The sequence below is a fragment of the Magnetospirillum sulfuroxidans genome (genome assembly GCF_018224925.1).
Lineage (GTDB): Bacteria > Pseudomonadota > Alphaproteobacteria > Rhodospirillales > Magnetospirillaceae > Magnetospirillum > Magnetospirillum sulfuroxidans.
In genome coordinates, this window is record NZ_JAGTUF010000024.1 from 1 (window position 1) to 53909 (window position 53909).

Annotated in this window: 49 protein-coding genes; 29 read left to right on the top strand and 20 right to left on the bottom strand. The window is 62.2% G+C overall.

The window, feature by feature from the left end; genetic code table 11:
- Window positions 1–76 precede the first annotated feature (76 nt).
- The gene (locus tag KEC16_RS17245) at window positions 77–397 is read right to left on the bottom strand and encodes a hypothetical protein (protein WP_211551241.1); all 321 of its coding nucleotides are present in this window, start codon (window positions 395–397) and stop codon (window positions 77–79) included.
- Window positions 398–487: 90 nt separating this feature from the next.
- On the bottom strand, window positions 488–910 hold the full coding sequence (locus KEC16_RS17250) for a mechanosensitive ion channel family protein (RefSeq protein WP_211551243.1): 423 nt from the start codon (window positions 908–910) through the stop codon (window positions 488–490).
- A gap of 258 nt (window positions 911–1168) precedes the next feature.
- Between KEC16_RS17250 and KEC16_RS17255 the strand changes: the two genes are divergently transcribed.
- The 3 genes from KEC16_RS17255 to KEC16_RS17265 are packed head-to-tail and all read left to right on the top strand — an operon-like array spanning window position 1169 to window position 2714.
- On the top strand, window positions 1169–1612 hold the full coding sequence (locus KEC16_RS17255; RefSeq protein WP_211551245.1) for a nucleotidyltransferase family protein: 444 nt from the start codon (window positions 1169–1171) through the stop codon (window positions 1610–1612).
- A complete protein-coding gene (locus KEC16_RS17260) occupies window positions 1609–1953 on the top strand; it encodes a HepT-like ribonuclease domain-containing protein (protein WP_211551247.1) in 345 nt (114 codons plus the stop codon). Before KEC16_RS17255 ends, KEC16_RS17260 begins: the two co-directional genes overlap by 4 nt.
- Entirely contained in the window at window positions 1950–2714 is a 765-nt protein-coding gene (locus KEC16_RS17265; protein WP_211551249.1) for an SDR family NAD(P)-dependent oxidoreductase, read from the top strand. The genes KEC16_RS17260 and KEC16_RS17265 overlap by 4 nt, the downstream gene beginning before the upstream one ends.
- Before the next feature lie 7 nt (window positions 2715–2721).
- On the opposite strand, the gene KEC16_RS17270 is transcribed toward KEC16_RS17265, so the two are convergent.
- From KEC16_RS17270 to efp, 5 genes are all read right to left on the bottom strand, one after another.
- Complete coding sequence (locus tag KEC16_RS17270) at window positions 2722–3681, bottom strand: peptidoglycan -binding protein (protein WP_211551251.1); 960 nt, start codon at window positions 3679–3681, stop codon at window positions 2722–2724.
- Between the two features lie 2 nt (window positions 3682–3683).
- Window positions 3684–4838, bottom strand: a complete 1155-nt coding sequence (locus tag KEC16_RS17275; protein ID WP_211551253.1) for a flagellar motor protein MotA — start codon at window positions 4836–4838, stop codon at window positions 3684–3686.
- 90 nt (window positions 4839–4928) lie between these two features.
- On the bottom strand, window positions 4929–5999 hold the full coding sequence (locus KEC16_RS17280) for an OmpA family protein (protein WP_249209287.1): 1071 nt from the start codon (window positions 5997–5999) through the stop codon (window positions 4929–4931).
- 151 nt (window positions 6000–6150) lie between these two features.
- Window positions 6151–6948 (bottom strand): inositol monophosphatase family protein, encoded by a 798-nt coding sequence (locus KEC16_RS17285; RefSeq protein WP_211551255.1) that lies wholly within the window; start codon window positions 6946–6948, stop codon window positions 6151–6153.
- A 78-nt stretch (window positions 6949–7026) separates the two neighbouring features.
- Window positions 7027–7590: an elongation factor P gene (efp, locus tag KEC16_RS17290; RefSeq protein WP_211551257.1), complete on the bottom strand. Its 564-nt coding sequence runs from the start codon at window positions 7588–7590 to the stop codon at window positions 7027–7029.
- A gap of 182 nt (window positions 7591–7772) precedes the next feature.
- On the opposite strand from efp, the gene KEC16_RS17295 reads away from it, so the two are divergent.
- Window positions 7773–8237, top strand: a complete 465-nt coding sequence (locus KEC16_RS17295) for a hypothetical protein (protein ID WP_211551259.1) — start codon at window positions 7773–7775, stop codon at window positions 8235–8237.
- Between the two features lie 2 nt (window positions 8238–8239).
- Here the strand turns inward: KEC16_RS17295 and KEC16_RS17300 are convergent, their stop codons facing one another.
- Entirely contained in the window at window positions 8240–9145 is a 906-nt protein-coding gene (locus KEC16_RS17300) for a LysR family transcriptional regulator (protein ID WP_211551261.1), read from the bottom strand.
- 178 nt (window positions 9146–9323) lie between these two features.
- Here KEC16_RS17300 and KEC16_RS17305 point away from each other — a divergent pair, with 178 nt between their 5' ends.
- From KEC16_RS17305 to KEC16_RS17315, 3 genes are read left to right on the top strand one after another with little or no spacing between them, the layout of a single operon-like run.
- Window positions 9324–10637: a CitMHS family transporter gene (locus KEC16_RS17305; protein ID WP_211551263.1), complete on the top strand. Its 1314-nt coding sequence runs from the start codon at window positions 9324–9326 to the stop codon at window positions 10635–10637.
- Between the two features lie 13 nt (window positions 10638–10650).
- Window positions 10651–11985 carry an acyclic terpene utilization AtuA family protein gene (locus KEC16_RS17310; RefSeq protein ID WP_211551266.1) on the top strand — a complete coding sequence of 445 codons (1335 nt, stop codon included), beginning with the start codon at window positions 10651–10653 and terminating at the stop codon, window positions 11983–11985.
- A 1-nt stretch (window position 11986) separates the two neighbouring features.
- The gene (locus KEC16_RS17315) at window positions 11987–12289 is read left to right on the top strand and encodes an AtuA-related protein (protein WP_428846068.1); all 303 of its coding nucleotides are present in this window, start codon (window positions 11987–11989) and stop codon (window positions 12287–12289) included.
- Here KEC16_RS17315 and KEC16_RS17320 read toward each other — a convergent pair.
- Entirely contained in the window at window positions 12286–13347 is a 1062-nt protein-coding gene (locus tag KEC16_RS17320; protein ID WP_211551268.1) for a lysine-2,3-aminomutase-like protein, read from the bottom strand. The genes KEC16_RS17315 and KEC16_RS17320 overlap by 4 nt on opposite strands.
- Window positions 13348–13404: 57 nt before the next feature.
- Here KEC16_RS17320 and epmA point away from each other — a divergent pair, with 57 nt between their 5' ends.
- From epmA to KEC16_RS17360, 8 genes are all read left to right on the top strand, one after another.
- The gene (gene epmA / locus KEC16_RS17325; RefSeq protein ID WP_211551270.1) at window positions 13405–14460 is read left to right on the top strand and encodes an EF-P lysine aminoacylase EpmA; all 1056 of its coding nucleotides are present in this window, start codon (window positions 13405–13407) and stop codon (window positions 14458–14460) included.
- 162 nt (window positions 14461–14622) lie between these two features.
- The gene (locus KEC16_RS17330; RefSeq protein ID WP_211551272.1) at window positions 14623–15519 is read left to right on the top strand and encodes a YicC/YloC family endoribonuclease; all 897 of its coding nucleotides are present in this window, start codon (window positions 14623–14625) and stop codon (window positions 15517–15519) included.
- 13 nt (window positions 15520–15532) lie between these two features.
- Window positions 15533–16183: a guanylate kinase gene (gene gmk / locus KEC16_RS17335; protein WP_211551274.1), complete on the top strand. Its 651-nt coding sequence runs from the start codon at window positions 15533–15535 to the stop codon at window positions 16181–16183.
- The gene (locus KEC16_RS17340; RefSeq protein WP_346344125.1) at window positions 16180–17163 is read left to right on the top strand and encodes a glycosyltransferase family 9 protein; all 984 of its coding nucleotides are present in this window, start codon (window positions 16180–16182) and stop codon (window positions 17161–17163) included. The genes gmk and KEC16_RS17340 overlap by 4 nt, the downstream gene beginning before the upstream one ends.
- A gap of 68 nt (window positions 17164–17231) precedes the next feature.
- A complete protein-coding gene (locus KEC16_RS17345) occupies window positions 17232–17756 on the top strand; it encodes an adenine phosphoribosyltransferase (RefSeq protein WP_211551276.1) in 525 nt (174 codons plus the stop codon).
- A gap of 68 nt (window positions 17757–17824) precedes the next feature.
- Entirely contained in the window at window positions 17825–20779 is a 2955-nt protein-coding gene (locus KEC16_RS17350; protein ID WP_249209288.1) for a PAS domain S-box protein, read from the top strand.
- 91 nt (window positions 20780–20870) lie between these two features.
- Window positions 20871–21707, top strand: a complete 837-nt coding sequence (locus KEC16_RS17355; RefSeq protein ID WP_211551278.1) for a hypothetical protein — start codon at window positions 20871–20873, stop codon at window positions 21705–21707.
- A gap of 55 nt (window positions 21708–21762) precedes the next feature.
- On the top strand, window positions 21763–23127 hold the full coding sequence (locus KEC16_RS17360) for a GH1 family beta-glucosidase (RefSeq protein ID WP_211551280.1): 1365 nt from the start codon (window positions 21763–21765) through the stop codon (window positions 23125–23127).
- A gap of 771 nt (window positions 23128–23898) precedes the next feature.
- Here the strand turns inward: KEC16_RS17360 and KEC16_RS17365 are convergent.
- The 6 genes from KEC16_RS17365 to KEC16_RS17390 form a co-directional block, all read right to left on the bottom strand.
- A complete protein-coding gene (locus KEC16_RS17365; protein WP_211551282.1) occupies window positions 23899–24285 on the bottom strand; it encodes a cupin domain-containing protein in 387 nt (128 codons plus the stop codon).
- A 130-nt stretch (window positions 24286–24415) separates the two neighbouring features.
- Entirely contained in the window at window positions 24416–26446 is a 2031-nt protein-coding gene (locus KEC16_RS17370; protein WP_211551284.1) for a methyl-accepting chemotaxis protein, read from the bottom strand.
- An 85-nt stretch (window positions 26447–26531) separates the two neighbouring features.
- Window positions 26532–27512, bottom strand: coding sequence for a DctP family TRAP transporter solute-binding subunit (locus tag KEC16_RS17375; RefSeq protein ID WP_211551286.1), 981 nt, complete (start codon window positions 27510–27512; stop codon window positions 26532–26534).
- Between the two features lie 278 nt (window positions 27513–27790).
- On the bottom strand, window positions 27791–28975 hold the full coding sequence (locus KEC16_RS17380; RefSeq protein ID WP_211551288.1) for an MFS transporter: 1185 nt from the start codon (window positions 28973–28975) through the stop codon (window positions 27791–27793).
- Window positions 28972–30825, bottom strand: a complete 1854-nt coding sequence (gene menD, locus KEC16_RS17385) for a 2-succinyl-5-enolpyruvyl-6-hydroxy-3-cyclohexene-1-carboxylic-acid synthase (protein ID WP_249209289.1) — start codon at window positions 30823–30825, stop codon at window positions 28972–28974. Before menD ends, KEC16_RS17380 begins: the two co-directional genes overlap by 4 nt.
- A 348-nt stretch (window positions 30826–31173) precedes the next feature.
- Window positions 31174–32082 (bottom strand): LysR family transcriptional regulator, encoded by a 909-nt coding sequence (locus KEC16_RS17390; protein WP_211551292.1) that lies wholly within the window; start codon window positions 32080–32082, stop codon window positions 31174–31176.
- 96 nt (window positions 32083–32178) lie between these two features.
- Between KEC16_RS17390 and KEC16_RS17395 the strand changes: the two genes are divergently transcribed.
- Window positions 32179–32949: a sulfite exporter TauE/SafE family protein gene (locus KEC16_RS17395; RefSeq protein ID WP_211551294.1), complete on the top strand. Its 771-nt coding sequence runs from the start codon at window positions 32179–32181 to the stop codon at window positions 32947–32949.
- Here the strand turns inward: KEC16_RS17395 and KEC16_RS17400 are convergent.
- A complete protein-coding gene (locus KEC16_RS17400; protein WP_211551296.1) occupies window positions 32924–33454 on the bottom strand; it encodes a nucleoside 2-deoxyribosyltransferase in 531 nt (176 codons plus the stop codon). The two genes, KEC16_RS17395 and KEC16_RS17400, sit on opposite strands and share 26 nt — an antisense overlap.
- Window positions 33455–33572: 118 nt before the next feature.
- On the opposite strand from KEC16_RS17400, the gene KEC16_RS17405 reads away from it, so the two are divergent.
- Entirely contained in the window at window positions 33573–33809 is a 237-nt protein-coding gene (locus tag KEC16_RS17405) for a hypothetical protein (protein WP_211551298.1), read from the top strand.
- 11 nt (window positions 33810–33820) lie between these two features.
- Here the strand turns inward: KEC16_RS17405 and KEC16_RS17410 are convergent, their stop codons facing one another.
- Window positions 33821–35092, bottom strand: a complete 1272-nt coding sequence (locus KEC16_RS17410) for an MFS transporter (RefSeq protein ID WP_211551329.1) — start codon at window positions 35090–35092, stop codon at window positions 33821–33823.
- Window positions 35085–36011, bottom strand: coding sequence for a LysR family transcriptional regulator (locus tag KEC16_RS17415; RefSeq protein WP_211551300.1), 927 nt, complete (start codon window positions 36009–36011; stop codon window positions 35085–35087). The genes KEC16_RS17410 and KEC16_RS17415 overlap by 8 nt, the downstream gene beginning before the upstream one ends.
- Window positions 36012–36121: 110 nt before the next feature.
- Here KEC16_RS17415 and KEC16_RS17420 point away from each other — a divergent pair, with 110 nt between their 5' ends.
- From KEC16_RS17420 to KEC16_RS17445, 6 genes are all read left to right on the top strand, one after another.
- Window positions 36122–37300, top strand: coding sequence for an acyl-CoA dehydrogenase (locus KEC16_RS17420; RefSeq protein ID WP_211551302.1), 1179 nt, complete (start codon window positions 36122–36124; stop codon window positions 37298–37300).
- Complete coding sequence (locus KEC16_RS17425) at window positions 37297–38496, top strand: CaiB/BaiF CoA transferase family protein (protein ID WP_211551304.1); 1200 nt, start codon at window positions 37297–37299, stop codon at window positions 38494–38496. Before KEC16_RS17420 ends, KEC16_RS17425 begins: the two co-directional genes overlap by 4 nt.
- 67 nt (window positions 38497–38563) lie before the next feature.
- Window positions 38564–39745 (top strand): hypothetical protein, encoded by a 1182-nt coding sequence (locus KEC16_RS17430; RefSeq protein WP_211551306.1) that lies wholly within the window; start codon window positions 38564–38566, stop codon window positions 39743–39745.
- Between the two features lie 5 nt (window positions 39746–39750).
- Window positions 39751–40296 (top strand): septation protein A, encoded by a 546-nt coding sequence (locus KEC16_RS17435; protein WP_211551331.1) that lies wholly within the window; start codon window positions 39751–39753, stop codon window positions 40294–40296.
- Window positions 40297–40358: 62 nt separating this feature from the next.
- Window positions 40359–40790 (top strand): carboxymuconolactone decarboxylase family protein, encoded by a 432-nt coding sequence (locus KEC16_RS17440; RefSeq protein WP_249209290.1) that lies wholly within the window; start codon window positions 40359–40361, stop codon window positions 40788–40790.
- Complete coding sequence (locus tag KEC16_RS17445) at window positions 40780–41640, top strand: sigma-70 family RNA polymerase sigma factor (protein ID WP_211551307.1); 861 nt, start codon at window positions 40780–40782, stop codon at window positions 41638–41640. Before KEC16_RS17440 ends, KEC16_RS17445 begins: the two co-directional genes overlap by 11 nt.
- Before the next feature lie 128 nt (window positions 41641–41768).
- Here the strand turns inward: KEC16_RS17445 and KEC16_RS17450 are convergent, their stop codons facing one another.
- Window positions 41769–42968 carry a pyridoxal-phosphate-dependent aminotransferase family protein gene (locus tag KEC16_RS17450; protein ID WP_211551309.1) on the bottom strand — a complete coding sequence of 400 codons (1200 nt, stop codon included), beginning with the start codon at window positions 42966–42968 and terminating at the stop codon, window positions 41769–41771.
- Window positions 42969–43079: 111 nt separating this feature from the next.
- Here KEC16_RS17450 and KEC16_RS17455 point away from each other — a divergent pair, with 111 nt between their 5' ends.
- The 5 genes from KEC16_RS17455 (at window position 43080) to KEC16_RS17475 (ending at window position 50536) form a co-directional block, all read left to right on the top strand.
- Entirely contained in the window at window positions 43080–43718 is a 639-nt protein-coding gene (locus tag KEC16_RS17455) for a ribonuclease T2 family protein (RefSeq protein ID WP_211551311.1), read from the top strand.
- 77 nt (window positions 43719–43795) lie between these two features.
- Window positions 43796–45442, top strand: a complete 1647-nt coding sequence (locus KEC16_RS17460; RefSeq protein WP_211551312.1) for a putative transporter — start codon at window positions 43796–43798, stop codon at window positions 45440–45442.
- Window positions 45443–45749: 307 nt separating this feature from the next.
- Complete coding sequence (locus tag KEC16_RS17465; protein WP_211551314.1) at window positions 45750–47468, top strand: putative bifunctional diguanylate cyclase/phosphodiesterase; 1719 nt, start codon at window positions 45750–45752, stop codon at window positions 47466–47468.
- A 76-nt stretch (window positions 47469–47544) separates the two neighbouring features.
- On the top strand, window positions 47545–50127 hold the full coding sequence (locus tag KEC16_RS17470; RefSeq protein ID WP_249209295.1) for a response regulator: 2583 nt from the start codon (window positions 47545–47547) through the stop codon (window positions 50125–50127).
- A gap of 19 nt (window positions 50128–50146) precedes the next feature.
- Entirely contained in the window at window positions 50147–50536 is a 390-nt protein-coding gene (locus tag KEC16_RS17475; RefSeq protein WP_211551318.1) for an RrF2 family transcriptional regulator, read from the top strand.
- Between the two features lie 23 nt (window positions 50537–50559).
- Here the strand turns inward: KEC16_RS17475 and KEC16_RS17480 are convergent, their stop codons facing one another.
- Complete coding sequence (locus tag KEC16_RS17480; protein ID WP_211551320.1) at window positions 50560–52071, bottom strand: CYTH and CHAD domain-containing protein; 1512 nt, start codon at window positions 52069–52071, stop codon at window positions 50560–50562.
- A gap of 148 nt (window positions 52072–52219) precedes the next feature.
- Here KEC16_RS17480 and KEC16_RS17485 point away from each other — a divergent pair, with 148 nt between their 5' ends.
- Window positions 52220–53599, top strand: a complete 1380-nt coding sequence (locus tag KEC16_RS17485; RefSeq protein WP_249209291.1) for a tetratricopeptide repeat protein — start codon at window positions 52220–52222, stop codon at window positions 53597–53599.
- Window positions 53600–53909: the final 310 nt, after the last annotated feature.

Here is a 53909-nt window from a genome sequence, read left to right on the forward strand (position 1 = left end):
TGCACATTTAGGGCATCACGGCCTAAGCCGGGCGGATTGCTGGAAACAAGGGGGCGCGGCGAAAGCCGCGCCCTTTTTATTGTTTGCGGCGGGCGCGGTCGAAGGCGACAGCGGTGTCCAAGCGCAGAATGGCGCCGGCCAGCCGGCCAAGGATGATTCCTTGTTCTTGGGTTTGCGGCTTGAGGCCGGTGCGCAGATCGACCAGACAGCGCATCAGGGTGCGGGCCGGGACCAGATGCAACGGGATGTCGGGCAGGGCGGCAACGCCGAACGCCTGGTCGATAGCGGTCAGGCTGTCGCGGATATAGTTCAGATCGGCCTCGTCCATGGCGACGATATGGTCGGGGGTGCGGCGGACCATGTTTTCGGCCGCCAGATTTACCACGGGTCCGTCCATTATATCCTTCCTGCGCCGATCAGATGGGCACTTTGACCGGGTTTAGGCGATAGGGCAACCGCGCAAAAGCCACGGCAGGTCTGCTTGATCTCAGACCAGACCCGGCGGTGATGGGCCATTTTGCTCGATATGGATGACGCGCTGGGGAAACGGAATGCTGATGCCGGCTTCCGTTAGACCGGTTTCGATCATGAAACGCAAATCACTGGCCACCAGCGAGGCGTCGGCGGCGCTGGCGTAATCAATCCAATACTGGATATTGAAGATCAGGGCGTCGGCGCCGAATTCATCAAGCAAGACCCGAGGCGGCGGATCGGCGAGGACGTGGCCGTGGCGGCTGACGATGCCCAGTAGCAGATCGCGGGTTTTCAATGACGAGATTCGGTAATCCACCCCGACCTTGACCGAACGACGGACCTTGGCGTTGGAATAGGTCCAATTGGTGACGTTGTTTTCGATGAAGGCGGAATTGGGGATCAAGGTCTCAGGGAGGTGATGACCTTCGCTGGGCATTCCTCGGTGTAGATGACCATGGAACGCCACGGCCACCTGTTTCCCAGTGTACTTTCTTAGGATCGAAGATGGCGGGCTTGGCGTCCGCTTTTTTCGCTTTCAACCGCGCTCCAGCCCCTTCAAGTTGTCAATGGCCGCCTGATTCCCCTGCGCCGCCGATTTGCGATACCATTCGACCGCCAGGCTGTCGTTTCTGGCATTAACGCGGAGTGGCAAGGGGGCTTTTGTCTCGCCTCAAGCGGGATTATGCTGGTGGGCATGAGTGAACGCCGACGCCCCGCCCGGGGCCGCCCCAATGTGATCGACGTGACCGTCCGTGTTCCGGCCGATAAAGTCGAAGCGTTGAAATCCTATGCCAGCCGCATCAGCCGCCAGCGCTCCCCCATTAGCCGCGATGAAGTGGTCGCCGCCCTCCACATTCATGCCGACATCTTCCTCCGCTTTGGCGTCAAGGGGGCATCGCTGTTCGGATCTGTCGTGCGCGACGAAGCGCGCCCCATGTCGGACGTCGATCTGATGGTCGACTTCCTGCCCGGTCAGCCCGGCGGCCTGTTCCGCTATGTCGAACTGAAACACGCGCTTGAAGGCGTCTTGGGCCGTCCGGTCGATCTGATCACCCGCAACAACATCAAGCCGCGCCTGAAAGCGCGCATATTAGCCGAATGCCTGCCGGTGTTTGGCGACGAGGTTTGCGAACCATGACGCAAAAGGACTGGCGCGTGCGCGTCGAGGACATGCTGGAAGCCATCGACCGCATCGAACGGTATGTGGATGCGATGAGCATTGCCCAGTTCGTTGCCGACAGCCGAACCCAAGACGCGGTCATCCGTAATCTTGAAATCCTGGGTGAAGCGTCCAAGCGCATCCCCTTTGACGTCATCCGCCGTCACCCGGAATTACCGTGGTCGCGCATTGGCGACATGCGCAATATCTTGGTGCATGAATATCATTCGGTTGATCCCGAAATCATTTTGGCTTCGGCCCGCAACGACCTGCCCCCTCTGGTCGCGCCGCTCAAGGCCATGTTGGCGGAAAGCGCATGAGCCGTCCTCCTGGCGCCATCCTGATCACCGGGGCTTCGTCCGGCTTGGGCGCAGCCCTGGCCCTGGCCTATGCCGGCCCCACCGTTACCTTGTTCCTGTCCGGTCGCGACCGCCAGCGCCTGCATGACATCGCCGATGCCTGCCGGGCGAAAAAAGCCGAAGTCCACGCCTTGGTCATCAACGTCACCCAGGCTGTCCCCATGGCCACCTGGATCAAGGAATGCGACAGCCTTCGCCCGCTGGATCTGGTCATCGCCAATGCGGGCATTTCCGCCGGCAGTGGCGGCGGCGGCGAGTCCGAGGAACAGACGCGGGCCATCTTCGCCGTCAATCTGGACGGGGTAATGAATACCGTCTTTCCCGCCATCGCCGTCATGCGGCCGCGCCGCCATGGCCAAATCGCCATCATGGCCTCGCTCGCCGGCTATCGCGGTCTGCCGGGAGCCCCGGCCTATTGCGCCTCGAAAGCGGCGGTGAAAGCCTGGGGCGAAGGGTTGCGCGGTCATCTGCGCCCGCATGGCATTCGTGTTTCGGTCATTTGTCCCGGCTTCGTCACCACCCGGATGACGGCGGTCAACACATTCAAGATGCCGTTCCTGATGGACGCCGCCAAGGCCGCCGGCATCATGGTCAAGGGATTGGCCAATGATCGTGGCCGCATCGCCTATCCCTGGCCCATGGCTTTCGGTGCCTGGTTGGGGGCCGCCCTTCCGGATCGGCTCATGGACTGGATCGGTCGCAAGATGCCGGATAAGGGATAAGCGCCCCTTACCGTTGATCGAAGCGGATTTCGATGCGACGGTTTTTCGCCAAGGCGGCTTCGGTGCCGGCATTGTCCAGGGGCTGGAACTCACCGAATCCGGCAGCCGCCAGACGATCGGCGGGAACGCCGGCATCGATCAGGGTGCGAATGACGGTAATGGCGCGCGCCGTCGATAATTCCCAATTGGACGGGAAACGATCGGACTTGATCGGTCGCTTGTCGGTGTGACCATCGACACGCAACACCCAATTAAGCTCTTTGGGAATTTCCTTGGCCAATTCATTCAAGGTCTTGGCCAATTGCCGGACCTGTTGCTCGCCACTGGCTCCCAGATCGGCCGAAGCGCTGTCGAACAGCAATTCCGATTGAAAGACGAAGCGGTCGCCTTCGATGCGAATCCCTTGTCGTTCGCCCAGAACCTTGCGCAATTTCCCGAAAAATTCCGAGCGATAGCGTTGCAATTCTTCGACCTTACCGGCCAAAGCGACATTAAGCCGCTTCCCCAGATCGGCGATTTGCGCCTTTTGCTCCACCGACAATTTTTCCGAAACGTCCAAGGCCGCGGCCAGTTGCTGCAATTGCTCGCGCATGGCGAGCATCTGCTGGTTCAGCAGATCGGCCTGCGAACGGGCGCTGTCGGACAATTGCCGTTCTTCGTCCAGGGAGGTGAGCAGATTGTCACGCTCGGCCAGGGACGCTTGCAGGCGATCCTGCAAGCGGGTCAGGTCGGCCTTGACGTCGGCGGATTTCGACTTTTCCAGCGACAATTGCTCGACCAGCGAAGCCATTTCCGCATGTAAGCGCGACAAGGCCTGATCGCGGCCGGTCAAGGCATTGCCCATGAAGAACTGGGCCAGCACGAACACCAAAAGGACGAAGATCAGCACCATCAACAGCGTCGCCATGGCATCGACGAAGCCAGGCCAGATATCGACATTTTGACGGAGACGGCGGCCGCGCGGCATGGTCAGTTCTCCGGTTGATCCTCGGCCAAGGCGGCGATGGTGCGGGCCAGCAGCTTGAATTGCGCCCGCAACTCGCCCACCAATTCATCATGACTGCGCCCGCTGATTTCCAGCAGACGGCTCATGGTCACATCCAGATTGCGCAAATGCCCACGGCTGACCTCGTCCATGCCGGCGGCCGGGGCTACCGCGCCGATGCCGCTGTGCTCGGCGATCCGGGCCAGCAACGGCCGCATTTCCAATTGCGCCTCGCCCAGCTTCAACATCAACGATTGTTCGACCTTCATCTGGTCGGCCAGGGTGGACAGGCGGTCGTTCAGCGATTGGATATTGGAATTGGCGGAAATCCGGCTTTCCTCGCCCCGCGCGATGGTGCGCTGCAAACCATCCAGGCTGTCGGCGGTCTGTTCCAGCAAAGCGCGGATATAGGCCGGCACCGATTGATCGCCATCGGCCATGGAATTGGACGAGCCAAGACGGGTTTGCCCCGCCAGCCATTCCTCTAACTCGTTGTAAAAAGCATTTTGCGCTTGGCCGGCCTGCAAATCGAGAAAGCCCAGAACCAAGGAGCCCGCCAATCCGAACAGCGAAGTGGAAAAGGCCGTGCCCATGCCGGCCAACGGCGCCTCGAGCCCGGATTTCATCCGATCAAAGGCTTCGGCCGCGGCGTCCGCTCCCACCGAAAGGCTGGCGATCACTTCGCCCACCGACCCCACCGTGTGCGACAACCCCCAAAAGGTGCCGAGCAAACCAAGGAAAATCAGCAGACCGACGAAATAGCGGGCCAATTCCCGGCTTTCGTCCAGACGCGAACCAATGGAATCCAGCACCGAGCGCAACCCCATGGCTGACAAACTCATGCGGCCCTGACGTTCGCCCAGCATTCCGGCCATGGGGCCAAGCAGACGCAGGCGTCCACCGGATGGCGCCGGCTGGCCCCGCATCCAGCTTTCCAGCCATTCCACCTCGGGCTTAAGCAGCAGCACTTGCCGGAAGTTCAAGATGATCCCAAGCAGGAAAACACCCAAGATCAAGCCGTTCAGCGCCGGATTGGCGAAAAAGGCCTTTTCCAGTCCCGGCGCAAGAAAGGCGGCAACGGCGGCAACGGCTGTCAGGAACAGGATCATGCGAACCAGATAACGACTGGGTCGGGTCATGCGCACACCTCGGCTATCGGGGACGATGGGGCGTTGCCATCCTTGACGCTAATCATGGCGATTTCGCGGCCGGTGATCCCGGCCGCCAGATCAACGGCCAACCAGCACCGCATCGACACGGTCAGCGGGGCCACGGCCATCTTGCTTGTTGCCCAAGGCCCGCACTTCGATGCGGGTCGAGCGCACGCCCTTATCCATCAGGAATTTACGAACCTCAAGGGCGCGAGACAGCGACAAGCGTCGGGCCTTCGAGGCCGAAGCCTCGTCGCCAGCGGCATAGGCCAACAATTGCAGATTAAGGTCTTCATCCTTTTGCAGGCGCTTGACCAGCGCCGCCAGATCAGAGCGGACGGAATCGCCGACCTTGGCTTCATCGGGGGCGAAGATCAGGGAAATGGTGTCGCTGCCACCAGACAGGGACGGCACGTCCGACGACGGCAAGGATGCGACCTGCGGCGGCATCACCGGCACCGCCGGCGGCACCGGAGCCAACAACGGGCGCGGCGCGGCGGCAACCATCGGCGGAGCAACCGGCTTGGGCGCTTCCATCGGTGCGGCGATTTCCGCCGGCTTGGCGATTTCAACCGGCTTGGCCGGCTCGACTGGCTTGGGCGCCTCGGCCTTGACTTCCGGCAGGCTGACCTGCGGCCCCTTGGCGGCAATCACCGGGGTGGGGATCGCGGCAGGATTCGGAGCGGCGGCCACGGGCGCCATCTCGGCGATCTGGGGCTTGGTCGGAAGCGCCGGCTTGATGGTGGCGACCGGCTTGACTTCGGCCTTGGGCGCCGGCGCCGCCACTGGCGGGACTTGCGCCACCTTGGCCGGCTTGGGCGCGGCCACCGTCTTCACCGGTTTGGCTGGGGCTTTGGCGACCGTCTTGGTCGCCGGCTTATAGGGCTTGTAGACGATGCCCTGAGGCGCGGACGCCGTGGCGGCGGATCGATTGACAGGGGAGTGGAGCGGCGCCGGGGAATGATTGGGCAGCTCGCCCTTGATCATATCGGCCAAGCTGGGCTGTCGGCCCAGATTGTCTAAAACCGACCAGTTCACCACCACGTCGGCTTCCCCCGACCCACCGATAATTACCTGAGCCGAAGCCACTGGCGCCACGGCACCCAGAAGCGCGGTCAGCGCCAGAACCCGCCAAGTCGCCTTTGCCATGGACTCATAACCCCTGCTGTGCCCTTACATAGATGTGGCACAGACTAACCTATGCGGACTCGCACCACAACAGTGTGTTGCCAAAATCGCAACACGCGTTGCCGGATTGCCGCGACGGGAATTATTTGAAGAATTAGTTAATTTCCAAGTATCAGCCGCGTGCTTCTCGCAGCATGGCCAACAGTTTGACGTGCAGCTTGTCATTGCCGGCAACCACGTCGCCACTTTCCAGCATGGAGGCCCGGCCGGTGAAGTCGCTGACATAGCCGCCCGCTTCCTTGACCAAGACGATACCTGCGGCGATATCCCAGGGCTTAAGGCCGCTTTCCCAATAGCCTTCGCAGCGGCCGGCGGCCACATAGGCCAAATCCAGGGCAGCCGAACCGAAGCGGCGGATGCCGGCGGTTTGCTCCATGGCGGCGACCAATTCCTTGACGAAATGTTGCTGGCCCGGACGGCCGCGATGGGGAATACCGGTGGCCAGCACCGCTTCGCTGAGATCGCGGCGCGCCGAGACGCGCAAGCGCCATTCATTCAAGAAAGCGCCAGCCCCTTTTTCCGCATGGAACATGGAATCGGAAATCGGCTCGTAGACGACGCCGGCGATCATCTCGCCATCGCGTTCCAGGCCAATGGAGACGGCGAAATGGGGGATGCCGTGGATGAAATTGGTGGTGCCATCGATGGGATCGACGATCCAGCGATGGCTTTTGTCGTCACCGGTCACCACGCCGCCTTCTTCCAACAGGAAGGCGAAGCCGGGGCGGGCCTTGGACAATTCCTGGCGCAGGGTCTTTTCCGCCTTGATATCGGCGGAGGAAACGAAATCCGAGGTCCCCTTTTTCGACACCTGCAGCTTTTCCACCTCGCCGAAATCGCGCACCATCCCGCGTCCAGCCTTGCGGGCGGCGGCCATCATGACATTAAGAATGGGGGAACGAACGATCACGGCGGAAACTCCTGAACTTAGAAACGCGAAACCGCTCCCCGGTATAAACCAGGGAGCGGCGCGAAAACCAGCGCGGTTTTACTTGGCGCGCTCGACGTAAGAACAGTCGCCGGTATTGACGATGATCTTTTCGCCTTCGGCGATGAACGGCGGCACCAGAATTTTCAAGCCGTTTTCCAGCTTGGCCGGCTTATAGGACGACGACGCGGTTTGGCCCTTGACCACCGGATCGGCCTCGACCACGGTCATGGTCACCTTTTCCGGCAGGCTGACCGAAACCGGCGAGCCTTCGATGAAATCAACGGCGACCTGCATGCCATCTTGCAAGAAGGCGGCGGCGTCACCCAGAACTTCGCGGGTCAGGTTGAACTGTTCGAAGTTTTCCTGGTCCATGAAAGTCAAGGCGTCGCCATCAACGAACAAGAAGGTGCAATCCTTTTCCTCGACATTGCACTTTTCCACCGTATCGGCGGTCCGCCAGCGTTCGTTGGTCTTGGTGCCGGTGCGGATATCGCGCATTTCGACGGTGATGAAGGCGCCGCCCTTGCCGGGCTGCACGATCTGCGTCTTGAGCACGGACCACTGCTTGTTGTTGTGCTCGATGATATTGCCGACACGAATCAAGTTGGCGTTGATTTTCATGGAACCGATCCAAAGGTCTAACGGGAAATTGGCGCGGAACCTAACAGGTTGCCCCACGGATGGCAACTATTGCACCGATGCGCCAAAAACGGCGTGGCGCCATACCCGTAACTTGCATAAGGACAAATCCGGCCAAGCGGCGTAAACTCGGGGAAAATATCTTCTCCGGGGAGGAGAACCCAATGCGCCTATATCTTGACGTCGATGGCACCTTGCTGCGACGGTCGGGGCACGCCCGTCTGCGTGGCGATTTCGCTCCGGCCAATAATCTGCTGCGTTTCCTCGAATGGGCCGCCGCTGGTTTTGACTGCGCCTGGGTGACCTCGCGCACCCGCCATGGCGGCGCCGACAAACTGCTGCCGGTATTGCGCCAAGCCATCGGCCCCGGCGAGGAATGGGACAGCATCACCGCCATCATCAAAACCTTCGCCACCCCCGTCTGGGCCGATTTCAAGGTCGAGGCCATGGACATGACCAAGGACTTCCTGTGGATCGACGACGCCCCGGAAGAAGAATCGCTGGAAGTCCTGCGCCAAGCCGGCCGCCAAGACAGCTGGATCGGCGTCGCCGTCGATCAGCGTCCCGATGATCTGCGGCGGGTGATGGAATTGGTGGAAAGCCGCGGCATCCGCCAAGCGGCTGAGTAAGACTAAGCCGCCCTTCCCTCTGCCGCGACGGCATGATCGACGATGGCGGCGCGCAGGCGGGTGGCAGCCGAAGACAAGGTGCGATCCGTCCGGGTGATCAGGTGAATTTCGCGGCGAACCGGAAAATCGGCGAGGGCGATAATGCGGATGCCCGGACGACGGAACTGGTAAAGCGCCAGTTCGGGCACGATGCTGGCCCCGACCCCCGCCGCCACCAACCCCATCATGGTGGTCAGTTGCTCGACTTCAAGGCTATCGAAACACACCCGTCCCGGCAGCACCTTGCCCAGATACTGGCCGATGCTGGTATTGCCGGCGAAGTTCAGCAGCGTCATCCCGGCCAACTGATCCAGACGGATCGCCGCTTCCTCGGCCAGGGGGTGATCGTCGCGACAGACGAAATGAAAGGCTTCCTCGCATAGTTTTTCCGACGCCATGTCGGGCGGCGTCGCCCGTGGCGCGGTGATGGCGAAATCAGCGACGCCATCGGCCAAGGCCTGAAGACAACGGTCAGACAAGGCATCGATCAATTCGACCCGCACCTGCGGATGGTTGGCGCGAAAGTCGGGCAAGACCGACGGCAGCCAACTAACCGCCACCGACGGCAGCGCCGCCACGCAAACCCGCCCCCGCTCCCCCCGGCCGATGGCCGCCACCTCTTTCGCCGAGGAATCGTAAAGGCCAACCAAATGCGCGGCGATGGCGGCAAAGGATTCGCCGTCGGGCGTCGGCCGCACCCGGTGGGTGTCGCGATCGAACAAGCGGAAACCGATTTCCGCTTCCAACCCGTTGATCAAGGCGCTGAACGCCGGTTGCGACAAGCAGATGCTGGCCGCCGCGCGGGTGAAATTGCGGTGTTGGCTAAGCGCCAGGAAGGCCCGTAATTGCTTGGTCGAAACGTTCATCATCGCCACCGATAAGCTGATCCGCTTTTCCGATTTCCCATGTCGGAATGCATTTTATAGCATGGAGGGTAATCCGAGAAAGATAAAGAAGCATAACTTCAAGCTGCGGATTTTACGCTCAAAATCCCTGTCGAATATGTTTATGCATCTTTATAAGTAAAACTATAAATGGAGTGAAACGATGGTAGCCCTCTTCGGTCTATTAACCATAATCCTTGTCCTTGCCGGTATTCTCAGCAAGAAAATATCGCCGATGGCGGCCTTGATCGTCATCCCCATTATTGCCGCCCTGCTGGCCGGGTTTTCAGTGGCTGACACCGGTAAATTCGCCCTCAACGGCATCAAGGGCATCGCCCCCGTGGTCGGCATGTTCAGCTTCGCCATCGTTTTCTTCGGCGTCATCAAGGATGCCGGCACGCTCGACCCGATCATCGACGGCATCTTGCGCATGGTCGGCACCCGTCCCAGCCGCATTGCCCTGGGGGCCGCCTTGCTGGCCGCCATCGTCCACCTGGACGGCTCGGGCGCGGTCACCTTCCTGGTCACCATCCCGGCCATGCTGCCGTTATTCGAACGCCTGAAGATGGACAAGCGTATCCTCGCCTGCGTTGTCGCCATGGCCGCCGGCACCGCCAACATGCTGCCCTGGGGCGGCCCGACCTTACGGGCGTCGTCGTCGCTGCAATTGTCCATCGGCGAGCTTTACATGCCGGTGATCCCGGCACAGGTCATCGGCCTGCTGTTCGTCTTCGCCAGCGCCTGGTATCTGGGGCGGCGCGAGGAAAAGCGTCTTGGTCTGACCGGCGCCGGCATGGGCTATGACGGCAACTATTCCCGCCCCGAACCCAGCGACGCGGAAAGGGCCTTGGTCCGCCCCCGTCTGGTCCTGGTCAACATCGCCCTGGTGATCGCGGTCATGGCGTTGATGATCACCCAGGTGGCCGCCCCGGTGATCTGTTTCATGCTGGGGACCATCGCCGCGCTTTTGATCAACTATCCCAATCCCAAGGCCCAGCGCGAGCGTATCGACGCCCACGCCAAGGCGGCGTTGATGATGGCGTCGATCCTGTTGGCCGCCGGCGTGTTCAGCGGCATCATGAAGGACACCAAGATGCTGACCGCCATGGCCAGCTTCGCCGCCGCTCACCTGCCCACCGGCATGGGCCACTTCATTCCGGTGACCCTGGCCCTGATCTCGGCGCCGCTGAGCTTCGTGTTCGACCCCGATTCCTTTTATTTCGGCATCCTGCCGGTGCTGGCCGAAGCCGGCAAGGCGCTGGGCGTCGCCCCGGTGGCTATCGGTCAGGCGGCGATCATGGGCCAGATGACCACCGGCTTCCCGGTCAGCCCGCTGACCCCGGCCACCTTCTTGTTGATCGGCTTGTGCGGGCTTGATCTGGGCGACCACCAGCGTTTCACCTTCCCGTGGCTGTGGGCAACCTCGGTGGTCATGACCGTGGTCTGCGTCGTCACCGGTCTGTTCCCGCTGTTCTAAAGGCACGAAGATCATGAAGAAAATTCGCATCGGAACCGGCGCCGGATATTCCGGCGACCGCATCGAACCGGCGGTGGAACTGGCACAAAAAGGCGACATTCAATACCTCGTATTCGAATGTCTGGCCGAACGCACCATCGCCATCGCCCAACAAGCCAAGCTGCGCGACCCGCAGCTCGGTTACGACCCCCTGCTTGCCGCCCGCATGCGGGCGGTGCTGCCGGCCTGTCGGCAAAATAACGTCCGCATCATCACCAATATGGGCGCCGCCAATCCCGAGGCGGCCGCCCGCCACGTCGCCCGCATCGCCGCCGAGTTGGGCTTGCCCGCCTTGCGCATCGCCGTCATCGGCGGCGATGACGTCCGCGCCCGCATCCTCGCCGACGATCTGCGCCTGGATGAAAGCGGCCAGGGCGCCCGCGCCATGGAAAACAGCATCGTCTCCGCCAACGCCTATCTGGGGGCCACCCCCTTGGTCGAGGCCCTGGCCCAAGGCGCAGAAGTGGTGATCTGCGGCCGGGTCGCCGATCCCAGCTTGTTCCTGGCGCCGATGATCCACGAATTCGGCTGGGCCGCCGACGATTGGCCGCGTCTGGGCCAAGGCATCGTCATCGGCCATCTGATGGAATGCGCCGGTCAAGTCACCGGCGGCTATTTCGCCGATCCCGGCGTCAAGGACGTCGCCGATCTGGCCCGTCTGGGCTTTCCCATCGCCGAGGTGGACGAAAGCGGGACGGCGATCATCACCAAGGTCGCTGGTTCCGGCGGCGCGGTGACCATCGCCACCTGTTCCGAACAATTGCTTTATGAAATCCACGACCCCAGCCGCTATCTGACCCCCGACGTCACCGCCGACTTCACCAAGGTGCGGCTGCGGCAAGTCGGCCCCGACCGCGTCGAAGTCAGTGGCGGTCATGGCGCCCCCCGTCCCGAAACCTTGAAAGTGTCAGTCGGCTATCTCGACGGCTTCCATGGCGAAGGCCAAATTTCCTATGGCGGTCCCGGCGCCGTCGCCCGCGGCCGGCTGGCCCTGGACATCGTTGCCGAACGGCTGAAATTGGTTGGAGTTCCCACCGAGGAAGTACGCTTCGATCTGATTGGCGTCGATTCGCTTTATGGCGCCACCTTGCCGGCGGGCGAGCCGGCCGAGGTCAGGGTTCGCGTCGCCGCCCGTACCCGCACCCAATCGGACGCCGTGCTGGTCGCCAACGAGGTCGAAACCCTTTACACCAACGGCCCGGCCGGCGGTGGCGGCGCCACCAAGGCGGTCAAGGAAATCGTGGCCATGGATTCCACCCTGATTCCGCGTCACTTGGTGGAAACCACCGTCACCCTGCTGGAGGGCTGAGATGATGAAACTGCGCGATATCGCCCACGCCCGCACCGGCGACAAGGGCAACACCTCGAACATCTCGGTGATCGCCTATCGGCCCGAGGATTACGCCTTATTACAGCGCGAAATCACCCCCGAACGGGTGTTCCAACACTTCGCCGGCATCATCGCCGGCCCGGTGGAACGCTATGAGATGCCCAATGTCTGCGCTCTCAACTTCGTCCTGCATGGGGCCTTGGGCGGCGGCGTCACCCGCTCGCTGGCCCTGGACGCCCACGGCAAGACCTTGGGCTCGGCCTTGCTGGCGCTGGAGATTTAACCCGGATAGGGATGACGGCGGCCGCGCCAGTCGGTGACTTCGCCCCGTTCGTCATCCCACCAATCCGGCCCCAGCGGCACCTTGCCGGCGCCGCCGGGAATATCGAGCACGTAAGTCGGTTGGGCGATGCCGCTCAGCCGACCACGCAACGCCCGCATGATCGCTTGGCCTTCGGCGATGCTCGGGCGGAAATGACTGGTGCCCCGGGTCAGATCGGGGTGATGCAGATAATAAGGCCGCACCCGATTGCGAATCAGGGCGCGAAACAGCTCCTCCAGGATCGCCGGGTCATCGTTGACCCCTTTCAGCAACACACTTTGCGAGATCAGCGGCACCCCGGCATCGGCGAGACGCTTCAGGGCGGCGCGCGCCGGCGCCGACAATTCACGCGGATGATTGACGTGCACCGACACCCATACCGCCAAACTGTCGGGAGAGCCCAAGGCGGCGGCCAAGACGGCGGTCACCCGCTCGGGATCGGCGACCGGCACTCGACTATGGAAGCGCAGCACCTCGATATGCGGCAGGGCGGAAACACGGGCGACCAGATCGGCCAGCCGGGGAGCATTGAGCATCAGCGGGTCACCGCCGGTGACAATGATTTCGCGCAGTTCCGGGCGTCCGGCCAGATAGGCGAAGGCGGCGTCGAGTTCCGCCGGGCTCAGGGTGCCGTCGGCATCCCCCACCGCTTCGCGGCGGAAGCAGAACCGGCAATAGACCGGGCAGACCAGGATCGGCTTCAACAAGGCGCGATCGGGATAGCGGTGCACGATTCCCTTGACCGGCGAATAGGCGTCGTCGCCGATGGGATCGGCCAATTCCTCGGCCGCCACCTGCAATTCGGCGGCGTTCGGGACATATTGACGGGCGATGGGGTCGGCCGGGTCGGCGCCATTGATCAGTTCAACCACCGCCGGAGTGATGGCGATGACGCTGCAATGCGCCAGCGCCTCCAGCGCCGGCCGCTGCTCTTGCGTCGCCAGCCCCGCCTCGATCAGGTCATCAACCCGACGCAGCGACCGCGTGATGTGGCCGGCGACGCCTTTATCAATGTTCATCCGTGTCCATCCGTGTCATGAAGCAATGCGGACCGATCGGCGTTCATAGAGGTTTTCATGTCCACAGGCAAAGAGTCCTGGCATCCCCAAGCATTGGCCGAGCGCGCGCCCTTCCTGCGCCAACGTGGTCTGATCTTGCGCGAAGTGCGCGCTTTTTTCGACCGGGTGGACTTCACCGAGGTGGAAACGCCTTGCCTGCAAATATCGCCGGGGCTGGAACCGCACCTAAAGGCCTTCGCCACCGCCTTGCAAGATCCCTGGGGGGAGCCTGATCAGACCTTATATCTGCATACCAGCCCGGAATTCGCCATGAAGAAGCTGCTGGTGGCGGGAATGGAGCGGATTTTCCAGATCGCCCATGTGTTTCGCAACGGCGAGCGCTCGGACACCCATAGCCCGGAATTTTCCATGCTGGAATGGTACCGGGCCGGCGGCGCCATCAATCAGATGATGGATGACACCGAGGAACTGGTCCGCGCCTGCACCCGCGCCGCCGGCAAGCAAACCCTGCGCCGGGCAAATCACCTCTGTGACCCGTTCGCCCCCTGGGAGCGCCTGAGCATCGCCCAAGCCTTTGACCGCCATTGCGGCATCGACGTGCTCGCCACCGCCCCCGATCCGTGGGCCCCCGATACCGCCCGGCTGGCGGCCGAAGCCACCAGGATCGGCGTCTCGGTTTCGCCCACCGACCGGTGGGACGACATTTTCTTTAAAATCCTCCTCGACCGGATCGAGCCGCATCTGGGCATGGCGACGCCAACCATCTTGCATTCCTATCCGCTCTCCATGGCGGCGCTGGCCCGGCCCAACCCCGCCGACAATCGGGTCGCCGACCGCTTCGAGGCCTATGCCTGCGGTGTCGAATTATGCAACGCCTTCGGCGAACTGACCGATGCCGGCGAACAGGAACGCCGCTTCATCGCCGATATGGACATGAAAGAGGCCCTGTACGGCGAACGCTATCCCCTTGACCGCGACTTCCTGGCCGCGTTGGCGCATGGCATGCCGGAAGCCGCCGGCAACGCCTTGGGCCTGGACCGTCTGGTCATGCTGATCTGCGGCGCCGACAGCCTGGAACAGGTGCTTTGGCTGCCCGTACAGAAAACCGGCTGAAATGTCCGTGGACGTGCCCGGAAAAAGCGACGTCGGAGCGGTCGGCGGCGCCATCCGTCGTGCTGAACGTGTTCGCCGTGATAATGTCGCGTGTCCCAGGTTGTTGCGCGCCGCTGGCGCCGCTATAACTTTCCCGACTTTGCCCAGTGGAGGTTTGCGCCCGTGACGATTGCCAGCATGACCGGCTATGCCCGCGCCGAAGGGCGTGATTCCCTGTCCTCGTGGCTGTGGGAGGCGAAAAGCGTCAACGGCAAGGGGCTGGATGTGCGGTGCCGGCTGCCCTATGGCCATGACGCCTTGGAGGTGGCCGCGCGGGAAGCGGTGACGCGCAAGCTCAAGCGCGGCAATGTGCAATTGTCGCTGACCTTGACCAACACCGCCGCCGGCCCGGAATTGCGGGTCAACACCGCTTTGCTGAACCAATTGGTGACCTTGGTGGATGAATTGGGGCCAAGCCACCAAAACATCGCTCCGGCCCGCTGGGACGGCTTGCTGGCAATCAAGGGGGTGCTGGAATCCGCCGGTACCGATTCCAGCGTGGACGAAGATGTGCGCGCCGCGCGCGAAACCGCCATGAAGGCCGATCTGGAAAATGTCCTTGATGCGCTGACCGCCATGCGCCAAGCCGAAGGCGCGCGCATTGAAGCGGTGCTGCTGGCCCAACTTGATGAAATCGGGCTGTTGGCCGAACGCGCCGGCGCCTGCGCCGTATTGCGGCCCGAGGCGGTGCGCGAGCGTTTGCGCACCCAGGTGGCCGCCGTCCTTGAAGCGGCCCCATCGCTGGCCGAGGAACGGATCGCCCAGGAAGTGGCGCTGATCGCCGTCAAATCCGATATCCGCGAGGAATTGGATCGTCTGCGCGCCCATGTCGGGGCTGCCCGCGACCTGATCGGCGGCGACGCCGCCGTTGGCCGCAAGCTGGATTTCCTGTCGCAGGAATTCAACCGCGAGGCCAATACCTTGTGCTCGAAATCCGCGGACGTGGAATTGACTCGCATCGGCCTGGACCTTAAAGCGGTGATCGACCAGTTCCGCGAGCAAGTGCAAAACATCGAATAGACGAGCCGCCATCATGACCCATCCGCCCGCTAATCTCCCCAATGTCCAACGTCGCGGCTTGATGCTGGTGCTGTCGTCGCCGTCGGGCGCCGGAAAAAGCACCATCGCCCGCGCCGTGCTGGAGCGCGACCCCGACATCGCCATGTCGGTGTCGGCCACCACCCGCTCGCCCCGTCCGGGCGAAGTGGACGGCAAGGATTATCATTTCGTCAGTGTCGCGACCTTCCAGCAGATGGTCGGCGCCGGTCAGTTTCTCGAACACGCCAAGGTGTTCGATAATTATTACGGCACCCCCAAACAGCCGGTCGAGGATGCCCTGGCCTCGGGCCGCGACGTCTTGTTTGATATCGACTGGCAGGGCACTCAGCAATTGGGGCAGAACGCCCGTGACGACCTGGTCACGGTCTTCATCTTGCCGCCGTCATTGGCCGAATTGGAGCGCCGTCTGCACACCCGCGCCCAAGACAGCGCCGAGGTGGTGGCCAAGCGCATGGCCAAGGCCGGCGACGAAATGAGCCATTGGTTCGAATACGAGTACATCGTGCTGAACGCCGAGGTGGACCGTTCCATCGCCCGCGTTCAGTCCATCCTTGATTCCGAACGGTTGAAGCGCAACCGTCAGGTCGGCATGGCCGCCTTTGTCAATGCGTTGAGGGGGCAGTGATCGCTCCTCCGGCTTCCATCTTGGTTTATGTCGGCCTTGACGCTGTTGGCGACGGGCTGATGAAGCTGCCCTTTATCCGCGCCTTGCGCGCCGCGTTTCCCGCCGCCCGGATCACCTGGATGGCCGGCAAGGGCCATAGCGTCTATGCCGGGGTGCTGGCCCCGGTGGTGGCCGGGCTGGTGGATGAAGTGATCGATGACGCCCAGGTGGGCAGCCGGGTGGTCGAATTATTCGGCCGTCCCCCCCTGTATGGCCGGCGCTTCGATCTGATCATCGATACGCAAAGGCGGGTGCTGACCAGCCTGATCGTGCGGCGCATCGGCCACGGCAATTTCATTTCCGCCGCCGCCGGCTTTTGGTTGTCCACCATCCGCCCCAGTCCAGGCCATCGGCGCCCGGCCGCCATGGTGGGGCAATTACTGGACCTTGTCCGCCTGGCCAAGGGCGGCGCGGTGGCGGAGGCCGCCGCCGTAAGCATCGATCCCGCCACCCAAGCCGCCGCCGCCGCCTTGCTGCCGCCGGGGCCGGTTTACGTGGGGTTCGCCCCCGGAGCCGGCGGCCGTCATAAATGTTGGCCGCTGGACCGCTTCATCGCCGTGGCCACGGCGCAAGCCGGGCACGGCCGCGTGCCGGTGTTCCTGCTGGGACCGGGCGAGGCCGAATGGGCCGCGCCTATCGCCGCCGCCGTGCCGGCCGCCTTGTTGCCGTTGCAGGCGGCGGAACAGGTGACGCCGCTCTTGACCATCGCCCTGGGCCGACGCATGGCCGCCGCCATCGCCAATGATTCCGGCGCCGGTCACATGCTGGCCGCCGCCGATGTGCCGTTATTGTCCTTGTTCGGGCCGACGCCGGCGGCGAAATTTGCCCCGGCCGGGTTAAAGACAAAGGTGATCCGGGCTCAGGATCACGGCGGCGACAGCATGGATGTTATTCCCGTCGAAGCGGTTGAGAATGCGCTGACCGGCGTGTTGCCACTTTGACCCTGGAAGGTTTAGGGATTACCTTTTCAACGTCAACCTATCGACAGCTTGCCATGGGAAATAGGCCAATGAACATCAAGGACCATATTCGCGGTATTCCGGATTTCCCCAAGCCCGGCATTCTGTTCTATGACATTTCCACCTTATTGGCCCATCCCGATGCGTGGTCGGTGGCGTTGGCCCGGCTGGCCAATGACGTGCGCAAGTTTCAGCCCGATGTGCTGGCCGGCGTCGAATCGCGTGGTTTTCTGGTGGCGGCGCCGCTGGCTTTGAAGCTGGGCTGTGGCTTTGTCATGCTGCGCAAGAAGGGCAAGCTGCCGGGCAAGACCATCCGCCACGAATACGCTTTGGAATACGGCACCGATACCATTGAAATTCAAGAAGACGCCATTCAGCCGGGCCAACGCGTGGTCATCTTGGACGATCTTCTGGCGACCGGCGGCACCATGTGCGCCGGCATCGAGTTGCTGCGCCAGGTTGGCGGTCATGTTACCGGGGCGGCAGCCATCCTTGAGCTGAATTTCCTGCCTGGACGGCAACGTCTTGCCGACATGCAGGTTCCTTGTTCGACCTTGGCGTCTTACGACGAATAAGGTCTGAACCGGATTGCTGCCTGCCGGCCCGCCGGGTGGCGGGGGATTTTAAGGAAGTCGCCGCAATTATGGACTTCACGTTGCAGGCAGCTCTTTTGGGGGCGGTAATGGGGGCGACGGTTCTTGCCGCCTCCACCCTGTATGGTTGGACCCTGCCCAGTGCTCCCAAGGCTTATGGGTGGTGGGCCGGGGCGTTTCTGCTGGAAGCCGCCAGCCGCTCGCTGCTGCTGCTGCCAGGGGGAACGGTCCTTCTGGCCGATTTGTCCGATCTGCTGCACGCCTTGTCCGCCGGCTTGTCGCTTTGCGGGGCCATATCCTTCGGGGGGCGGCCGATTTCCGGCGGTCTGCTGATCGGTGGTCTCCAGGTGGCGGCGGCTTGGGCGGTGCTGGTCCATTTGGGGCGAGCCAACGGGCTGCTTCCCCAGGATTTGCCGGTTTTCGGCATTGGCGGCGGGCCGTTATTACTGGCGGCGTGGTATTTCCGCTCGTCCCGGCTGCGGGGCGGCCATCACGGCCCCAATGCCTTGGCGGCGGTGGCTTTCGGCCTGAATGGCCTTGTCCTGTTGGCCTCGCCGGTTTTGCATTTCGACCACACCTTGACCGTCTGGGGCCTGTTTGCCACCCAAGTGCTGTCAGTGCTGATGGCCTTGGCCTTGCTTTTAGAGGTTCTGATCCGTCAGCAAGCGGTGGCGGAAAGCGAAGGGCAACGGGCTAATTTGTTGCAAAGTCGCCTGGCCGACGCCTTGTCCAGTGTTCAAGATGGCGTTGCCTTGTTCGATTCGCGGGATCGTCTGGTCACCGCCAACGACCTGTATCGTCAGTTCATGGCCCCGGTGGCCGAAGTGATCAAGCCCGGCCGTCTGTTCCAAGAAATCATCGATGCCGAATTCGAACGCGGCGTGGTGCGCCAGGAATGCGAAATCGTGCGTTCTGGCAAGCTGGCCGACCATGCGCTGCCATCCGTGCAAGGCTGCGAGGCCGAATTGTTCGATGGCCGCTGGGTGTCGATCAACGTCTATCCCACCGCCGATGGCGGCCATCTGCGCATCTTGCGCGATGTCACCGGCCGGCGGCAGATGAACACGTCGCTGCATGACAGCTTGGCCTGGCTGCGCGGCATCATGAATACCGTGGTCGACGGTATTGTCACCATCGACGACAGCGCGACCATTTTGTCTTTTAATGCCGCCGCCGAACGTATTTTCGGCTTTGGCGCCGACGAGGTGGTCGGCCGTAACGTCAACATGCTGATGCCCGATCCCTATCGGTCCGAACATGACGATTACTTGCGCCGCTATGCCGAAACCGGCGAAGCGCGGGTCATCGGCATCGGTCGGCAAGTCAAGGGACAGCGCAAGGATGGCGCCGTGTTTCCGCTGGAATTGGCCGTCACCCGCATGAACCAAGGCGGATTGGTGACCTATATCGGGGTGGTGCGCGACATCACCGACCGCAAGCGGGTGGAAGACGCCCTGGTTGAAAGCGAACAACGCTTCCGCGATCTGGCCGAATCGGCATCGGATTGGTTTTGGGAACTGGATGCGGATCTGCGCTTCACCTTTGTTTCCGGGCGGGTGCGTCAGGTGCTGGGGGTGGGGCCGGGCTATTTTATCGGTCGGTCCTTCACCGATCTGGCTTCATCATGCGAAGACCCGCGCGATTGGGAGGTCCAGCAAAGCCTGATCCGGGCGCGTCGTCCGTTCCGTGGTTTTATTTTCATCCATCGCATGACCAACGGCGCCATTAAATTCGTCGAAATGGCCGGCCGGCCGGCTTTTGATCCCGAAGGCAAGTTCTTTGGCTATCGCGGAACCGCCGCCGACATCACGCCGCTGAAGCGGCACGAGCAGGAACTGGCCACTCAATCGGCGCTGCGTCAGGCGATCATCGACAACATGGGCCAGGGCGTGGCGGTGTTCGACGGTGACGAACGGCTGGTGGCGTTGAACACGCAGGCCCGGCAATTGCTGGATTTGTCGGAAAACGATATCGAAACCGAGATGTCCACCCTGGAAGGGTTGCTGCTGTACTTGGCCGTTCAAGGCGAGTTCGGCCGTTCGGGGGCGATGATGACCAAGGTGCGCCGCCGTCTGGAACGGCTGCGCCGCAACCCGCTGCGCGTCTTCGAACATGCCCGGCCGAACGGCTGGGTCTTAGAGGTCCGCTCGACCGCCATGCCCGGCGGAGGCCTGATCTTGACCTTTACCGACATCACCGACCGCAAGAAGGTCGAGGCGACACTGCGCGAGGCCAAAGACGCGGCTGAACGCGGCAACCGGGCCAAGGCGACGTTCCTGGCCAATATCAGCCACGAATTGCGCACCCCGCTCAACGCCATCATCGGCTTTTCCGAGTTGATGAAGCACGAGATTTTCGGCCCGGTGCAGCCGCCGGCCTATTGTTCCTATGTGGATGACGTGCATGAAAGCGGCATGCATTTGCTGGAACTGATCAACGATATCTTGGATATGTCCAAGGCCGAGGCCGGCATGACCGATCTGGTCGATTCCCCGGTCGATATGGCGGCGTTAATCAAGGCCAGTCTGCGGATGATGGAAAAGCGGGCGAGCACCAATGGTGTGATCCTGCTGACCGATTTGCCCGATCATTTGGCCTTTTTGCGCGCCGACGAACGCCGCATCCGTCAGATCTTGCTCAATTTGTTGTCCAACGCGGTGAAATTCACCGAAGAGGGCGGCACCGTCCGCGTGACCGCGCGGGTCGAACCCCAAGGCATGGTCATCCACGTGGCCGATTCCGGCATCGGCATGTCGTCCGAGGATCTGAGCCGGGTGATGGAACCCTTTGTCCAAGCCGACACCCGGCTGTCGCGCAAATACGAAGGGACCGGTTTGGGGCTGCCGCTGACCAAGGCCCTGGTGCTGGCTCATGGCGGCTCGCTGACGTTGGATTCCATTCCCGATCAGGGGACCACGGTGACCGTGGTCTTCCCCCCCGAACGGGTGATGGGCGAACGTTCCCCGGAAAATGGGGAAGCCGACGAAAGCTGGCGGCGCGGATGATTTTGCCGCCTTATCCCGATGGTGTTGTTTCGCTGCGCTGCCGCTTCGGGTATGGTCGCGGCCAGTAACCAGTTGCCGATGGGAAACGTTCATGTCGCCGTCCCGATTGCTGACCTTGGCGTTCCTGCTGATTGCCGCTCCGGTCTGGGCCCAAGCGCCGACGCCGCTGACGGCACCCATCCAAGACAAGCCGCCGATCGCAGCGACCGAGGACCGGCCGGTGGTCGAGGATGAACGTCCCGATTTCCAACCGTTGCGTCCGGTCGAGCCCGAGGAAGCGGCGCCGGCGATAATACCGGTTGTTCCCGCCGCTCCCGCTCGCCCCCCCATCGCTCCCCCGCTGGCGACGATGCCGCCGCCAGCGGCTCCGCTTGTGGCGCACGCCCCGGCCGAGCAGCCATCCTTGATGCCGGTGATTCCGGCCTGGGCCGTGGCCCTGTTGCTGGTGGCCGGCGCCATGCTGTCGGGGTTGCTGGGGGTGGTGGCGGCACGATCCATGCGCCGGGCCGAATTGAACGAACGCCGCCGCTCTGTCGCCGCCAGCTTGGCCGTGGAAATGGAAACCCGGCGTCTGGCCTTTGACGCGGTGCCGCTGCCGCCCAACGTCGATGCCGGGGTATCCTTTGTTTCAGCGGTGATTTCCATGGCCGGCATTGATTGTGCCTTTCGCGCCGCACAAGGGTCGCTGTTCTTGCTGGCGCCGCCATTGGCCGCCAATGTCTCGGTCCATTATGCCGCGGTTCAGCGCGTTGCCGATTTCGTCAAAGGCCAAAGCATGGCCGCCGCCGTACGCATGTTGCAGGCCAACCGTCTGGGCGGGCATCCCTGCCCGGATGCCGGGGCCATGCGCGAAGCCCATGTGGAAATGGCGGCGGCATTCCGAGGTCTGGATAAGGTGATCTTGTCGTTACGCGCCCTCCAGCGTTGACGGTTTTGCCGACCGGCGTAGACTGAAAAAAATCAGTCAGGTCGGGAGGCAAGTCATGGCCAAGGAAAAGTCGAAGAAAAAGCCGCTGCCACTGGGTGTTCGTCCTGACTTCGTCTGGGGCGGTTCAACCTCGGCCTATCAGATCGAAGGCGCCGCCGCCGAGGATGGCCGTGGCCCCAGTATTTGGGACATCCATTCCCGCACCAAGGGCCGCACCGCCAACGGCGATACCGGCGACGTTGCCTGCGATCATTATCACCGCTACGGCGAAGACGTGGCGCTGATGAAGAAGCTGGGCATCGACGCCTATCGCTTTTCGGTATCGTGGCCACGGGTGCTGCCGCGCGGGCGCGGCGCCGTCAACGACAAGGGCCTGGATTTCTACGACCGCCTGATCGACACGGTGCTTGAGGCAAAGATCACGCCGTGGCTGTGTCTGTATCACTGGGACTTGCCGCAGCGGCTGCACGAATTGGGCGGCTGGACCAACCGCGATGTCGTCGGCTGGTTCGCCGATTATTCCACTTTGGTGGTGCGACGCTTCGGCGACCGGGTCAAGCATTTCGCCACCTTCAACGAACCCAATGTCTGCACCTTGTTCGGCTATGCCATGAACTGGTGCGCCCCCGCCGCCGAAGACCGTGCCGCCTATTTCCCCGCCTGCCACCATGTCAACTTGGCGCATGGGGCGGCGGTGGATGTCATCCGTCACTGGATTCCCGAAGCGTCGGTGGGCTGCGTCTATAATCTGCAACCCATCCATCCGGCGGACGAGACCTCGGCCGCCGACCGGCGCGCCGCCGACATCTTGGACGCTCATTGGAACCGGGTCTATGCGGACCCCCATATCCTGGGGCATTATCCGGCCAATGTGGCCGATCAATTCGAACCCTATGTCGTTGCCGGCGACATGGCGCGCATCTGCCGGCGTCTGGATTGGGTGGGGATGAATCATTACGGCCCGATCTGGGCCAAGGATGATCCCAATTCCCAACTGGGCTTTGCCTGGGCCGACGTCAAGGTGGCCGAAGCTCACCCGGAAATCGGCTGGGAAATCTTCCCCGAGGCCTTCACCGACCAATTGCTGGAAACCCACGGCCGCTATGGCCTGCCCATCTATATCACCGAAAACGGCTGTGGTCGCGACGACGACAAGGAATTCGCCGATGCGGCCGGGCGAGTCGATGATTTCTATCGGATTTCGTACCTGAAGCTGTACACGGCGGCAATGAGCACGGCCATCGAGAAAGGGGCCGATATTCGCGGCTATTTCATCTGGTCGCTGCTCGACAATTTCGAATGGGGCTCGGGTTACGGCAACCGTTTCGGCATCATCCGCGTCGATTTCCCCACCGGAACCCGTACCCCCAAGGCCTCGTTCGACTGGTACGCCCAGACCATCAAGGACAATCGGGGATAGGGGGGTGCCTCTTGTCACCCGGAGACGGGGCTGACGCGATTTGATGGCTGCGGCCTGGAATGCACTCATTGCAGATCCAGACAGGTTCAAAAGTCTCGATTTCCAATTCAGGGGCGGAAGAATTGTATAGGCTTGACGATATTAGCCATCAAATCTCCGCTGCAAGCGCCTGACACGATATTCAACCAAAAGCCTTCGCCGCAGAGAGGGAGGGCTCCCTTGCGCGTAAGCGTCTGAGATGGCCTTGTCCAACGATTTTCTGACGGAAGTCGCGAGTTTGATCAATTCTATGCCGCGTTCTTCGTTATTAATACATTGCGCAGCGTAAACCGGAACTGACCTTATGGACTTTATCCCGTTATCAAGCCCCCATAGGCTGTAACGAACTTTACCGCGTAAAGAGTTTAATTCAATTCTGAGTTCTTTTATCTTTTGATCTGTTTTTGATCTGGATTCTGGCGTCTTTGCATCAAGAAGTACTTTTGTATGTGCCACCATGCTATAGAGCGCATTACCTAGTTCTTGTATGTTATTTTCTAGTAGTGACCTTGATGCTTGTCTCTGCGAGTTCGCTTTTGAAAATAACTGATTTAAGAGTACGGAAACAAGAGAGGATATTGCTGCTATTATGGCAACATTTATGACAGTCTCTGATTGCCATAACATGTTGTTTCTCCTGTTTCATTATATGTTATTGCCTGTAATTCGGCGAGATGGCCGCGATTTGCCGCCATCTCGCGCGATGCTTGAAATTCAAGCAGAACACAGGGTTTACTTGTGCTTGTGTTCCGACAGCGGGGCCGTGGTGTTGCCCATATAGACAGCCAACAGGCGGGTCGGGGTATTGCCATCGTTGCGGCCAAAGTGCCAGCCGGCGGTTTCCATGAAAGCATCGCCAGTCTTGTAATGGCGGGGCGGCTGGCCTTCGGTGCTGATGGTCAGTTCGCCTTCCAAAATATAGGCATAAAGCGGAATGGGGTGGCGATGCAGTACGGTTTCCGAATGCGGCGGGAACACGGTGATCCGCGACAGGATTTGTGGGGTGCCGTCAGGATAAACCAGCGGGACGCCATCGCCAGTGGTTGTGGTTTTCAGCAATACGGTGCTGCTGGGGGCGGGGGGGGCCGCCTTATCTTCGGCAAAGGCTGACGCGGTCATGGTGGCAGCCAATATTAAAGTCGCCATGGGGATGCGAAGTGCCTGATATCCCATTCATTCCGTCCTTTATTTTAAGAGGCGCCGCCCCTAAGCGGCATCACGCGCCCATCCCCATTTCATCCGCGCCCGCTCAGGCTCGTCTGATCCGATCGGTGAAGCCGTTGACTTCGGTACGCAAAATGGTGGTTTGCTGGCCAAGCTTGGCGGCGCTGCCCAACAAATTATCGGCGGCAGAACCGGCATTGTTGACCTGATTAAGCACGTCGCCGATGGTGCGGGCGACCTCGGTGGTGCCCACCGCCGCCTGTTGCAGGCTTTGGCCGATTTCCCGCGTTGCCTCGAATTGTTGTTCGACGGCCGCGGAAATCTCGCCGGCGATGTCGTTCATGCGGGTAATGGTCGAGGCGATATGGCGAATGGCGCCGACCGCCCCCTGGGTCGCCGACTGAATGGCCGAAATTTGCACGCCGATTTCGCCGGTGGCCGAGGTGGTCTGGTTGGCCAGGGTCTTGACTTCCATGGCGACCACGGCGAAGCCCTTTCCGGCCTCACCGGCGCGGGCCGCTTCGATGGTGGCGTTGAGCGCCAGCAGATTAGTCTGCGACGCGATCTTTTCGATCAGGTGAATGACGGCGCCGATGCGGCCGGCGGCTTCGATCAGGCTGGTCACCACGTCGTCGGCCTGCCGCGCTTCCTCGACCGCGGCACCGGCGATGTTGGTGGATTCATTAACCTGGGCGCTGATGCTGGCCACCGAACTGGTCAGTTCCTCGACCGCGGCGGCGACCAGATTGACGTTGACGCTGGCTTCCTCGGTGGCGGCGGAGCCTTGGGTGGCATGCTGACGCGTTTGCAGCGACACATCGGCCACGGCCATGGCGTTGCTTTGCACCAACTCGGCCTCGGCGACCACGTGGTGGACCACGTCCATCACCGTGCTTTCGAAGTTTTGCGCCAGATTGTTCATGGCCTCGCGCTTCGCCTGTTCGGCATGCTGATGTTCGTGTTCCTGCGCCGCGCGCAGATGATCCATCTCGATGGCGTTATCCTTGAAGACCTGAACCGCCCGCGCCATGTCGCCCACTTCGTCGTGGCGGCCGATGGCGGGGACATCGACGGTTTTATCGCCGCCGGCCAGGGCGACCATGGTGGCGGTCAACGAACGGATCGGCTTGGCGATCGATGCGCCGATGACGATGGCGCAGGAAATTCCCAGCAAGATGGCCAAAATCGGCATCAAAACCGCCTGGGTGCGGCCACTGGCCAAAGCATCGCGGGCATTGGCCTGGGTCTGGTCCTGGGTGGTGGCGAATTCCGTCACCACTTGGCTGACGGCGCTCAGCAAGCGGTCCAGCACCAGACGGCTATCGGCTTGGGCGGCTTGCAGGCTTTGATTGCCTTCGGTCGCCTCACTCAGGCCACTGCTGAAGGTTTCGACGCCGGGCTTCATGGAGGCCAGGAATTTCTGTAAGCGGGGAATGGTAACCTGTGCCGACAAGCCGGCCAGGGATTCTTTCAACCGCACCAATTCATCACTGGCGGCAGTGGCGTCATTGGGGTCGAAAGTCGAGAGATAGCGGGCCGTCAACATCCGGGTCGCCTGCAAGGATTGCTGCATGCGCAACGCAGGTTGCGGCAACGATGAATCGCCGCTGGCCAGGGAAAGGTCAACCACGGCCATGGCGGTGGTATTAAGCTGGGCGCCGGACAGATAGGTCTTGCCTTGGCCTTCGCGGCGCTTGGCCACGGCGGCGACCACCCGTTCGAACGCGGCGCGGTAATCCTTGGCGGCTTGCTGGATCGCCCCAATCCGTGCCGGATCGCCCCCATGCTGGGTCAGGCGATCCAAACCGGCCAAAGCTTGTTCGAAAGAGGCCAATTCGTCCTTGGCGGCGGCCAGGGTATTTTCCGTTTGCAGCACCACATAGGCCAGCACAACACGGTCCAGCCGCTCGCTGAGTTGGGCCAGTTGGGCGGTATCCATGGCATCGCGCCCGGTTTCCATCACATGGTCCAACTGGCGGTCGATGATCCCGACATAGCGGACGAATTGGACGCCGAGAAAGGCGATCAACGACAGCACGACCAGAAAGCCGACGACGATTTTCTGACGAACCCGAAGGCGCGAGAATATGCCAAGGAAAGCGGCGCTATCGCTCATATCAAGTACTTTCAGCTAATGACCGGAAGAGGGGGAAGACGCGCCGGCCGGTGTGGTCGGCGCGTCCTGCCTAAGACGGCAAGGCTTACTTGACGTTCTTGATCGCGGTGATCTTTTCCATGGTGAATTCCTTGGCATACTTCTCATAGAAGGGCTTGAGCGCCGCTTCGAAAGCCGCCCGGTCGAAATCGGCGCCGGCGGTGATCTGAATGCCCGAGGTCTTCAACGCGGCCATGCCGTCTTCGTCCCGCTTGCGGACAAAAGCGCGCGAAGCCTTGCCACCGGCCTTGGCGGCGGCGATGAAAGCCTTTTGCACATCCGGCGGCAAAGCATCGAAGGCGTCCTTATTGATCAGGATCGCCGCCGGCGCATAGGTGTGGTTGGACAAGGTGATATACTTCTGCACTTCTTGCAGCTTCGATCCGACGATGGTGGTCACCGGATTTTCCTGGCCATCGGCCCGGCCGCTTTGCAGGGCCGGATAAAGCTGGGCGAAGGGCAGCGGGAAGGTTTCCGCCCCCAAGGTGCTGAAAGCGTCCTTATAGATGTCGCTTTCCGACAGGCGGATCTTCAGCCCCTTGATGTCGGCAGGGCTCTTGATCGGGCGCACCGAATTGGTCAACTGACGAAAGCCGTTTTCAGCCCAAGCCAAGCCCACGGTGTCCTGAGCCAGGAAAGATTGCAGCAATTCGGTGCCGATGGCGCCATCCAGCACCGCGTCGGCATGGGCGGTGTCGCGGAACAGCAGCATCAGGTCAAGGATGCCGACCTTGGGATTGAATTGAGCCAAGGCGCCGCCCGACGAGGAAACCACCATGTCGATGGTGCCAAGCTTGACGCCATCCAGCATGGCCTTGCCCGAGCCCAGGGCGCTGGCCGGAAACTCTTCCAGCTGATAGGCGCCGCCGGTGCTTTTCTTCAGTTCCTCGTTCATCACGCGGACGGCTTCGCTGAACTGAGAGCCCTTGGGCAGGACGTGCCCAACCTTCAGGGTCTGCCCAGCCTGGGCGGCACTGGCGGCAAACAAGCCGAGAGCGGCCAGGATCGTGCAGGAAAAACGGTTCATTATCACCTCCGGCGATTAACGCGAGCCTTATATGGTTACGTATTTTTACGCGTATAGTTCTTCGCGCACAATACGGTTAATACGATCTATGGCCGGTGGATAAACTCTATAATAATTATTAAATTCAAGCTTCTATTTCTATTAGGTGTTAATCCAACAATATAATTGTCGATGTTTCGTGTGGTTGATGTGTGCCGCTGCGGCTAGGAATGTTGTTGCTAAAAAAGTGTTAAAGTTTTCATCTGATCGTTTATTGGTTGTTTTCTTTGCTGTTGATTTCAGTTCTTGAATCGCTGTGGGTTTATCGTCCCATTAGGGGCTTCGCTCATCAAACGCGACAGCATCGCCCCGCCGCACAGCGTGGCCGCGATAACCACAACGCAGCCATGCCATCCATAAAGGGGCCAAAGCAGGCCGGGGATCACCGCTCCCAGGCTTCCGCCCAGATAAAAGCAACAGACATATAATCCGGCGGCGGCGCCGGGGCTGAAGCGGGCTGTGCGGCCGACATAGCCCAAGGCCAGGGATTGGCAAAGGAAGATGCCGATGATGAAGACGCAGATTCCGGCCATCACCGCGGGCACCATCGGGATCAGCAACAAGCCCAGCCCGGTCAGACAGATGGCGATGGCGGCGGCGATGGCTGGCCGCAGGGCAAGCCGGCGCAACAGGCGACCATTCATCGGGGCCATGGCGGCCCCCAAAGGATAGACCAGGAAGACCAGGCCGATTTCCGCCGGTCCCAGGTTGAAGGGCGGCTGGGCCAGATGAAAACCGACATAAGACAAGGTGCCGGTCATGGCGAACAGCACCGTCGCCCCGAACAAAGCGGCGGAGCGGATACGAAAATCCTTGGCGTGACGCCAGGTCGCCCCCAGATGGGCAGAGAAGCGGCTGTCCGGTTGCGGCGTATCGGCCGGCAACCAGTGCTGGATCACCGGCAGGCACGCCAGCGACAACACCGCCAGGGCGGCGAAGCCGGCTTGCCAACCGAAAAGCTCGCCGAACAGGCCGGCGACGAAGCGGCCGGCAAAGCCGCCCATGGCCGAGCCGCCGACGAACACCCCCATGATGGCGGCGGAAGCGGGGCCGGTCCAACGTCCGGTGATGAAGGCGACGGCCCCGGTCAACAAGGCTGGCAGGGCCATTCCCTGGGCGAAACGGGCCACCAGCACCTGATCAAGGGTCTGACACAGCACCAGGGCCAGGGTCAGTGGCCCCAATGCCGCCAGAGCCGCCAGCATGGCGCGCTTGCGGCCGAAACGGTCGGTCAGCGGCCCGGCCAACGGCGCCGCCACCGCCACCGCCAAGGTGGTGGCGCCGATCACCGTGCCGGTGGCGGCGACCGAGGTTCCCAGCGCCGCCGCCATGCGCGGCAAGACCGATTGCGGCGCGTATAAAGGCAGAAAAGCTGAGAACCCCAACAAGAAGACCGCGACCCTTTCTCGGGCACTTATGGTCATGCGGCGATCCGTCCTCCCCGATCCTCGTCAATCTGGTTGATCATGACGCGCATGCCGTCGGGGCCATATTGGCGGATGATGGTGTCGATGCCGGTGGCCGCTTTCCAGAAGCTTTTGTGGTTGCGGACACTGGCCTGACGGTCGATGACCGCTTCGATCAGGCACGGGCCGCCGCCGCCATTGGCTTCGGACAAAGCGCTGTCGAAGCTGCTGAGGTCGTCGGCGCTCCAGTGCCGCCAGCCGGCGGCGCGGGCGGCCATGCCGATATTGACGGTGGGGGGCGACAGGAAGTCGTTGTATTCCTTTATTCCGGCCGTCGGCAGGTAATCGAAGATGGCGCCGCCGCCATTGTTGAGCACCACCAAGGTGATGTTCAGGTCGTGGGCCAATTGCAGGCTGCCGACATCGTGGGAAAAGGCCATGTCGCCGATCATCGCCACCATGGGCAGATGACGTTGGGCGGCGGCGACTCCCAGCAAGGTGGCGATGGAGCCGTCGATGCCGTTGGTGCCGCGATTGGCCAGCAGGCGCAGATGCTTGGCGCTTAGGCCGGAAAAGCTGTCGAAGTCGCGGATGCTCATGGAATTGCCGGAGAAAATGGTGGCGCCAGGGGCGGCGGCGCCAATCAGACGGCGGATGATCGGCGCTTCCCACAGGCTGTTTTCGCTGGCGGCGCTGGCCAGCATATCGACATAGCGTTCGCAGGCGGCAAAGGATTGCAGCCAATCTGCCGGCGCTTGGGCGACGCCACCGCGGGCGGAGACGCCGCGGCAGAACGACGAGGGGTCCGAGCGCAACAGACGCGTTACCCGCAGCAGCGGATCGGCCCAGCGCACCGACGGGTCGACGATGATGTAATCGGTGGCCTTGGATTCCTGCAACCAGCTGAGTACCGGCTTGGCCGTGGGCGGGCCGCCGAAGCTGATCACCCATTCCGGCTGATGGCTGGCGGCGAATTCGTGCGAGCGCAAAAAGGCGTCGGCGCGCGAAATGACGCAAACGTCGTCGGGAACGTCAAAGCGCAAATTGCTCAGCGGATCGGTGATGATCGGGCAACCGGTGGCGCGGGCCAGATCATGCACCGCCGCGGCAAAACCCTCGTCGTCGATTTCGGTGGCGCCGCAGACGATGACGCCGCGCCGGCCGGAAATGGTCTGGGCGACATCCATGATGTCTTCCAGTTGCGGCCGGATCACCGAGCGGGTGATGGTCGGCGGCGCGACGGTGGGGTGCTTGATCCGGGTCTGGGGGATCAGCGGGTCACGGAACGGCATGTTGACATGCACCGGACCTGGTGACGGCCACAGGCTTTGTTCATAAATGCGCGAGGCCAGCGGCTGCAACGAATCGATGCTGCCATCGGGGAGCGGCAGATGGTGCGAGGCGCGCACATGCGGGCCGAAAACGCGGATCTGGTCGATGGCCTGGGCCGAGCAACGATCCTGGTTTTCCGGGGCCCGATCGGCGGTCAGCAAGATCAGCGGCGTCATTCCCGACGACGCTTCCATCACCGCCGGGTACCAATGGCCGGTGGCCGAACCCGAGGTGCAGATGAGGATGGTCGGCTTGCGGGTCGAGCGCGCCAAGCCCAAGGCATAAAAGGCGGCCGAGCGTTCGTCGATGATGACGGTGACCCGCAAGCTGGCATTGGCCCGACAGGCCAAAGCCAAAGGCGCCATTTGCGCGCCCGGCGACATCACCGCGTGGACGCAGCCATTGGCGACCAACGAGTCGATCAGAACCGCCGCCCAGCGGAAATTGTGTTCGGCATCGGCCTGAACCACACCGCGAAACGTCGTGTTGTCCGTCTCGGCGATTTTGGTCGTCGAGGCGAGTGCCGCTACCTTCATATGCCCATTTTCCATGCCAAAAGACCCCACACCAAGGGACAGATCGCCGCCCATGCCACGCTCCGATTGCTGAATAGATAGTTGGGTTTCCGGCTTCCGAGATGGACTTCTGCACAGCCTCGGGTGTTGCCGGCGCTTGGTATATCGCAATGCAATATAAAATCTCAACACATTTTATCGCAAAGCGACACAAAATGTCACTGCATACAATCACAAATGGTCTATTTAGAGTTTAGGCCGGAAGTATGGCATTTGGTGTGCGCAAAATTTGCGCATTAGCCATGACAACCTAGCGTTACAAAAAGAGAAACAAGCCTGTTTCCGCGGTTGTCGCGGCAAGGATGGGGATCACCAACCGCCATCCCGGTGATATCCGGCGAAACGTTCGGCCAGGAAGTCCAGGAACAGACGGACTTTGGCCGAAAGCAGGTGGCGCTGTTGATAGATGGCGTGGATGTCGGCGGCCTCGCCGGACCAATCGGGCAGCACCCGGACCAACTCGCCGCTGCGCAGATAGGGGGCGATATCCCATTCCGAACGCAACAAGACGCCGTGGCCCTTAAGGGCCCAATCCACCGCCACCTCGCCATGATTGGCGCTCAGACGGCCTTTGACCTTGATGTTGCTGTGCAGGGCGCCGGCCACCAGCCGCCAGGTGTTGAAGGCGCGGTCATTCTCGCGGATGACGATGCAATCATGCGTGGTTAAGTCGTGCGGGGCCAGGGGCGGAGGACGGCGGTCGAGATAAGCCGGGGCGGCGCATAAAATGCGCCGATTGCTGGCGATCTTGCGGGCCAGCAGGCCGGAATCGGCGCCTAATCCGAAGCGGATGCCGACATCCATGCCCTCGGCGACCAGATCCAGCGGGCGGTCGCTGAGGTGCAATTGCACATCGACCAGAGGGTACAAGGCGATGAAGTCGGACACCGCCGGCCCCAGATGGCGGCGGCCGAAACCAAAGCCGGCGCTCAGACGCAGCAAGCCGCGCGGGGTTTGGTGGGCCGCGGTCAAGGCATGCTCAAGTTGCTCGATGTCGTGCAAGATGCGCTGGCCTTGCTCCAGGTAATGTTCGCCCTCGGGGGTCAGGCTTTGCCGGCGGGTGGTGCGGTTGAGCAGACGGATTCCCAGCCGCGCTTCCAATGCGGCCAGTCGGCGGCTGACCGCCGGCGGTGACAAGCCAAGCTGCTGCGCCGCCGCCGTCAGGCTGGAATGTTGGCAGAGGGTGACGAAGAAGGCGATGTCCAGACTGTTGTCCATTATTGCGTTCCGCGCATGAGTAAATAAAAAAATAGGCCATTTTTCCAATCCATGGCGTGAATATGCTGACCCTCGATCCCGTTGTCGAGGCCGCCGATGTCATTTTCCCTGATCCCTGTCTTGTTGATTTCATTGCCGTTGGGGGCGCTGCTCGGCTTTTTTGGCGGGCTGTTCGGCATTGGCGGCGGCATTATCGCCATTCCGGTGCTGGCGTTGGGCTTCGGTCTTGATCAGGCCACCGCCCAAGGCACCGCCCTGGTGATGATGGTGCCTAATCTGCTGGTCGGCTGGTGGCGTTATGCCCGCCATAACCCGGTGTCGTTGCCCCAGGCGGCGGCGGTGGCGGTGGTCGGTTCGGCCACCACCTGGGGGATGGCGCATTTCGCCCAGGCGCTTGACCAGGGGATATTGCGCGGCTTGTTCGCCTTATTCCTGCTGTTCGTCGCCGGGCGGATGATCGTGTGCAATCCGGTTGCCGAAGCGGCGCCGGTTCGGCGCAACCAACGTCTGCTGCCGCTGGTCGGGGTGGTCGGCGGGGCGTCCATGGGGTTGTTGGGAGTGGGGGGCGGTCTGATGGCGACGCCGCTGCTGACCGGTTGGTTCGGCCTGCGTCAGCGGGTGGCTCAAAGCTTTGCCTTGGCCTTGGTGGCGCCGTCCTCGGTGTTCGCGTTAGGCGCCTACGCGCAAAATCAACGGGTGGATTGGACCATGGGCAGCGCCTTGGCGGTAGGAGGCGTCGTCACCGTTGCCGCGGGTGTCAATCTGGCCCATCGCTGGCCCGAACGCACCTTGCGCCGGGCCTTTGGCTGGATGATGGCGGCAACATCGGTGTGGCTGGTGATCAGTCAGCACCTGCTTGGACGTTAAGCACCGAGGCGGCTTGTTTGACCACTTCGGTGAAATCAGCCAAAGGCGCAAAGGGACCGGCGGTCAGCATCAGATTATCGACCAGAGCGAAATCCTCGACGATCATGCCGTGCTGCTGACAAAACGAACGGCCGTCTTCGTCGCGTTGATGCTCGACCCGGTCGATATAGGGCCGGGTTTCCTCGCACCAGGAAAATACCGGCTTGCCCAAGGCTTCGGCATAGCCCATTTCCCAAGCGGTGCCGGCATCGGCGCCAGGGCCGCGAAACGGCGAGATACAGGCGATTACCCCGTCGCAGGCTCTGATCTTGTCCACATTGGCTTGGCGGATGGCGGCGGCTTGCTGTTCGCGCGGCAATGCCGTCCAATCGGCCGCGCCATCCAGCGGCGCGACGCCATCCAGGCCATGCTCGGCGCAAATTTCCTTGAGATACTGGAACAACGCCTGGGCCGCCGGATGAAACACCGCCGGGCCGGCAAGATAAAGGGTGGGTTTGCGGGTCATGGGATCGCCTTGCAATGGGGGGGACATGCTGCCGCAAGCGGGGGCGGGTGCCAAGAGGCTATGCCCGGTCGAAAAGACACTTTAAATATGCCGCAAGAGTCAGATCGGAGAATGCGCGATGACCTGTAAAATCTGTGGAACCGAGGCGGGCGAGGCCGATCATTGCAGCGAACATTGTCGCCTTAAGCTCGAATGTCTGCGCATCGCCTGGGATCGCGCCGCCAAGATGGTGGGGGTCAACGGCTATTATGACCGCCGTTACCGCGAACATCTCCGCAATCACAATACGCGCGGCGCCAATACCATGCGCAAGGAATGGGAAACCGCCCGCGCCCGGTTGGGGGAGCGGCCTTAGGGGCTCCGGCTTTACAATCGGCGCAACAGCCAGGCGGCGATCAGGTTGAGGGCGGCCAAGCCCAGGAATAGATCGGTGATCCCGATTCCGGCGGCCAGCAAGGCGGCGCAGGCGAGGCTGGAAAAGACCATGAAGATGGCATTGGCCACATTATTGGCGGCGACTACGCGGGCGCGGAACGTTTCGGCGCTGCGGGTCTGAAGGATGACGTAAAGCGGCACGATATAGATGCCGCCGCAGATGGAAAAAGCCAGCAGATCGGCGAGGACACGCCAGAATGACGGCGTCGCCAGGACGGTGGCAAGGCCGCGCAAGGGGCCGCCGTCGCCGCTGGCATTGGCGGCGGCGAAGTACAGATCGGTGGCGAACAGGCTCATGCCCAGGGCGGCCCAGGGGACGTGGCGGGTGGAAATCTCGCCCTTGAGCAGCCGCCCGCACAGGATCGAGCCCAGGCCGATGCCGATGGAGAACATGGTTAGCATCAGCGTCACCACCGGGCCGTCAGCGTTCAGGCTGTCCTTGGCGAAGGCGGGGAACTGGGTCAGATAGGTGGCGCCGACCAGCCAAAACCAGGAAATCCCCAAGATTGCGGCCATTAAATCGGGATGGCCGCGCACCAAGCGCCACAAAGCGACATTGGGGCCGATCAGGCCGATGCCGATGCTGACCTGGCGGTCGCCGCCATGGGCTTTGGGCAGCCGCAACGAAGCGGCGAAGCCCATGATCGCTAGCGCCATCATGGTGACGGTGACCCAGATTTCCCCATCTTCCATCAGGGCCAGGGTGCCGCCGCCGATGGTGCCCAGCAGGATGGCCAGGAAGGTTCCGCCCTCGATCAGGGCGTTGCCGCCGATCAATTCATTGTCTTTCAGGTATTCCGGCAGCACCGCGTATTTGATTGGGCCGGTGAAGGTGGATTGAAGTCCCAGCAGGAACAAGGCGGCCAGCATCAGCGGCACGGATCCGGCCAGCAAAGCGGCGGCGCCGATGGCCGAAATAACGATTTCCGCCGCTTTCCAGGTCTTCATCAGCCGGCTTTTCTCGAAACGGTCCGACATTTCCCCGGCCAGGGCGGAAAACAGGAAAAAGGGGGCGATGAACAAGCCCGCCGCCACTGTCGCCAGGATTTTCGGCTCCATTCCGGCTTGGCCGCCCAGCTTGTAGATCACCAGCATGATCAGCGCGTTTTTGAAAAAATTATCGTTGGCGGCGCCGAGGAACTGGCCGACGAAGAGCGGCCAGAAACGCCGCCGGGTCAACAGCGCAAAGGGGCGGTCATCCATGGTCGTCACTCCAATATCCGTTCCTTGTATGGCCGGCGACCAGGGCGCGCAATTGGCCATGCACGGCGCGGGCAGCGGAAGAAAGGGGCTGACCGCTGGCATGGGCCAGGGAAATGGTGCGCTCGATTGCCGGGCGGAAAATGGGAATGATATCCAGTCGGGCGGCGATGTCGCCATGGCGGGCGAAGCGCTGCGACAAAATGGTGTAGCCGATGCCGTCGGCGACCAATGTCTTGATCTGGTCAAGCGCGTCCAATTCGACAATGACGTTGGGCGGTCGGCGGCGGATGGTGGCGGCCCGCTCGACTTCCTCGCGCACGCCGTGGGGGCGTGACGGCATGATCAGCGGCAAAGCCAGCACGCTTTCCATATCGATGCGGTCGCGGCCGCGCAGGTCGGGCGATGCCTTGGCGCCGACCAGACACAAGCTTTCACGGGCCAGGAATTCCGCCGTCAATCCGGCCGGCGGTTCGATGCCGAACACCACCGCCATGTCCACCTCGCCCGACAAGATCCATTCCTGCATATGTCCGGACAGCGATTCGACCACCCGCAACCGAATGTCGGGATAGTGTTCGCGGATCAGTTTGACCAAGGGGACGGTCAGGATGGTCCCCAAGCTGGTGGGGATGCCGATGACCGCCGGCCCGGCCGGCGCCGCCTCGATTCCACGGACGTCGTCGATCAGGTCGTTCATCATGGTTTGCAAGGTTTGCGCCCGTTGGGCCAGTCGGGTTCCGGCTTCGGTCGGCACCACGCCGCGACTGGTGCGGTGGAGCAGGGGGCAGCCGAATTCGGCTTCCAACCGTTTCAGATGCAGGCTGAGCGCCGGTTGCGCCACCCGCAACACCGTCGCCGCCCGCGACAGCGAGCCCTGTTCGCAGATCGAGAGAAAATAGCGCAGCTGGCGCAAATCCATGGCCCGCCCCCATAACGAAACTATATGGCAGGCATAGCAAATATCTTTTTCCAATGATAGCGCGTTTGCGGCAGCCTTAGGGGCAACGATAAAGCCTTAGGAGATGATCCGTGCAAAGCTTCCAGTGGGACGACGCCTTCCTGATCGAGGACCAACTGTCCGAAGACGAAAAGATGATCCGCGATGCGGCCCGGGCCTATTGCCAGGACAAGCTGCAACCCCGGGTGATTTCGGCCTTCCGCCAGGAACGCTTTGACCGCGAGATCATGACCGAGATGGGCGAATTGGGCCTGTTGGGGCCGACGGTGCCGGAAGAATACGGCGGACCGGGCGTCAATCACGTCGCCTATGGCCTGATCGCCCGTGAAGTCGAACGTGTGGATTCCGGCTATCGCTCGGCCATGAGCGTGCAATCGTCGCTGGTCATGCATCCCATCCATGCCTATGGCAGCGAAGAGCAGAAGAAAAAGTGGCTGCCCAAGCTGGCCACCGGCGAAGTCATCGGTTGTTTCGGTCTGACCGAGCCGGATTCGGGGTCGGACCCGGCCAGCATGCGCACGCGGGCGAAAAAGGTTGATGGCGGTTATCTGCTGACCGGCCAGAAAATGTGGATCACCAATTCCCCCATCGCCGATATCGCCGTGGTCTGGGCCAAGTCGGAAGCCCATGACGGCAAGATCAAGGGCTTCATCGTCGAACGCGGCGCCACCGGCTTTTCCACCCCGAAGATCGAGGGCAAGTTGAGCTTGCGCGCTTCGGTCACCGGCGAGATCGTCTTGGACGAAGCCTTTGTTCCCGAAGAAAACCTGCTGCCCAATGCCTCGGGTCTGGCGGGTCCCTTTGGCTGTTTGAACAAGGCGCGTTACGGCATCGCCTGGGGCGTGATCGGCGCCGCCGAGTTCTGCTGGCACGCCGCGCGTCAATACACCTTGGATCGCAAGCAGTTCGGTCGGCCGCTGGCCGCCAATCAGTTGGTCCAGTTCAAACTGGCCAACATGCAGACCGACATCGTCTTGGCCATGCAGGCCGCCTTGCGCGTCGGCCGGATGATGGACGAAGGCACTTGGGCGCCGGAAGCGGTGTCGCTGATCAAGCGCAACAATTGCGTCAAGGCGCTGGACATCGCCCGCGTCGCCCGCGACATGCACGGCGGTAACGGCATTGCCGACGAATTCCAGGTCATTCGCCACATGGTCAATCTGGAAACGGTCAATACCTATGAAGGCACCCAAGACGTCCATGCGCTGATCCTGGGCCGGGCCCAGACCGGTATTCAGGCGTTTTCATGAGCGGTCCGCTTTCTCACCTGCGCATCCTTGATCTGTCCCGTGTTCTGGCCGGCCCGTGGGCCGGTCAGATGCTGGCCGATCTTGGGGCCGAGGTCATCAAGGTGGAAAAACCCGAGGGCGGCGACGACACCCGCGCTTGGGGGCCGCCCTTCGCCGAGGGCGGCGAAAGCGCCTATTACCTGTCGGCCAATCGCGGCAAGCGTTCGGTGGCCATCGACATGGCCACCGCCGAGGGCCAGGAATTGATCCGCGCCCTGGCGGCCAAGTCCGATGTGGTGCTGGAAAACTTCAAGGTCGGCGGCTTGGCCAAGTATGGTCTGGATTATGCCGCGCTTAAGGCGGTCAAGCCTGACCTGATCTATTGTTCGATTACCGGTTTCGGCCAAACCGGTCCCTATGCGGCGCGGGCCGGCTATGATTTCCTGATCCAGGGCATGGGCGGCTTGATGAGCTTGACCGGCGATGCCAAGGGCGAACCGATGAAGGTGGGGGTGGCGCTGACCGACATCTTCACCGGCATGTATGCCAGTGTCGCCGTGCTGGCGGCGTTGGCCCATCGCGACCGCAGCGGCCAGGGCCAGCATATCGATTTGGCGTTGTTGGATGTGCAGGTGGCGGTGTTGGCCAATCAGGCCAGCAATTATCTGGTTGGCGGCATGATTCCGCAGCGCCTGGGCAATTCCCACCCCAACATCGTGCCCTATCAGGCCTTTGCCACTCAAGACGGTCACGCCATCTTGGCGGTGGGCAATGATGGGCAGTTCGCCCGCTTTTGCGCCGTCGCCGCCCGGCCGGATTTGGCCGAGGATTGCCGCTTCGCCACCAATGTGGAGCGGGTGCGCAATCGCGACATCTTGGTGCCGCTGCTCAAGGATGTGATGACGACGCGGAGTACCGCCGCCTGGATGACGGCGTTGGAGGCGGCGGGGGTGCCGTGCGGGCCGATCAACACCTTGGATCAGGTGTTCGCCGATCCCCAGGTGCGCCATCGGTCCATGGTGGTGTCGGTGCCGCATGCGCAGGCCGGTCACGTCGATCTGGTCGCCAATCCCATCCATTTGTCGGAGACGCCGATCACCTATGATCGGGCGCCGCCCCTGTTGGGAGCCGACACCACGACGGTTTTGACCGAATTGTTGGGGCTGAGCGTCGCTGAACGCGACGGCTTGCGGAACCGGGGGGTGATCGGCGGGTGATTGCCGGCTTGGGAAAGGTGCGTGTATGATCCCGTCCGCGATGAAGCGGACCTTCAAGGGGGCGGGCATGCGTTTGAGTTTGGTGGTGGCAGCCTTGGCGCTGGCGTTGTCCGGCTGCGGCTCCGCGCCGGAACCGCAAGCGACGGCGGCCAAGACCGCCCGTCCGGACATGGCTGGACGACCGAGTCTGAGCGGTGACTGGATGAGCGGCGCACGCTCCTATCGCTGGGGGGGAAGCAGTTTTTCCTCGGGGCCGGCGCTGATGGCTGTGGTCAATGATCGCATCGCCCGTCACATGACCTTGATTTCGACGCCGACCACCAATGTCGCCGCGTTGCGGGTTTTGTTGCCGCTGCCCGGCGGCGGCGACGCGGTGGTGGCCGAAGCCAGCCGGCAATTGGACATGGCTCGTATCGAGGCGATCCGTGCTGTCGGCATGTTCAAATCGGTGCGGGTGGAATTGACCGGTCGGGACAAATTCAAGGCGCGCGGTCACGATTACGTCTTGTTGCTGGAAAATGGGCAATGGCGGCTGAAAAACGGGAACGGCCTGGAAACGGTGGTTGACGATGGCGCCGATCTGACCGCGTTTCTGGATAATCTGGCCGCCGGCCTGGACCGGTTGCAAGGCGGCGGCGACTGGGCGGCAGTCTTGACGGTGGGGCCGTCGGGCCATGGCGTGCAGTTCCAAGGGCGCGAATATCTGTCGATGTTGCGGCTGAACGACGCATTCGATACCGCCAACGCTGAATTACTGAGGAAAATCAAGCCGACCGACAAGCCATTGGGCGGGCGGGCCTTGCTCGTCATTCCGACCATGGGGGCCAGCGACATTCAGTTGCGGCCGGGTGAGGATTTGGCGCTGCTGGACACCGCCCGCCAAGCCTATCGGCTGTCGCTGGACAAGCGCGTCGCCCGCTTCGTCGCCGCGTCCAAGGTGTTTTCCTTCGTCGCGGTGGAATTCGGCAATGATCCTGAACCGGCGCAAGGGGCGTTCGATTGGGTGCTCTGGCGCATGCCGGATGCCATGTCGTGGTCGGCGCGTGGCCGCGATGGCGTTGTGATGTCGGTGGTTCTGCCGATCTTGCCCGACGATTTCGCCGGCCAACTGATCCAGGCGATGACACCGCCGCCACCACCGCCCGCCGCCGAACCCGAGTCGATGCCGTCGGTTGGCGATCCGGTCACCGATGCGGGCGGCGAAATCATTATTCCCCCCCTTCCCTTGCCGCAGGAACCGCAGCAGTGACCGCAATGCCTTGGCTGAAACCCGCCGTCGAATATGGCCCCCTGGCCGTTTTCGTCGCTGTCTATTTTTCCCAGGGGCTGATGCCGGCGACGGTGGCGTTGATGATCGCCACCGTCATCGGAGTTGGAATGTCCTGGTTGGTCACCCGCAAGGTGCCGTTGATGCCGGTGGTCACCGCCGTCATCGTTTTGGTCTTCGGCGGCCTGACCTTGTGGTTGAACGATGAAAACTTCATCAAGATGAAGCCGACCATCATCTACGCCCTGTTCGCCATCGTCATCGGCGGCGGGCTGGCGCTGGGTAAAAGCGTGCTGAAAAAGGTTCTCGGCCACGCCGTCAGCATGGACGAAGCCGGCTGGCGGAGTTTGTCGGTGCGGGTGGCGCTGTTCTTTGCCGCCATGGCGGTGGCCAACGAGGTGGTCCGCCACGTCATGACCACCGATCATTGGGTGCTGTGGAAGATGCCGGGCAGTCTGATCATCACCTTGGTCTTCATGATGGCGCAAGGTCCGTTGATCCTGCGGCATCAGCTGGACCAAGAAAAAACATAAACGCTGTCACGCCCTTGCCGGCTGGCGCGTCATGAAGGCGTATCTGAACCATAAGGATCGCCATGATGAACACCCGTTTCGATATCGCCGCCCTGGCGGCTTCGGCCTATCAGGGCCTGTATGCCGTTTCCGAAACCCTGGCTCAATCCAGCCTGGGCGCGGGTTTCAAGCATCTGATTGATTTGCGGGTGTCGCAAATCAACGATTGTCATTTCTGCCAGAACCTGCACCGGGAATGGGGCGTGCGCGACGGGGTGTCGGCGGCGCGTTTGGAGGCGGTGGCCACGTGGCCGACCGCGCCGGAATTCACCGCGGCCGAACGCGCCGCCTTTGCCTGGGCCGAGACCTTGACCCGGCAGCAGGAAGCGAATGTCGAGGCCTTGTTGGCCGATCTGCGCAGCCATTGGTCCGAACAGGCCATTGCCGAACTGACCATGATCGTCGCGGTGATCAATGCCTGGAATCGGGTCGGCATCTCGGCTTATGCGCACTGAACCGGCCCTTGCCGATTTTCTTGGCCAGCGGCCGCGCTTGCGGCTGCTGGCCTATCGGCTGCTGGGCAGCGCCAGCGAAGCTGACGACGTGGTGCAGGATGCCTGGTTGAAATGGTGTCGGGTGGCGGACGGGGTCGATGATCCCGCCGCCTTTCTCACCACCCAGGTCACCCGATTGGCGCTGGATCGGCTGCGCACCGCGCGTCGCCGCGCCGCTTTGGGGGCACAATGGCTGCCCGAGCCGTGGGTCGAGCCGGTGGCGGCGGATGAATTCGACCTTTCCACCGGCCTGTTGCTGTTGCTTGAGCGCCTGACCCCGGATCAGCGGGCGGTCTATGTCCTGCGTGAAGCCATGGATCTGGATTTTGCCGAGATCGCCACCATTGTTGAAAAGAATGTGGCGACCTGCCGTCAAATCATGAGCCGGGCGCGGGTGGGGCTGAAGGGAGAGCCCCGCTTCGCCTGGGATGCGGAGCAGACCGCCACCGTGGTGCGCCGCTTCGCCGCCGCCTGCGATCAGCGCGACTATACCGCCCTGGTGGCATTGTTAGGGGGGGAAGCCCGCTTGATCAGTTATGCCGGCAAGAACGGCAAAGCCGCGCTGAACCCAATCTTGGGACCCGACCGGATCAGTCGTTTCCTGCTGGGGGTGCGCCGCAAGTTTCTGCCCGCCGATTTTCGCTTGCGCCAAATTACCGTCAACGGCCTGCCGGGGCTGAGTGGCGAAAGCGACGGGCAGGTGCGGTGGATGCTGAGTTTCGGCGTCGCCGACGACCGCATCCACCGTATCTACCTGCAAGCCGATCCTGATCTGTTGTCAGGAGCGGGGGCTCAGACCACATCCCGGTGATCGGAACCGATCACCGGCGCCCAAGCGGCGGGCGGATTTCTCCGAAACCCTTGCTGCCCGCGGCATAAGCCGCGCGGCCCCTTGGGCCTCACCAACTCTCGATGAGCTCCTCTCACCGGGATTTGGTCTCAGACCACCTGACCTTCGGTCAGGATCCGTTCCAGCGCGGCGACGCCGGCCGGCAGATCCAGCTTGGCGCCATGGGCTTTCAGGCTGGAGCCGAAGGCGTGCAGGGTGCGGAAAATGGTGTGAGCATGGCATTGCTCCCCCATTTGGCCGATGCGCAAGATATCCAGGCCGAAGGCGCCCGAGATTTCCACCCGGTGCACCTGCGACATGTGGCGGCGGACATCGTCGGGCGACACGCCCTCGGGCACCTTGATGCCGACCACCGAATTCAGCCGCGCTTCTTCCTTGACCAGTAATTCCAGGCCCATGGCCTCGACACCGCCTTGTAGCGCCAGCGAACATAATTCGTGACGGTGGAAGCGGGCCGGCAAGGTTTCGCTACAGATCAGCCGCAACGCTTCGTGAATGGCCATGATCCCCGATACCGGGGCGGTATAGTGATAGGAATTCTTGTTCCAGAACCGATCGGCCAGCCGGGCATCCAGGCACCAATGCGCCATCGGGGCGTTGCGGCCCTCGATGCGTCGCCACGCCTGATCGGAAAAGGCCAGCAGCGAGACGCCGGGAATGGATGACAGGCCCTTTTGTCCGCCGGTGATCAGGGCGTCGACGCCCCATTCATCCATGTCCAGACGCATGGTCGACAGCGTGCAGACGGCGTCGACGACCATCAGGCAGTCATGTTCGCGGGCGATGACGCAGATTTCCGGCAGATAGCGATTCCACACGGTATTGGACGTTTCGCCCTGAACGATGGTCAGCAGCGTCGGGCGATGTGCGCGGATGGCCGCTTCCACCTGATCGGGGCGGGCGGGCTCGCCACTGGCGATTTCCAAGATAACCACGTCGGCTTGGCAGCGTTCGGCCATTTCGGCCAGGCGACGGCTGAAATAGCCGTTGCACACCGCCAGCACCTTGGTGCCGGGCTCGACCAGATTGCACACCGCCATCTCCATGGCGGCCGAGGCCGGGCCGGCGACGCCGAGAATCTGTCCCGACTGGGTTTGGAAGACATAGCGGGCCATGGCTTTGACCTGTTCGACCACCCGGTTCATGGTCTCGCCCAGGTGATTGATGACGATGGAATTGGCCTGGGCCACCTTGGCCGGAATTGGCACCGGGCCTGCCCCCATCATCAGCAGGGGTTCATCGGGCAAAATACGATCGAGCGGGACGACGGACGGCGGCGGGTAGCGCATGGTTTCCTGTTCCTTTTGGGGTGCGCAATTCAGGGCGGCGCAAGCCCGCTTGTCAAGGATTTCGCCATGGTTAAATTGAATGGGTGAAATTCGCGTTCAAAGGAGGCGGTCATGCGCTGGTGGATGCTATGCTTGCTGTGCCTTGTGGCCGCGCCGGCCTGGGGGCAAAAGGCCGGAATTCCGGGTAAGTTCGATCATTACCTGTTGGCGTTGTCGTGGTCGCCGACATATTGCGCCGGCCGCGCCGGGCGTGGTGACACCGAACAATGCGGCGGCCCGCGTTCCTATGGCTTCGTCGTTCATGGCCTGTGGCCGCAATATGATCAAGACGGCTATCCGGTCGCATGCGTGGCCGCTCCGCCCCCGGTTCCTGACGATGTCGCCCAGGCGGCGTTGCCGATCATGCCCAGCCGCAAGCTGATCGAGCATGAGTGGGTGCGCCATGGCACTTGCAACGGCGGCACCCCGGCCGAGTTTTTCGCCAAGGCCCGCGCGGCTTTTGGCATCCTTCATATTCCGGCGGAATTCGTCGCGCCCAAAAGCCCCGTGCACATGCCGCCGCAACAGGTGGAGGCCTTGTTCATGCGGGACAATCCCGGTTTGACCGCCGATCAGCTGGCGGTGGTGTGTCGGGGGCGTTACGCGGCCGAAATCCGCGTCTGTCTTAGTAAGGATCTGAAATTCACCGCCTGTGGCAAGGGCGTGCGCGATCGCTGCGCCGGCGAGGTTTTGTTTCCACCCTCGCGTTAGGGTGGGCTTGCGTATTTCGCTTGTCAGCGTCTGAATGCTGACGCAGGCTTTCGCCGCTGCATTGCGCGGGTGGGGGAATGATGGATTTACACGGACCGGCGCAAGCCCTGTTGGTGCTGTCGGTGGCCGCCGCTGGCGGTTTGGCCCTGGGACAGATCAAGATTCGCGGCGTCAAGCTGGGGGTGGGCGGAGTTTTGTTCGCCGGCTTGGCGTTGGGCCATTTCGGCTTTTCCATGGACGCCACCATGTTGGCCTTCGCCCGTGAATTCGGGCTGGTGCTGTTCGTCTATGCCATCGGCGTATCGGTGGGGCCGGGTTTCTTCGAGGCGTTCAAGAAGGATGGCATGGTGCTGAACCTGATGGCCGCCGCCATTGTCGTCTTGGGGGCGTTGATGGCGGTGTTTGTCCATCTGGTCGGCGGGGTGGAATTGCCGGCCGCCTTGGGGCTGTTGTCGGGGGCGGTGACCAACACGCCGTCGCTTGCCGCCGGCCAGGAGGTCTTGGCGCAGATGGGGTTCTCGGGGGCGGTGCAAGGCCAAGCCTACGCCGTCGCTTATCCCTTCGGTATCATCGGTATCTTGGTGTCCATGTTGCTGTTGCGGCTGGTGTTCCGGCAGGACCCGGCCAAGGCGGCGGTGGCGTTCGATGCCGAACGCGCGGCCAAATACGTGGCGTTGGAGACCGTCAACGTCGAAATCCGCAATCCCGCCGTCTTCGGCGTGCGCTTGCGCGACCTGGACGAGCTCAAGGAAATGGGCGTCGTGTTGTCGCGGGTGTTGCACGATGGCTCGCAGCATGTGGTCAATGCCGAAGACAGCTTGGCCGAGGGCGACGTGGTGTTGGCGGTGGGGCCGGCGAACAAGCTGCCGCGCCTCAACCGGCTGTTGGGGCCGGTGGCGGCGATCGACCTGAAAGCCATGGATTCGGCCAATGTGGCATGGGAACGCCAAGTGGTCACCCGCTCCGAGGTGTTGGGCAAGACCCTGGGCGAGCTGAATTTGCGCGCCCATCACGGCGTGGTCATCAGCCGGGTCAATCGCGGCGACCACGAATTGGTGCCGAACGCCGATCTGAAATTGCAGTTCGGCGATATGCTGACCGTGGTCGGTCAGCCGGAATCCATGCCGTTGGTGGCCGGAATTATTGGCAACCGGTCAAAGGCTTTGCTGGAAACCCAGGTGCCGTCCATCTTCATCGGCATTGCCTTGGGCATGCTGCTGGGATCGTTGCCCATCGTTCTGCCGGGCCTGCCTTCCGCGATCAAGCTGGGGCTGGCCGGTGGTCCGTTGGTGGTGGCGATCGTCTTGTCGCGGTTGGGGCATCTCGGCAAGGTGGTGTGGTTCATGCCGCCCGCCGCCAATCATCTGATGCGCGATCTGGGGATCGCCCTGTTCCTGGCCGCCGTCGGCGTCAAATCCGGTCATGGCTTCGTCGAGACCTTGGTGCACGGTCCGGGGCTGTCGTGGATGGCCTGGGGCGTGCTGATCACCCTGGTGCCGCTGGTGAGCGTGGCGCTGGTGGGGACCTGGATTACCGGCGTGAATTATCTGACCATGTGTGGATTGCTGTCGGGTTCGATGACCGATCCGCCGGCTTTGGCTTTCGCCCAGGGGCTGGCCGCGTCGGAAGCGCCGATCTTGTCCTATGCCGCCGTTTACCCGTTGGTCATGGTGTTGCGGGTGATCGCGCCGCAGCTTATCGCCTTGATCCTATGGACGGCGTGACGTCTGTCGCCTGAAAAGCCGCGCGCCCCATTGCGGGGCGCGCGGCCTGTTCGTTGAGAGGAGCTCTTCAGGTCTCGTCTGCGATGGCGGGAGGAGGTTGCCACCGTGAACGTGTCTGTACAATGACAGCGTTCGATTTCTGCGGCAAGGGTTGTGCCGCTATTTGATGCACATGACACGTATGTTCAAAAAACAGGCAATCCATCTCATCGTCATCGACGCGGTCGTGAATAATCCATTCTGGACTTGCCTGAAAGTGGTGGAGTGGTCTTAATTATCGTGCATATCGGAAGGGGCAGGGGAATCATTGGAAGCGCAGCGTCTGCTTGAACTCGAACGGGAAAATGCCGAGTTGCGGCTGTTCCGGGCGGCTTTTGACATGGCGGCCGAGGCCGTGGTGGTTTGTGATCATGATTGGCGCGTCCTGGTGGCCAACCCTGCTTTCACCGCCATTACCGGCTATCACGGGGACGAAGTTTCCGGGCGTCATGCCGGGTTGATGTACGCCACCTTGGGGGATGGGCGTTTTCTTGACGACGTGGCCGAGGAACTGCGCCGCGGCACCGCCTGGGAAGGCGAGGCCTGGAGCCGGCGCAAGAGTGGCGAGGCCTATCGCCAGGGACTTTCCATTGCCTGTGAACATGACGTGCGCGGCGGCGCCAATCGCTATGTTCTGATGTTCCGCGATATCAGCGAGGCTCGCGATAATGCGGAAAAGCTGTGGCGCCACAGCAATTACGACACCTTGACCGAATTGCCCAATCGCGGTTTGCTGCTGGACCGCCTGCTCCAGGCCCTGGTTCTGGCCGGGCGCGAACATTGCCGTGCCGCGGTGTTGTTCATCGGCCTTGATGGCTTCAAGACCATCAACGACACCTTGGGCATGACCGTGGGGGACATGGTGTTGCGCGAATGCGCCCACCGTTTCGGCTTGGCTTTGCGCAAGGGGGATACGCTGGGGCGTTTCGGCGGCGACGAATTCATTGCCGTCTTGACCAATATCGGCAAGGAAGACGAGGTCGAGGCCATTGTCCGCACCTTGCTGGAATCGCTGCAAGAACCGCTGCTGATCGAAGCCCATCAGATTTTGCTGTCGTGTTCCATCGGCATCAGCCTGTGGCCCGGCGACGGCGAGGACGTGGAAACGCTGATGCGCAATTCGTCCAGTGCCTTGCAACAGGCCAAATTGGCCGGGCGCGGGACGTTCCGCTTTTTCACCCCGACCATGGATGCCCGCGCTCAGGCTCGGTCGCGGCTGGCCGGGGAATTGTCGGACGCGCTTGAACACGACGAATTCTCGCTGGTCTATCAGCCGGTGATTGATATGGCCAGTGGCGTCGTTGCCGGCGCCGAGGCGCTGCTGCGATGGCAAAATCGTTATATCGGCGCCATCAACCCCGAACAATTCGTCCCGCTGGCGGAGGAAATGGGCATGATCTTGCCCATCGGCGAATGGCTGACATTGGCCGCGTGTCGCGAGGCGATGGCGTGGCAGGGCTGTGGGGTTGGGCCGTTGCGCATCGCCATTAATGTTTCGCCCCGGCAGGTGCAGCAGACCGATATCGCCGAAACCTTGCGCCGGGCCTTGGATGAAACCGGATTGTCGGCATCGCTGGTGACGGTGGAGATCACCGAAAGCCTGATCCTGGGGGCGGGGGCAGAGGTGGTGCGGAAACTGGAACGGGTCCGCGACCTTGGCGCCACCATCGCCGTCGATGATTTTGGCACCGGCTATGCTTCCCTGTCTTATCTCAAGCATTTTCCCGTCGATGTCTTGAAAATCGACCGTTCGTTCGTCGCCGAGGCGTTGGCTAATTCGGAAGACGCCCGGCTGATCGAAGCGATCATCGCCTTGGGCCATTCCCTCGGCATGAAGGTGGTGGGGGAGGGGGTGGAAACCTTCGAACAGCAGATGTTCCTAGCCGAACGCGGCTGTGATCTGGCCCAGGGCTATCGCTTCTCGCCGCCCTTGGCGGCGGAGCGGTTTCGCGAATTCGTCTTACAGTCGCGCGCCTTGCAACCGTAAGAATAAGGTCTTCACCTGATGACGTGGAGGCCGAGGCCTGCGACAAATTCAGATGCGCGGGATTTTGTTCCGATTGATGGTACTGCTGGCCGTCGTGGTGCCTGGACTTTCCAGAGCCGCCACCCCGGTGGCCGAACATGGCGTCATCGATCTTCGCGGCACTGATTTCGCCCGCATCGGCTCGGTTGATCTGGCCGGCGACTGGGGCATTGTCTTGGGCTCGGATTCGTCGCGGGCTTTCGCCTGGACGGTGGATTCCTATCTTCAGCAGCCCGGTTCGTGGAATGACGCCTATCCGGGGACCGGCAACGCGGTGATGGTTCTGCGGGTGCTGTTGCCGGAAAGCGCGCCGCCGCTGGCCCTGGCCATTCCCGACATCAACAGTGCTTGGCGGTTGCATGTGGATGGGGTTCTGGTCCGCTCGCTCGGCGAGTTGGGGCTGGATGCCGGATCGGAAGTCCCGGTGCTGGAGCGGGTGCTGGTGCCGTTGCCGCTGGGGCGGCCGTTCGTCGATCTGGTCTTCGAGATTTCCAATCATCACCATTCCGAAGGCGGGATCACTCGTGCCGTCCGCATCGGTCAGGCCGAGGTTCTGGCGTTAGAGGCCGAACGGCTGACGGCGCTGCCGCTGGCGGCATTCGGCGCTTTGCTGATGATCACCTTGATGGCGCTGGCCTTCTACGCCGGGGGCAAGCGTTCCGCCGCCTTTTTGGTCTTTGCCTTGTTCACCGCGCTGGTGGCGGCCCGCACCTTCGCCGCCGCCCAGCTTTACGTGTTGATCGGTCACGAGATGCGGGCCGATTTGTGGTCCTTGCCGGTGGCCTATGCCACGTTGTTCGTGTTTCCCGGGATCTATTTTGTTTTTCTGCGCGAATTGCTGCCCGACGAGGCGCCGCGCTCCTTGGCTTGGGGGGGCTATGGCCTGTCGGCGGTGATGGTGGCGGTGGCGCTGTTCACCCCATCGGCTTTTTATAGCGGTTTTCATGACCTGTTCATGCTGCTTAATCTGGCGGCGCCGGTGGTCGGGGTGGGGCTGTCGGCGTGGGCCATCATCCGTCGCCGATTGGGGGCCAGTTGGCTGATGGCCGGCTCGCTGGTGCTGTCGGTGGCCTTAGCCAATGATATTTTGCACTACGCCCGCATCATCAACAGCACCGATCTGGTGTCGGTGGGCTTTGCCGCCTTCGCCTCGTGTTATTTTGCCGCGCTGGCGTTGCGGATGTTCCACGCCGAGCGGTCGGCGTCCGAGCGGTTGGCGACGCTCAACCACGATCTGGAAGGCTTGGTCGCGGCCCGCACCGCCTCGCTTGCCGAAGCGCTTGAGGTCGCCGAGCGGGCTTCCAAGGCCAAATCCGAATTCCTGGCGGTGATGAGCCATGAAATCCGCACTCCGCTCCATGGCTGGGCCGGTCTGACCGAATTGCTGGCGCAAACCCAATTGGACGATCAGCAACGCAAATATGTTCGCCTGTTGCGCCGCACGGCCGAGCAGTTAAGTCGGCTGATCGGCAACATCTTGGAATTGGCCGGCATGGAGACCGGCCGCGTGCGGTTGGAACCACAGCCCTTGCGGTTGGATGAACTGACCGAGGAAATGGCGGCGCTGGTGCGCGGTCAGGCCGGTGATCGCGGCCAAGGCTTCGCCATGCATTGCGCCGCCGATCTGCCGGCCGGAATGATGGCCGATGAGGGGGCGGTGTTGCAGGTTCTGCGCACCTTGCTTGACCGCTTGGGCACGGCCAGCGGCGATCTGCTCTTGGGGGTGTCGGCCCCCTTGCCACATCTGGTGGTCACCCTGTCCGGTCCGGCGCGGGACGATGTGGAAAGCGCCGGCGACAGCGATATCGGTCAGGCGCTTTGTCGCAATCTGGTTGAAGCCATGGGCGGCGAATTGTCCATCCGCCGTCAGGACAATCATGTGGAAGCCTGGCTGCGTTTACCGCTGTCCGAGGCGCTGCCGCCTGAACCTCGACGGCAGGACCAGCCCCGGCATGTGCGGGTGTTGCTGGCCGATGATGTGGAATTGAACCGATTGGTGCTTCGCGGCTTCCTTTCGACCACCGGCTGGAGCGTCGATGAAGCGGCCGACGGTCGTCAGGCGGTGGCCATGGTGGAAGCCGGGCGTTACGATTTGATCGTTCTGGATTTGCGCATGCCGGTGATGGATGGTTTCGCCGCCGCGCGCGCCATCCGGCAGTGGGCCCACGAAACCGGGAACAAGGCGCCGCCGCTGGTGGCGCTGTCGGCCGGCGCCGCCGCCGCTGACCGTCAGCAGGCCGAGGCGGCAGGTTTCACCATCTTCCTGGCCAAGCCCATTGGTCCCGATGCCTTGGTCGCCAGTCTGTCCGCCTTGTTGCCGGCGACCAGCTTGCCGCCGCCGCCCTCGCCGCCTTCCGGACTGGAAGGCCTGATGCCGGCGTTTTTGGCGGAAATGGACAAGGACGCGGTGCTTTTGCAGGAATTGCAGGCTGGCGATCGGTTCGTCTTGATCGACCATGTCCACGCCATGCGCGGCAAATGCGGCATGTTCGGTGAAAACCTGTTGTTCGATCTGCTGTCGCAGCTGGAACAAGACATCCCTGCTGCGTCGCAGCAAGAAATTTCGGCACAAGTGGTTGCGGCAGTTGAACGGGTCAGTCAACTGCGCCAATATCAGTGAAACCTGACGTTGGCTCATCATGAAAATAACCCAGTTCACAGATTACTCTTTACGGTTGCTGATCTATTTGGCCATGCACCGGGATAGGGTTTCTACCGTTCGCGAAGTCTCTGATTTTTATTCCATCTCGTCCGAACATCTGAAAAAGATTGTCCGCCGCCTATCCGAATTGGGCCATATCAGCACCGTGCGGGGAAAAAACGGCGGGCTGATGCTGGCGCGCGAGCCGTCCGAGATCAATCTGGGCGCATTGTTACGGCAATCGGAAAATCTTAATCTGGTTCCCTGCCACGAAGCTGGTGACACTTGTCCCATTGCCGGTTGCAAGCTCCGCTGCGTCATTGAAACCGCCCGCGACGCTTTTCTCGGCGTGTTCGACGGCAAGACGCTCGCCGACATTCAGTCCTGACGCGAAGATCGTGCGGCGAAACCTTAACGCCAGAATGGGGTGGCTTTGCGCAACAGCTTCCAGGTTGCCTGCGCTTGGCGCAGCAATCCGGGGCGGCGGGTTTCGTGCCAGCCACAGATCAGCCCGGCGGCCCAGGCCCAATCGCCACGGTGATGGGAACGGGCGAGGCGTGGCCCCGCCACCGCCAGATCGTTCAGCCCGCCCAGATTTTCCTGCAAATCAGCCAGCAGATTAAGAAACGGCTTGCTGGCGCTGCGCGGATACAGGCTGGCGAAGAATTCGCCAGCATAGCGCATCTGTTTGCCGATGATGCGGACCTGGTGCAATTCCTCGGTCGGCAGGTGGGCCAGGTTGTTGCCGCCAGCCTTGATCAAACGGTGATGCGTTCGTTTCAGCACGCGGCGGGCGAAATCGTCCAAGCGGGTATCGGCCAAGGCCGGGGCATGCCATTCGGCGGCGGTCACCCAATGTCCCAGGCGTAACAACAGCAAAGTGAAACGGTTGTCATCGACGGCGGCCACGGCGGCGGCGAAATCACGATCCCGCTGTTCCTGCCATTCCCCATAGAGCTGGGGCAGGGCAGGGGCATCGGGATGGCGACACAGGACCGGCTTAAGGATCTCGGCCAAAAAGACGTCACCGTCGCGGGCCGGCCCCAGATGGGCGAGCAACCAGCGTAATTCTTGCCTGAGTGGGGGCAGTTGCGGCCCGGCCAGCAAAGGCTTGAAGACCTTGATGGCCGATCGCAGCCGTCGCAAGGCTACGCGGGCCTGATGCACGGCCTCGGCGGCGTGGTTTCCGCGCAGGGCCGCTTCGTTGGCCAGCAGGTGGTGCAGACAATTCCGCGCGATGACCTGAAAGGCGCTGGCCACTTTCATGTCTGCGGTCAAGGCCAGCGGCGCGGCCTTCACCGGTTTGAGTTCGCCGTTGCCGGCCAAGCCAAAGCCGCGATCCGATTTGCTTTGGCTTTGCAGCCGACAGGGCAAGGCGGCGGCGATGGCTTGGGCCATGTCAAACAAGGCGAGGGATGGCCCGCGCCGCAATTCCATTTCGATTTCGCTCACGGCGCTGCGCTGTGTGCCGGCGATAATCTCTCCTCGATCAAGGGCCAGTTCGATTTCCCAATCGGGGGTGGCGAGGATATGAAGGGTCCGGCGGATTTCGGTGGTGAACACCGGGCGCAGGCGTTCGGGTAATCCTTGTTGGCGAAACGGGGACAAGCCGGTGGCCAGCAGATGCGGCAGATGGATTTGTCCCAAGGGAACGTCGATTTCCCATTCCCGCCGCTCGAATAAGCCGGCCGTGCGGTCGCCGCTATTCTTGACCGTTTGCAGCCAAAGACCGCCGCCTTGACGCAGCCGTAAGGTGATGCCGGCTTTTTGCAGTTCCATTTCCGGGGTGTCGTAATAGGTCGAGCAAAGCTGCTGTGTCTTCGCCCGCCCGGTCTTGTTGCGGGCGATGGCCGGCAGGCGGGGAATGCGATCCAGCAGGGCGGCATCGACGGCCAGTTTCAGCTCGGTCTCGGTGCTGTCCATGATGGCTCCCTTATGGTCCTGTCTTATATAGCATCGCGGACGAAACACGGCGATTAAGGAAGTGTGAACGCCTTACCGTCATTGTTGAGTAAGAATCTCAGCGCGGCCGCACTGTTCCCACGCGGTCGCTGGTTCATGGGGGAAATGGATGAGCACCCTTTCTCGTCTGCGACGCGGCGCTGCCATGGTCTTGGTGCTGTCGGCGCTGGCTGGCTGTCAGGCCTTGATCGATCCGGGCGGTACGCAGAATACGGTCGAGGGCGTCATCAACAGCGACGCTTCCGACCGGGCCATGAGCGCGCTGACCCGTGGCGATTACAGCACCGCCGAGCGTTACGCCCTGACCGCGCTCCGCTATAACCCACGCGATCCGCTGGCCTTGCTGGTTGCCGGTCTGGCTTATCAGGGACTGGGGCGCTATGACTTGGCGCGGCAATATTACGAAGTGATCATCACCACCAATGTGCCGGGCTCGATCATGACGCCGGGGGATGGTGGGGTGGCGATGCCGCGTTCGATCGTCGATATCGCCCGCGCCAACATGGCTGCCATCGACAAGATGAGTGGCCGTTACGTCCCGCGTTCGGCGGCGGAATCCGGTCGTGCTCCCGGCGCTTCGGCAATCGGGGCGCCGGCTTTGCCGTTTGGCGATCCGGCCCCGCTGGTCAGTGCGGATCGTCCTCAGGCCGGGGTGGGGGCTTTGCGTCCCATTGGCGCCGATGCCGCCAACGGTATGAATTCATCGGCCGAAGTCAATGCGATCAGTCGGTTCCGCATTCTCAAGCGGCTGTTGGATGACGGCCTGATCACCCCCGACGAGTATCGTGCCCGTCGCAACGCCAACACCGGTGCCTTGCTGCCATATAGTGGTCAGGCTCCCTCGACCGGGTTGGAGCGGCCGGTTCCGGCCGATACCGCCTTGTCGGCGCGGTTGCGGGCTTTGGCGCAAAGCCTGGAAGGGCGGGCGATCTCGCCGGCCGAGCATGCGGCGGAACGCACCGCGATCCTCGATGCCTTGTTGCCGGACAAGCCCCGGCGAACCGAAGTGGCGCCGTTGCCGCCCCGCGACCTGTTAGAGGCCGGACAAGCTGTCGGCCGGGTCGAACGTCTGCTGGCGGCGGGGCTGATTTCCACCGACGAGGCCAAAAAGGAAAAGACGGCGATCGACCAACGCTACACGACCCAGATGGGGACGCAGCGGGTTGAGGGCAGCGTTACCGGTCTGCGGCCTGGCGGCAGCGAGCCGGTGGCGCCAAAGAGTGCCGCCACGGCCAGCAAGCCGGCAAATGGCAAGTGGGGCGTGGCCTTGGCCTCGGCCACCAGCGAGGACGAGGCGCGAACCTTGTGGGAGGGCATCAAGCGCAAGTTCCCCGAGGAATTGGGCAAATACGAGGGCAGCTTCCGCAGCACTGCCGATGGTAGCAAGTGGCGGGTGCTGGCTGGTCCGTTGGCCTCGAAGACGGCGGCGACCAAGCTGTGCAAGACGCTGAAACTGCATCGCCAGTCCTGCGATGCCGCCGGCATGTGATGTTTGGGGCGGCGTGATGGCAGATCGCCAGGGCCTCAGGTCCGGCTCCGTTTGCGGTCATCGGTGGCATTATTTTCCATAGGGTGTTCGTGATTCTTGGTGGCTGGAAAATCAGGCGCTACCGTCACCCACCCTCTTGCCAACGTCCTGGGACAGGGGTATCCTCAAATTTCGTCCGCACTCGAAAGTGCCGTCACAAGACGGTAAAATAGAGGTTGACGGACGATCTGGCCGGGCGTACAAACCGGCCTCCCCGCTGGACGGAGCGATCTTGAGGGCGGGGGGCGCGGAGGGGAGCAATGGCTTCGCG

Excerpts from the sequence above, each read along its gene's own strand:
- KEC16_RS17410 (WP_211551329.1), bottom strand. The coding sequence starts at position 35,092 with ATGGATGACCGCCCCTTTGCGCTGTTGACCCGGCGGCGTTTCTGGCCG.
- KEC16_RS17425 (WP_211551304.1), top strand. The coding sequence starts at position 37,297 with ATGAGCGGTCCGCTTTCTCACCTGCGCATCCTTGATCTGTCCCGTGTT.
- KEC16_RS17460 (WP_211551312.1), top strand. The coding sequence starts at position 43,796 with ATGATGGATTTACACGGACCGGCGCAAGCCCTGTTGGTGCTGTCGGTG.
- KEC16_RS17400 (WP_211551296.1), bottom strand. The coding sequence starts at position 33,454 with ATGACCCGCAAACCCACCCTTTATCTTGCCGGCCCGGCGGTGTTTCAT.
- efp (WP_211551257.1), bottom strand. The coding sequence starts at position 7,590 with ATGAAAATCAACGCCAACTTGATTCGTGTCGGCAATATCATCGAGCAC.
- KEC16_RS17470 (WP_249209295.1), top strand. The coding sequence starts at position 47,545 with ATGGTACTGCTGGCCGTCGTGGTGCCTGGACTTTCCAGAGCCGCCACC.
- KEC16_RS17430 (WP_211551306.1), top strand. The coding sequence starts at position 38,564 with ATGCGTTTGAGTTTGGTGGTGGCAGCCTTGGCGCTGGCGTTGTCCGGC.
- KEC16_RS17375 (WP_211551286.1), bottom strand. The coding sequence starts at position 27,512 with ATGAACCGTTTTTCCTGCACGATCCTGGCCGCTCTCGGCTTGTTTGCC.
- KEC16_RS17345 (WP_211551276.1), top strand. The coding sequence starts at position 17,232 with ATGAACATCAAGGACCATATTCGCGGTATTCCGGATTTCCCCAAGCCC.
- KEC16_RS17295 (WP_211551259.1), top strand. The coding sequence starts at position 7,773 with ATGCGCCTATATCTTGACGTCGATGGCACCTTGCTGCGACGGTCGGGG.
- KEC16_RS17480 (WP_211551320.1), bottom strand. The coding sequence starts at position 52,071 with ATGGACAGCACCGAGACCGAGCTGAAACTGGCCGTCGATGCCGCCCTG.
- KEC16_RS17440 (WP_249209290.1), top strand. The coding sequence starts at position 40,359 with ATGATGAACACCCGTTTCGATATCGCCGCCCTGGCGGCTTCGGCCTAT.
- KEC16_RS17300 (WP_211551261.1), bottom strand. The coding sequence starts at position 9,145 with ATGATGAACGTTTCGACCAAGCAATTACGGGCCTTCCTGGCGCTTAGC.
- KEC16_RS17390 (WP_211551292.1), bottom strand. The coding sequence starts at position 32,082 with ATGGACAACAGTCTGGACATCGCCTTCTTCGTCACCCTCTGCCAACAT.
- KEC16_RS17380 (WP_211551288.1), bottom strand. The coding sequence starts at position 28,975 with ATGACCATAAGTGCCCGAGAAAGGGTCGCGGTCTTCTTGTTGGGGTTC.
- KEC16_RS17405 (WP_211551298.1), top strand. The coding sequence starts at position 33,573 with ATGACCTGTAAAATCTGTGGAACCGAGGCGGGCGAGGCCGATCATTGC.
- KEC16_RS17270 (WP_211551251.1), bottom strand. The coding sequence starts at position 3,681 with ATGCCGCGCGGCCGCCGTCTCCGTCAAAATGTCGATATCTGGCCTGGC.
- KEC16_RS17450 (WP_211551309.1), bottom strand. The coding sequence starts at position 42,968 with ATGCGCTACCCGCCGCCGTCCGTCGTCCCGCTCGATCGTATTTTGCCC.
- KEC16_RS17350 (WP_249209288.1), top strand. The coding sequence starts at position 17,825 with ATGGACTTCACGTTGCAGGCAGCTCTTTTGGGGGCGGTAATGGGGGCG.
- KEC16_RS17320 (WP_211551268.1), bottom strand. The coding sequence starts at position 13,347 with ATGAACATTGATAAAGGCGTCGCCGGCCACATCACGCGGTCGCTGCGT.
- KEC16_RS17445 (WP_211551307.1), top strand. The coding sequence starts at position 40,780 with ATGCGCACTGAACCGGCCCTTGCCGATTTTCTTGGCCAGCGGCCGCGC.
- KEC16_RS17485 (WP_249209291.1), top strand. The coding sequence starts at position 52,220 with ATGAGCACCCTTTCTCGTCTGCGACGCGGCGCTGCCATGGTCTTGGTG.
- KEC16_RS17365 (WP_211551282.1), bottom strand. The coding sequence starts at position 24,285 with ATGACCGCGTCAGCCTTTGCCGAAGATAAGGCGGCCCCCCCCGCCCCC.
- KEC16_RS17275 (WP_211551253.1), bottom strand. The coding sequence starts at position 4,838 with ATGACCCGACCCAGTCGTTATCTGGTTCGCATGATCCTGTTCCTGACA.
- KEC16_RS17415 (WP_211551300.1), bottom strand. The coding sequence starts at position 36,011 with ATGGATTTGCGCCAGCTGCGCTATTTTCTCTCGATCTGCGAACAGGGC.
- KEC16_RS17255 (WP_211551245.1), top strand. The coding sequence starts at position 1,169 with ATGAGTGAACGCCGACGCCCCGCCCGGGGCCGCCCCAATGTGATCGAC.
- KEC16_RS17310 (WP_211551266.1), top strand. The coding sequence starts at position 10,651 with ATGAAGAAAATTCGCATCGGAACCGGCGCCGGATATTCCGGCGACCGC.
- KEC16_RS17435 (WP_211551331.1), top strand. The coding sequence starts at position 39,751 with ATGCCTTGGCTGAAACCCGCCGTCGAATATGGCCCCCTGGCCGTTTTC.
- KEC16_RS17395 (WP_211551294.1), top strand. The coding sequence starts at position 32,179 with ATGTCATTTTCCCTGATCCCTGTCTTGTTGATTTCATTGCCGTTGGGG.
- gmk (WP_211551274.1), top strand. The coding sequence starts at position 15,533 with ATGACCCATCCGCCCGCTAATCTCCCCAATGTCCAACGTCGCGGCTTG.
- KEC16_RS17360 (WP_211551280.1), top strand. The coding sequence starts at position 21,763 with ATGGCCAAGGAAAAGTCGAAGAAAAAGCCGCTGCCACTGGGTGTTCGT.
- KEC16_RS17250 (WP_211551243.1), bottom strand. The coding sequence starts at position 910 with ATGCCCAGCGAAGGTCATCACCTCCCTGAGACCTTGATCCCCAATTCC.
- epmA (WP_211551270.1), top strand. The coding sequence starts at position 13,405 with ATGTCCACAGGCAAAGAGTCCTGGCATCCCCAAGCATTGGCCGAGCGC.
- KEC16_RS17305 (WP_211551263.1), top strand. The coding sequence starts at position 9,324 with ATGGTAGCCCTCTTCGGTCTATTAACCATAATCCTTGTCCTTGCCGGT.
- KEC16_RS17260 (WP_211551247.1), top strand. The coding sequence starts at position 1,609 with ATGACGCAAAAGGACTGGCGCGTGCGCGTCGAGGACATGCTGGAAGCC.
- KEC16_RS17355 (WP_211551278.1), top strand. The coding sequence starts at position 20,871 with ATGTCGCCGTCCCGATTGCTGACCTTGGCGTTCCTGCTGATTGCCGCT.
- KEC16_RS17475 (WP_211551318.1), top strand. The coding sequence starts at position 50,147 with ATGAAAATAACCCAGTTCACAGATTACTCTTTACGGTTGCTGATCTAT.
- KEC16_RS17370 (WP_211551284.1), bottom strand. The coding sequence starts at position 26,446 with ATGAGCGATAGCGCCGCTTTCCTTGGCATATTCTCGCGCCTTCGGGTT.
- KEC16_RS17280 (WP_249209287.1), bottom strand. The coding sequence starts at position 5,999 with ATGGCAAAGGCGACTTGGCGGGTTCTGGCGCTGACCGCGCTTCTGGGT.
- KEC16_RS17315 (WP_428846068.1), top strand. The coding sequence starts at position 11,987 with ATGATGAAACTGCGCGATATCGCCCACGCCCGCACCGGCGACAAGGGC.
- KEC16_RS17455 (WP_211551311.1), top strand. The coding sequence starts at position 43,080 with ATGCGCTGGTGGATGCTATGCTTGCTGTGCCTTGTGGCCGCGCCGGCC.
- KEC16_RS17245 (WP_211551241.1), bottom strand. The coding sequence starts at position 397 with ATGGACGGACCCGTGGTAAATCTGGCGGCCGAAAACATGGTCCGCCGC.
- menD (WP_249209289.1), bottom strand. The coding sequence starts at position 30,825 with ATGAAGGTAGCGGCACTCGCCTCGACGACCAAAATCGCCGAGACGGAC.
- KEC16_RS17265 (WP_211551249.1), top strand. The coding sequence starts at position 1,950 with ATGAGCCGTCCTCCTGGCGCCATCCTGATCACCGGGGCTTCGTCCGGC.